This window comes from Pseudomonas gingeri (assembly GCF_013386115.1).
GTDB classification, from domain to species: Bacteria; Pseudomonadota; Gammaproteobacteria; order Pseudomonadales; family Pseudomonadaceae; genus Aquipseudomonas; species Aquipseudomonas gingeri.
The window spans coordinates 1-55,507 of record NZ_JACAOR010000019.1 but is presented as its reverse complement, the minus strand read 5'-3'; the positions used below and the strand labels follow the sequence as shown (position 1 = coordinate 55,507).

Here is a 55,507-nt window from a genome sequence, read left to right as displayed (position 1 = left end):
AGGAAAAGATCTTCAAGAACATGTCCAAGCGTGCGGCCGAACTGCTGCGCGACGACCTCGAGGCCAAGGGACCGGTGCGCGTCAGCGACGTCGAAACCGCCCAGAAGGAAATCCTCACCATCGCCCGCCGTATGGCCGAAGCCGGAGAAATCGTGCTCGGTGGCAAGGGCGGCGAAGAGATGATCTAAGGATCAAGCCATGACTGATCCAACCGACCTGATCCGCGCGCGGGACGTGAGCGGCTTCGACCTGTGGTCGTTGCCCAGCTTCGACCCGCATGTCGAAGAGCCTGAACCGGAGCCGGTGGAAGAGCCGCCGGCCGAGATGGAGGAGGTGCCGCTGGAGGAAGTCCAGCCGCTGACCCTCGAAGAGCTCGAAAGCATTCGCCAGGAAGCCTACAACGAAGGTTTCGCGGTGGGCGAGCGGGAAGGTTTCCACAGCACCCAGATCAGGGTTCGCCAGGAAGCCGAGGTTGCCCTGAGCGCCAAGCTGGTCAACCTGGAAGCCCTGATGGGCAATCTGTTCGCGCCCATCGCCGAACAGGACCAGCAGATCGAGAAGAGCCTGGTGGGCCTGGTCGGGCATATCGCTCGCCAGGTCATCCAGCGTGAACTCAAGACCGACTCCAGCCAGATCGAGCATGTCCTGCGGGAAACCCTGAAGTTGTTGCCGCTGGGCGCCGAGAACGTGCGGCTGTACATCAATCCCCAGGACTTCGAACAGGTCAAGGCCTTGCGCGAGCGCCACGAGGCGACCTGGCGCATCGTCGAGGACGAGGCCCTGCTGCCCGGCGGTTGCCGGGTCGAAACCGAGCACAGCCGGATCGACGCCAGCGTCGAGACCCGTATCGAGCAGGCGCTGGCCCAGTTGTTCGACCAGTTGCACGAACAATCCCTGCATCCGGCCCAGCCCGACCTGACGCTCGAGTTGGGGGAGCCCCATGCCCCGAACAGCGCCCCGGACCTGTCCGATGCGCCTTGAGCGAACCAGCTTCGGCAAGCGTCTTGGTACTTACGCCGATGCCATCAATCTGCCGGGCCAGCCGATTCTCGAAGGCCGCCTGCTGCGCATGGTCGGCCTGACCCTCGAGGCCGAAGGCCTGCGGGCCGCCATGGGGGCCCGCTGCCTGGTGATCAACGACGACAGCTATCACCCGGTGCAGGTCGAAGCCGAAGTCATGGGCTTCTCCGGCAGCAAGGTGTTCCTGATGCCGGTGGGCAGCGTGGCCGGTATCGCCCCGGGCGCCAGGGTCGTGCCGCTGGCCGATACCGGGCGCCTGCCCATGGGCATGAGCATGCTCGGGCGGGTGCTGGATGGTGCCGGTCGGGCGCTGGACGGCAAGGGCGGGATGAAGGCCGAGGACTGGGTGCCGATGGACGGACCGACCATCAATCCGCTCAATCGTGACCCGATCCACCAGCCGCTGGACGTGGGCATCCGCAGTATCAACGGATTATTGACAGTGGGCCGCGGGCAGCGCCTCGGCCTGTTCGCCGGTACCGGCGTTGGCAAGAGTGTGCTGCTGGGCATGATGACCCGCTTTACCGAGGCCGACATCATCGTGGTCGGGTTGATCGGTGAGCGGGGCCGGGAAGTGAAGGAGTTCATCGAGCACATCCTCGGCGAGGAGGGGCTCAAGCGTTCGGTGGTGGTCGCATCGCCTGCCGACGATGCGCCGCTGATGCGCCTGCGGGCGGCCATGTATTGCACGCGGATCGCCGAGTATTTTCGCGACAAGGGCAAGAATGTCCTGCTGCTCATGGATTCACTGACCCGTTTTGCCCAGGCCCAGCGGGAAATCGCCCTGGCCATCGGCGAGCCGCCGGCGACCAAGGGCTATCCGCCCTCGGTGTTCGCCAAGCTGCCGAAACTGGTGGAGCGCGCGGGGAATGCCGAGGCCGGCGGCGGTTCGATCACCGCGTTCTATACCGTGTTGTCCGAAGGCGATGACCAGCAGGACCCGATTGCCGACTCGGCGCGGGGCGTGCTCGACGGGCATATCGTCTTGTCCCGGCGCCTGGCCGAGGAAGGTCACTACCCGGCGATCGATATCGAAGCGTCCATCAGCCGGGTGATGCCAGCGGTGGTCAGTCCGGAGCACATGAAGCGTGCGCAGTATTTCAAGCAGCTCTGGTCACGCTACCAGCAGAGCCGCGACCTGATCAGCGTCGGCGCCTATGTGGCCGGTGGCGATCGCGAGACCGACACGGCGATCGCCCTGCAGCCGGCGATGGTCCAGTACCTGCGCCAGGGGCTGAACGACAATGTCAGCCTGGGCGAGAGCGAAGCGCATCTGTCGACGGTCTTCGCGCCGGCGGCGGGCGGCTAACCGGCCATGGCCCAGAGTCGTGCCGCGCGGTTGGCGCCGGTGGTCGAGATGGCCGAAAGCACCGAGCGTACCGCTGTCCAGCGCCTGGGTTATTTCCAGGGACAGGTACGCCTGGCGCAAAGCAAGCTGGCCGACCTCGAAGGTTTTCGCCTGCAATACCAAGAACAGTGGATCGAGCGTGGCCGGCATGGCGTCTCCAGCCAATGGTTGCTGGGCTACCAGCAGTTTCTCAGCCAGCTCGATACCGCCGTCGCCCAACAGCGGCAAAGCCTGGCCTGGCACCAGAACAACCTCGACAAGGGGCGCGTTGCCTGGCAAGAGGCCTATACTCGTGTCGAGGGCTTGCGCAAGCTGGTGCAGCGCTACATCGACGAGGCCCGCCAGCTGGAAGACAAACGTGAACAGAAACTGCTGGATGAGCTGTCCCAGCGCCTGCCGCGGCAGAGTCCCTATTGAATCGCAGGTATTTTGACGCTCCCGGTTGCCCTGCTGTCAGCGGGGTGCTACACCTTGTACACATCGCCACTGACAAGGAAGCTGGATCATGGCTGTAGAGTCGGCATTAACAGACAACGGCAGGAAGTTGACGATTTCGGTCAAGGGGCGCTTTGACTTCGGCAAGCACCAGGAATTTCGCGAGTCCTACGAGCGGGTCGCTACCCCGCCCGAGTCGGTTATCGTCGACCTGGTCGAGACGACCTATCTCGACAGTTCGGCCCTGGGCATGCTCCTGCTGCTGCGCGACCACGCCGGCGGCGACGATGCCGATATCCGGGTGATCAACAGCAATACGGATGTGCGCAAGATCCTCGCCATTTCCAATTTCGACAAGCTCTTCGACATCACTTGAGCATCATGCAAACGGCCGAGGAGTCGCTGACGGTGCTGATCGCCGAGGACGGGGCGGCGGATCGGCTGCTGCTGTCGAGTATCGTACGGCGCCAGGGGCATGCAGTCCTGACTGCCAGCAACGGTGCCGAGGCGGTCGAGGTGTTCAGGGCGCAGCGACCCCAACTGGTCCTGATGGACGCCCTGATGCCGGTGATGGACGGCTTCGAGGCGGCGCGGCAGATCAAGGCGCTGGCCGGCGATTCGCTGGTGCCGATCATCTTTCTCACCTCCCTGAGCGAAAGCGACGCCCTGGTCCGTTGCCTGGATGCCGGCGGCGACGACTTTCTGGCGAAACCCTACAACCAGGTCATCCTCGGTGCCAAGATCAAGGCGATGGATCGTCTGCGGCGTCTGCAGGCCACGGTGCTGCAGCAACGCGACCTGATCGCCCGGCACCACGACTACCTGCTCAACGAGCAGCGGGTAGCCAAGGCGGTGTTCGACAAGGTGGCGCATTCCGGATGCCTGCGGGCGCCGAATATCCGCTACCTGCAATCACCCTATGCGCTGTTCAACGGCGACCTGTTGCTGGCGGCCCATGCCCCGGGCGGGGACATGCATATCCTGCTCGGCGATTTCACCGGGCATGGCCTGCCCGCCGCCGTCGGTGCGATGCCGTTGGCGGAAGTCTTCTACGGCATGACCGCCAAGGGCTACGGCCTGCCCGAAACCCTGCGGGAGATGAACGCCAAGCTCAAGCGCATCCTGCCGGTGGACATGTTCTGTTGCGCCACCTTCCTGCGCCTGAGTCCGCAGCGGCAGGTGGTCGAGGTCTGGAACGGCGGTATGCCCGACGGCTACCTGCACGATATCGCCTCGGGCGAGCGGCGTCCCCTGGTGGCGCGGCACTTGCCACTGGGGGTATTGGGGGCCGAGGCGTTCGACGACCACATCGATGTCTACCCCATGGCCCCGGGTGACCGGGTGTTCCTGCTGTCCGACGGGGTGATCGATACCTGTAATGGCGATGAGCAGTTGTTCGGTGTCGAGCGCCTGCATCAGGTCTTCGAGAGCAATCGGGATCCGGATTGCTTGTTCGAGGAGATCCAGCAGGCGCTGGCACGGTTCGGCGGCGAGGCGCGTGACGATATCAGCATGGTCGAGATCAGTCTGCCCGCGCCCGGGCGGGCGCTGCCGGCGACCATGGTCTACTCCGACAGCGGCGAATCCTGTCCGCTGGACTGGTCGGTGAACTTCGAATTCCGCGCGGCGACGCTACGGCGTTTCAACCCCTTGCCTTATCTGCTGCAACTGCTGATGGAGGTACACGGCTTGCGTGCCCACAGCGGGGCGCTGTACAGCGTGCTGGCCGAGCTCTACTCCAATGCCCTGGAGCACGGGGTGCTGGGCCTGGATTCAAGCCTCAAGCGCGATGTCCGTGGATTTGCGCAATACTATGAGCAACGCAATCGGCGTCTGCTCGACTTGCAGGAAGGTTTTGTCCGCGTGAGCCTGCAGGTGGTCCCGGAAGGGAAGGGCGGACGGTTGTGCATCGAGGTCGAGGACAGTGGTGCCGGGTTTGACGTCGAGCGGGTCATGGCGCGTCCGCTGGAGGTCGATCGGTTGTCGGGAAGAGGTGTCGGCCTGGTCCGGCAACTCAGTCACTGTGCCCGTTGGTCGAATGATGGCCGGCGTGCCCACGTGGAGTTTTCGTGGGAGGCTCAGGCATAATTTGCAGGTGTTGATCAAGGAGTGAACGAGTGGACGGCAATCAGGAAAAGCACCTTGACTACGATGTGCTCGGCGCATTGCAGGAAGTCATGGAGGATGAGTATCCCTTGTTGCTGGATACCTTTCTCAACGATTCGGAAAAACGCCTGGGGCAGTTGCACCAGGCCAGCAACGCGATAGAACTGGGGCTGGCGGCCCACAGCTTCAAGGGCAGCAGCAGCAATATGGGCGCGTTGCACCTGGCCGATCTTTGCCGGCAACTGGAAGAGCGGGCCGCGCAATTGCCGCTGACCGGGGTCGAGGACCTCGTGGGGCGGATAGACCGCGAGTACGAGCAGGTACGCCATCTGTACGCCCGCGAGCGCGAGCGGTTCCCGATCAAGCAATGACCTTTGTGGCAATCCGGGCAAGCTGGCCCGAACCTTGCTACCACTCCCTGCATTGACTTTACGATCCCTGTGCAGCGGAGACTGTGTTATGCCCCTCGCTCCCAATTCTCTTCTTCAGGCCACCGCTGCGGCCAAACCCAAGGCGGACCTCGCGAGCAATCCGCCGGCACCGGTCGCGCAGCCCAAGGACAATGCTTCCAGCTTTGCCCAGGTCTACCAGAACAGCCAGGGCAAGTCGGTAAAGACACCTGACAGCCCGGTCAAGGCGAACCGGGACAGCACTCCCGCGGTGCCGGCGAAAAAGGATGTGGTTGCCAGCAACAAGGGGGATGCGGCAAAGCCGGCGGTTGCCGATAGCGGCAATTCCTTGCCTGCCGACAAAACCACCAGCAGCGACACGACGACCAAGGCCGATGACGACCAGGTTGCCTCTGATGACAGCGACAAGGACACCGCCACCGATACACCGGTGGTGGATGCCACGCCAGTGGATCCGACCCTCGATCCGGCGTTGATCCAGGCTGCCGTCACGCCACCGATGCCGGTTCCGGAAGCGCCGCCGGCCGTGGCTCCCGCGCAGCCACCGGTGGTCGAAGCGCCCCTGGCGGCAGCGGTGACCGCGGCGCCGGTGCAGGCCGCCGCGACACCGCCGGCCAGCGACAGTGATTTCGATCCGAATTCCGATCCGCTGGATAACCTGCCCGCCGTGCGTTTGGCGATGGAGCAGGGCGGACATGTGTCGACGACCAGTCAGCCGACTACGAAAACCACCACCAGCAACAACGATACGGATCCGAGCCAGGCCCTGAACCAGAACGCCGGCGTGGCCATGCTGGTGGATCAGAAAACCGATGCCGGGACCACCGAGCAGGGCGGCGAAAAATCCTTCAAGGGGTTGATCGAAGACGGCCTGAAGGATCTGAAAAGCGCCTCCAGTGACACCCGTGTCGACGACTTCGCCAATCGCCTGGCGGCCCTGACCCAGGCCGCGGTGCCGAAAACCGCGAACGCGCTGCCGGTCAACCAGCCTCTGGCCATGCATCAGAGTGGCTGGACCGAGGAAGTGGTCAACCGGGTCATGTACCTGTCGAGCGCCAGCATCAAGTCCGCCGATATCCAGCTGGAACCGGCCGAGCTGGGACGACTGGACATCAAGGTCAATATGGCCGCCGACCAGGCGACGCAGATCAGCTTCGTCAGTGGTCATGCCGGCGTGCGTGATGCACTGGAAAGCAATATGTTCCGCCTGCGCGACATGCTCCAGCAGCAGGGCCTGGGGCAGGCCGATGTCAGTGTCTCCGACCAGTCGCGTGGCTGGGCTGGCCAGGGCCAGGATCCGCAACAACAGCAACAGCAGGCCCAGAAAGGCAGCAACAACGGCAGCGGCGGCCGCCTGGATAGCGGCGACGACGATATCGCCATCGCGGCCGCGACCGAAGCGGCAGCCACCAGTGCCAGCGTGGTGGTGGGTTCCAGCGCGGTCGACTACTACGCCTGATTGTCTTCATGGCCGGTGGGTGTTTGTGTGGCATGTGGGAGGGGGCTTGCCCCTGAAGCCTCTTGAGGTCTCAAGGGGCTCTTCGCGGGCAAGCCCGCTCCCACGCAAACCCACTCTCATACAAGCCTGCTCACACCCGGGCCCGCGCCGATATGAGCGGCGTCCTCGCACTGTCCTTTCCCTCTCTGCCAACTCTGGCATAACACTTGCTCCAGCCTTGCCGTGCGACTGTGAAAAACCGAATAGTGACGGATTATTGGCATGGCGAAGAGCGAAGCAGCAGCGGTAAAAGAACCTGGCGGTAAAGGCAAACTCAAGCTGATTATCGTGATCGTGGTGGCTTTGCTATTGGCGATCGGGCTCTCCGTGGGGGCGACCTGGTACTTCATGCACAGCGCCCAGAGCAAGCCGGCACCGGCTCCTGCCGAGGCCAGCACGACCAAGCAGCCGGCGATCTACGAGTCGATGGCGCCGGCGTTTGTCGCCAACTTCAAGGACGCCAACGGCCGCCAGCGCTATATGCAGGTGAGCATTACCATGATGTCGCGCAACCAGGGCGACCTGGAGGCCCTGAAAGTCCATATGCCGGTGATCCGCAACAATCTGGTGATGCTGTTCTCCGGGCAGACCTACGAAACCCTGGCGACCCCGGTCGGCCAGGAGTTGCTGCGCCAGAAAGCCACTGCCAGCGTGCAGGAAGTGGCGCAGAAGGAAGTCGGCAAGGTGGTGGTCGAACAGTTGCTCTTCACTAACTACGTACTGCAGTAGGATCACGACATGGCCGTGCAAGACCTGCTGTCCCAGGATGAGATCGATGCCCTCTTGCATGGTGTCGATGACGGTCTGGTACAGACCGAAAACGCCGCCGAACCCGGCAGCGTCAAAAGCTACGACCTGACCAGCCAGGATCGCATCGTCCGTGGACGCATGCCGACCCTGGAGATGATCAACGAGCGTTTTGCCCGCTACACCCGTATCAGCATGTTCAACATGCTGCGTCGCTCCGCCGATGTGGCGGTGGGCGGGGTTCAGGTGATGAAGTTCGGCGAATACGTGCACTCGCTGTATGTGCCGACCAGTCTCAACCTGGTCAAGATCAAGCCGTTGCGCGGCACGGCGCTGTTCATCCTCGACGCCAAGCTGGTGTTCAAGCTGGTGGACAACTTCTTCGGCGGCGACGGCCGTCACGCCAAGATCGAGGGGCGCGAATTCACCCCGACCGAGCTACGCGTGGTGCGCATGGTGCTGGAGCAGGCCTTCATCGACTTGAAGGAAGCCTGGCAGGCGATCATGGAAGTCAATTTCGAGTACATCAACTCGGAAGTGAACCCAGCCATGGCCAACATCGTCGGGCCGAGCGAAGCGGTGGTGGTCTCGACCTTCCACATTGAACTCGACGGCGGTGGCGGCGACCTGCACGTGACCATGCCGTACTCGATGATCGAGCCGGTACGGGAAATGCTCGACGCCGGTTTCCAGTCGGACCTCGACGACCAGGACGAACGCTGGGTCAAGGCCCTGCGCGAAGACGTGCTGGATGTGGCGGTGCCGCTCAGTGCCACGGTGGCGCGTCGCCAGTTGCGCCTGCGGGACATCCTGCACATGCAGCCGGGCGACGTGATTCCGGTGGAACTGCCCGAGGACATGGTCATGCGCGCCAACGGCGTGCCGTCGTTCAAGGTCAAGCTCGGTTCCCACAAGGGCAACCTGGCATTGCAAGTGATTGAGCCGATCGAACGCCGTTGAGCGGGTCGATCAAGAATGTGCTGTGTTAACTGATTTTCTGCCCGCCGAGGACAACTGATGGCTGACGAACACGATATGACTGACGACCAGGCCCTGGCTGACGAGTGGGCGGCTGCCCTGGAAGAATCCGGCGAAACCGGCCAGGACGATATCGACGCCCTGCTGGCGGCCGATGCCGGTACCGCGCCGAGCTCCAATCGCCTGCCGATGGAAGAATTCGGCAGTGTGCCGAAAAGCCACGAGCCGGTGACCCTGGACGGGCCGAACCTGGACGTGATCCTGGATATCCCGGTGTCGATCTCCATGGAAGTCGGCAGCACCGATATCAATATCCGCAACCTCCTGCAATTGAACCAGGGGTCGGTCATCGAGCTCGATCGCCTGGCCGGCGAGCCGCTGGATGTGCTGGTCAACGGCACGCTGATTGCCCACGGTGAAGTGGTGGTGGTCAACGAAAAGTTCGGCATCCGTCTGACGGACGTGATCAGCCCGAGCGAACGCATCAAGAAGTTGCGCTGAATGAGCAGGCTTCTCGGCGGTCTCCTGCTGTTGCCGTTCAGTGCGTTGGCGGCTGAGCCCGTGACCAGCGCGGCGGCGGCTGCGCCGGCGGTCGGTGGTGGCATGGCCGGGCAACTGACGCAACTGGTGTTGGGTTTGCTGCTGGTGCTGGGGATCATCTTTGCCTTGGCCTGGCTGTTGCGCCGGGTGCAGCAGGCGGGGCCGGCGGGCAAGAAAGGGCAGGTGATCGAACTGATCGGCTCCCGTGCCCTCGGGCCGCGGGACCGGCTGGTGCTGGTGCAGGTCGGCAACGAGCAGATCCTGCTCGGGCTGACACCGGGCACCATCACGCCCTTGCATGTGCTCAAGGAGCCGGTCCAGGTTCCGAATGGCGAGCCGGCGACCCCGGAGTTCGCTCAACGCCTGATGGAATTGCTGGGTAAGGACAAGAAGTGATGGCTGCGTTGCGTTTTATCCTCGGCCTGACGCTGGTGCTGGCCGCGCCGCTGGCGTTCGGCGCCGATCCGCTGTCGATCCCGGCCATCACCCTCGGCACCGGGGCCAACGGACAGCAGGAGTACTCGGTCAGCCTGCAGATCCTGCTGATCATGACGGCGCTGAGTTTCATCCCGGCGTTCGTCATCCTGATGACCAGCTTTACCCGGATCATCATCGTCTTCTCGATCCTGCGTCAGGCCCTGGGCCTGCAGCAGACGCCGTCGAACCAGATCCTGACCGGCATGGCGATGTTCCTGACCCTGTTCATCATGGCGCCGGTCTTCGACAAGGTGAACCAGGATGCCCTGCAGCCCTACCTGGCCGAGAAACTCACGGCCCAGGATGCGGTGCTCAAGGCCCAGGGGCCGATCAAGGACTTCATGCTGGCGCAGACCCGCAGCAGCGACCTGGAGCTGTTCATGCGCCTGTCCAAGCGCACCGACATCGCCACGCCCGACCAGGCGCCGCTGACCATTATCGTGCCGGCCTTCGTCACCTCCGAGTTGAAGACCGCGTTCCAGATCGGCTTCATGATCTTCATTCCGTTCCTGGTCATCGACCTGGTGGTCGCCAGTGTGTTGATGGCGATGGGTATGATGATGCTGTCGCCGTTGATCATTTCCCTGCCGTTCAAGATCATGCTGTTCGTGCTGGTGGATGGCTGGGCGCTGATCATCGGTACCCTGGCGAGCAGTTTTGGTGGTGTCTAGAACCTTCACGAGTAGTGCGCCATGACGCCTGAAGTTGCAATTGACATCTTTCGCGATGCCCTCTGGCTGACCACGCTGATGGTCACCGTGCTGGTGGTTCCGACCCTGCTTATAGGTCTGCTGGTGGCGATGTTCCAGGCCGCCACGCAGATCAACGAACAGACCCTGGGTTTCCTGCCGCGCCTGCTGGTGATGCTCATCACCCTGATTGTCGCCGGTCCCTGGCTGGTGCAGAAATTCATGGAATACATCCTGTCGCTCTACGGCAGTATCCCGCAGGTCATCGGCTGACATGTCGCTGCTCGCGCTGACCGATACGCAGATCAGCACCTGGGTCGCCAGTTTCATGCTGCCGATGTTCCGGGTCGGCGCGGTGGTCATGACCATGCCGATCTTCGGGACCACCCTGGTGCCGCGGCGGGTACGGTTGTACTTTATCTTTGCTATCACCGTGGTGATCGCGCCGGGCCTGCCGCCGATGCCCGAGGTGCATCCGCTGGATCTCAGCGGACTGATGCTGATTGCCGAGCAGATCATCTTCGGCGCCTTGCTCGGTTTCTCCCTGCAGTTGTTCTTCCAGGCCTTCGTGGTCGCCGGGCAGATTGTCGCGGTGCAGATGGGCATGGGCTTCGCGTCCATGGTCGACCCGATCAACGGCGTCTCCAGTGCGGTGATCGGGCAGTTTTTCACCATGCTGGTGACGCTGATGTTCCTGGCGATGAATGGCCATCTGGTGGTGTTCGAGGTGCTGACCGAGAGCTTCACCACCTTCCCGGTCGGCAGCGGGCTGTCGACCACGGATCTGTGGGTGATTGCCGGCAAGCTCGGCTGGGTTCTCGGCGCGGCGTTGATGCTGGTGCTGCCGGCGATCACCGCCTTGCTGGTGGTCAACGTGGCCTTCGGCATCATGACTCGCGCCGCGCCGCAGTTGAACATCTTCTCCATCGGTTTCCCGCTGACGCTGGTGCTGGGGATGTTCATCCTCTGGATCAGCCTGGGCGATATCCTCAACCAGTATCAACCGCTGGCCGTCGAGGCCCTGCAGTTCCTACGTCAACTGATACGGGCGCCCTGAGCCATGGCAGAGAGCGAGAGCGGTCAGGACAAGACAGAAGACCCCACGGAGAAAAGGAAGAAGGACTCCCGTGAGAAGGGCGAGATTGCCCGTTCCAAGGAACTCAACACCCTGGCGGTGATGTTGGCCGGCACCGGTGGCCTGCTGGTCTTTGGTGGCGCGCTGGCGCAGGACATGGCCGAGTTGATGCGCCTGAACTTCACGCTTTCGCGGGAAGTGATACTCGACCAGCGCTACATGGCGATCTTCCTCCTGCAGTCGGGCAAGATAGCGCTCTGGGCGGTTCAGCCGGTCCTGCTGACCTTGTTGCTGGCCGCCTTTATCGGACCGATCTCCCTGGGGGGGTGGCTGTTCGCGGCCGGTAGTCTGGCACCCAAGTTCAGCCGGATGAATCCTCTGGCCGGGCTCAAGCGGATGTTCTCGACCAAGGCCCTGGTGGAGTTGCTCAAGGCCCTGGCGAAATTCATCATCGTGCTGTTGGTGGCCCTGGCGGTATTGTCGTCGGATATCGACGATCTGGTGCGGATTGCCCATGAACCCCTGGAGTCGTCGATTATCCACAGTCTGCAGGTGGTGGGGTGGAGCGCCTTGTGGATGTCCCTCGGGTTGCTGCTGATTGCCGCAGTGGATGTGCCGGTACAGCTCTGGGAAAGCCACAAGAAGCTGCTGATGACCAAGCAGGAAGTGCGTGACGAATACAAGGACCAGGAAGGCCGTCCGGAGGTCAAGCAGCGGATTCGCCAGCTGCAGCGCGAGATGTCCCAGCGGCGGATGATGGCGGCGATTCCCGAGGCGGATGTGGTCATCACCAACCCGACCCACTACGCGGTGGCGCTCAAGTACGATGCCGAGAAGGGCGGGGCGCCGGTGCTGCTGGCCAAGGGCAATGACTTCATCGCCCTGAAGATCCGCGAGATCGCCGTCGAGCACGAGATCATGCTGCTCGAATCGCCGGCCCTGGCGCGTTCGATCTACTACTCCACCGAGTTGGACCAGGAGATTCCGGCGGGGCTCTACCTGGCGGTGGCGCAGGTGCTCGCCTATGTCTTCCAGATCCGCCAGTTCCGCGCGGGCAAGGGCAAGCGTCCGGATCCGCTCAAGGACAACCTGCCGATTCCACCGGACCTGCGCCGCGATTCCTGAACATTTCTCCTGTCCGTCGATCGTCCCCCGCATTTTCAGTCACTTCCACAGAGTTGGAAGGTTTCTTGCACAAGCAGGTTTTGCGACGCTTTCAGCGTCAAAAGTTTGCTTCAAGGTGACGAGGAATACCGGTGGACCGCACTCAATTTATCAACACGGCGCGCAGCAATCTGAGTGGTCTCGGCCGGGGCAACCTGGGCGTGCCGCTGCTGCTGTTGGTCATGCTGGCGATGATGATGTTGCCAGTGCCGGCGTTCCTGCTGGACGTCTTCTTCACCTTCAACATCGCCCTGTCGATTGTCGTCCTGCTGGTCTGCGTCTACGCCCTGCGGCCGCTGGACTTCGCCGTCTTCCCGACCATCCTGCTGATCGCCACGCTGTTGCGCCTGGCCCTGAACGTGGCCTCCACCCGGGTGGTGATGCTCCACGGCCAGGACGGTCACGCCGCCGCGGGCAAGGTGATCCAGGCCTTCGGCGAGGTGGTGATCGGCGGTAACTACGTGGTCGGTATCGTGGTTTTCGCCATCCTGATGATCATCAACTTCGTCGTGGTGACCAAGGGTGCCGGGCGGATTTCCGAGGTCAGCGCGCGTTTCACCCTCGATGCGATGCCCGGCAAGCAGATGGCGATCGACGCCGACCTCAACGCCGGCCTGATCGATCAACCACAAGCCAAGCTGCGCCGCCTGGAAGTGGCCCAGGAGGCCGAGTTCTACGGCTCCATGGACGGTGCCAGCAAATTCGTCCGCGGTGACGCCATCGCCGGTTTGCTGATTCTATTCATCAACCTGATCGGCGGCATGGCGGTCGGTATCTTCCAGCACAACATGTCGTTTGCCGACGCCGGCAAGGTCTACGCCCTGCTGACCATCGGTGACGGTTTAGTGGCGCAGTTGCCATCACTGTTGTTATCCACAGCAGCGGCCATCATGGTGACCCGTGCTTCCGGCTCGGAAGACATGGGCAAGCAGATCAACCGGCAGATGTTCGCCTCGCCCAAGGCCCTCGGCGTGGCCGCCGGCCTGATGGCGGTGATGGGCCTGGTGCCGGGCATGCCGCACTTTTCCTTCCTCAGCCTGGCTCTGGTGGCAGGTGGCGCGGCTTACCTGCTGTGGAAAAAGCAGAACGTGGTCAAGGTCCAGGCCCTGGCCGAAGTGCAGCGCCAGCAGGAGCTCCTGCCGTCGCCGGCCCGCGCCATGGAAACCAAGGAGCTGGGCTGGGATGACGTCACGCCGATCGACATGATCGGCCTGGAAGTGGGTTATCGCCTGATTCCGCTGGTGGACCGCAACCAGGGCGGGCAATTGCTGGCGCGGATCAAGGGCGTGCGCAAGAAGCTGTCCCAGGATCTCGGCTTCCTGATGCCGACTGTGCATATTCGTGACAACCTCGACCTGGCGCCCAGTGCGTATCGCCTGACCCTGATGGGCGTGACCCTGGCCGAAGCGGAGATCTACCCGGATCGCGAACTGGCGATCAACCCGGGCCAGGTCTACGGCACCCTCAACGGCATTACCGCCAAGGACCCGGCCTTCGGCCTGGAGGCGGTCTGGATCGAGATCAGCCAGCGCGCCCAGGCGCAGTCGCTGGGCTACACGGTGGTGGACGCCAGTACGGTGGTGGCGACGCACCTCAACCAGATTCTCTACAAGCATTCCAGCGAGCTGATCGGCCACGAAGAAGTCCAGCAACTCATGCAACTGCTGGCCAAGGGCTCGCCGAAGCTGGCCGAGGAACTGGTGCCGGGCATCATTTCCCTGTCGCACCTGCTCAAGGTGCTGCAATGCCTGCTGGCCGAACACGTGCCGGTACGCGACATCCGCAGCATTGCCGAAGCCATCGCAAACAATGCCGCCAAGAGTCAAGATACTGCCGCTCTGGTGGCGGCAGTACGTGTCGGCTTGTCTCGCGCAATCGTCCAAAGCATTGTAGGGCTTGACTCCGAGCTGCCTGTGATCACCTTGGAACCAAGGTTGGAACAAATATTGCTCAATAGTCTGCAGAAGGCCGGACAAGGCTCGGAAGAGGGGGTTCTCCTGGAACCGAGCATGGCCGAAAAACTCCAGCGTTCACTGATCGACGCCGCCCAGCGCCAAGAGATGCAAGGGCAGCCGGTGATCCTGCTGGTGGCCGGTCCGGTTCGCGCGATGCTTTCGCGGTTCGGACGCCTGGCGGTACCAAGTCTGCATGTCTTGGCCTACCAGGAAATTCCGGACAACAAGCAAGTCACCATCGTTGCGACAGTAGGGCCCAACGGCTGAGGTAGTGGGTTATGCAAGTTAAGCGTTTTTTCGCCGCCGATATGCGTCAGGCCATGAAGCTGGTTCGTGATGAGCTGGGCTCGGACGCGGCCATCATCGGCAACCGCCGCATCGCGGGCGGTGTCGAGCTGACGGCTGCCCTGGACTACAAGCTCTCGGCCCTGGCGCCGCGTGTACCGAACATGGAGCTCGAGGACGAGCTGCGCAAGACCCAGTCGCGGATCGTCACCGCCCAGGCCGAACTGAGCCTGCGCAGCGAGGGCGAGAGCGATGCGACCACCAATCGCCAGTTGTTCGCCGGCCTGCCGCTGACCGCTGCCGAGCCGCTGATCGAACCGACTTTCGACGAGCCGCGTCGCCCGGCCCCGGCGCCTGTCGCGGCGGCCCCGGCGGTGGACCAGCGGGTCTTCGATTCGATGCGTTTCGAGCTCAACGGCCTGCGCGAGCTGCTGGAAGTCCAGCTCGGCTCCCTGGCCTGGAACCAGTTGCAAGGCAGCCAGCCGGCGCAGGCCAACCTCTGGCGCCGCCTGCAGCGTGTCGGCCTGTCCGGCCCGCTGTCGCGCGACCTGCTGGCACTGATCACCGGCATCGAAGAGCCGCGTCAGGCCTGGCGCATGCTGCTGGCGCACCTGGCCCGAATGATCGTCACCCCCGAGATCGAACCCTTGGAAGAGGGCGGGGTCATAGCCATGGTCGGTCCGGCCGGCATGGGCAAGACCACCACGCTGGCCAAGCTGGCGGCGCGCTACGTGCTCAAGTACGGCGCGCAGAACATCGCCCTGGTCAGCATGGACAGCTTCCGTATCGGTGCCCAGGAACAGCTCAAGACCCTGGGGCGGATCCTCAACGTACCCGTGACCCACGTCGACCCGGGCCAGTCCCTGGCGCAAGCCCTCGATCCGCTGCTGCGCAAGCGCGTGGTGCTGATCGATACCGCCGGCCTGCAGGCCAGCGACCCGGCGCTGCGCATGCAACTGGAAAGCCTGGCCGGACGCGGGATCAAGGCCAAGAATTACCTGGTCCTGGCCACGACCAGCCAGAAACAGGTGTTGACCGCCGCCTACCACAGCTACAAGCGCTGCGGGCTGGCTGGCTGCATCCTGACTAAACTGGATGAAACGGCGAGTCTCGGCGAAGTGTTGAGCCTGGCCATCAGCCACGAATTGCCGGTGGCCTATCTGACCGATGGTCCAAGGATTCCGGACGATCTGCATTTGCCGCGCCGCCACCAGCTGGTGAGCCGCGCAGTCAGTGTGCAAATGCAGGAAGAACCCAGCGAAGAGGCCATGGCCGATATGTTCGCTGACATCTACCACAGCCCGTCCAAACGAGTGGGTTGAGGTAATCATGAAGACGTTGCAATGCACCTACATCGATGGTCTGCCAGGCATTAGTTCCCTCCGGGAACGCGCAGCCAGTTATGTGGCCTTCCGTCTAAGCAAGACAAGGTAAGAAGAGAACATGGGCAGCATGCATCCCGTACAGGTGATCGCGGTGACCGGCGGCAAGGGTGGCGTCGGGAAGACTAACGTGTCAGTGAACTTGTCCCTGGCGCTGGCTGAGCTTGGCCGGCGGGTCATGCTGCTGGACGCCGACCTGGGGCTGGCGAATGTCGACGTCCTGCTGGGGCTGACCCCCAAACGCACCCTGGCCGACGTGGTCGAGGGGCGCTGTGAGTTGCGTGATGTGCTGTTGCAGGGGCCGGGCGGGATCCGTATCGTGCCAGCCGCCTCCGGCACCCAGAGCATGGTCCACCTGAGCCCGGCCCAGCATGCCGGCCTGATCCAGGCGTTCAGCGATATCGGCGACAACCTCGATGTGCTGGTGATCGACACCGCTGCGGGTATTGGTGACTCGGTAGTCAGTTTTGTCCGCGCGGCCCAGGAAGTCCTGCTGGTGGTCTGCGACGAGCCGACCTCGATCACCGACGCCTATGCCCTGATCAAGCTGCTCAACCGCGACTACGGCATGAACCGTTTCCGCGTGCTGGCCAACATGGCCCAGAGCCCCCAGGAAGGCCGCAATCTGTTCGCCAAGTTGACCAAGGTCACGGATCGCTTCCTCGATGTAGCCCTACAATACGTCGGTGCCGTTCCCTATGATGAATGCGTACGCAAGGCCGTGCAGAAGCAGCGCGCGGTCTACGAAGCGTTCCCTCGTTCGAAATGCGCCCTGGCGTTCAAGGCCATTGCCCAGAAGGTCGACACCTGGCCGTTGCCCGCCAACCCACGCGGGCACCTGGAGTTCTTCGTCGAACGTCTGGTGCATCAGACGAGTGCGGGACCAGTGCTATGACTGCCAGTGGCTATCGCATGTATTCCAAGTCGTCGCGTGACAGCCAGTATGAGTTGATCGAGCGTTATGCGCCTCTGGTCAAGCGGATCGCCTATCACTTGCTGGCGCGGCTGCCGGCCAGTGTGCAGGTCGAGGACCTGATCCAGGCGGGCATGATCGGCCTGCTGGAAGTCTCGACCAAGTATGACTCCAGCAAAGGTGCGAGTTTCGAGACCTATGCCGGTATCCGGATTCGCGGCGCGATGCTCGATGAGGTCCGCAAGGGCGACTGGGCACCCCGTTCGGTACACCGCAATACCCGTATGGTCAGTGACGCAATCAGGGCAATTGAAGCGAAAACCGGTCGTGACGCTAAAGATCACGAGGTTGCAGCCGAACTCCAATTGAGTCTCGACGATTATTACGGGATTTTGAACGATACCTTGGGCAGCCGATTGTTCAGTTTCGACGACCTGTTGCAGGACGGCGAGCATGAAGGGCTGCACGAGGATGGCGCGAGTGCTCATCTCGAGCCGTCACGCGATCTGGAGGATGAACGCTTCCAGGCGGCGCTGGCGGATGCGATTGCCAATTTGCCGGAGCGTGAGCGACTGGTCTTGGCGCTGTACTACGACGAGGAGCTGAACCTCAAGGAAATCGGTGAGGTACTGGGGGTCAGCGAATCGCGAGTCAGCCAGTTACACAGCCAGTGCGCGGCCCGCTTGCGGGGGCGTTTGGGAGAGTGGCGAGCGCGTTGACAGGCAGTGTGGGGACACTGCGAACGAGACCGATGCAGCGTTTGACGGTGTGTCGGCGGCTCGGCCGGTTGTGGTTTCCATGCAGTAGTCGAGTGTTGTGCCGAATTGATTGAACAGCGCGTTCAGGTGCTGAAACGCGTTTAAGACTGCTTGGAGGTCGAATTGAACAAGAACATGAAAATCCTCATTGTTGATGACTTCTCAACGATGCGGCGGATCATCAAGAACCTGTTGCGTGACCTCGGGTTCACCAACACGGTCGAGGCCGATGACGGTACTACCGCCATTCCGGTCCTCAACAGCGGTAGCATCGACTTTCTGGTCACCGACTGGAACATGCCCGGCATGACCGGCATCGACCTGCTGCGCCACGTGCGTGCCGATGAAAAGCTCAAGCACCTGCCGGTCCTGATGGTCACGGCCGAAGCCAAGCGCGAGCAGATCATCGAAGCCGCCCAGGCCGGCGTCAACGGCTATGTGGTCAAACCATTCACGGCCCAGGCGCTGAAAGAGAAGATCGAAAAGATCTTCGAACGCATCGGTTGATGAAGTCCGCCACGGGGGCGCTATGGAGCACAACGAATCTTCACTGGGCGATTTTGAATCGACCCTGAAAAAACATGCCCGTGAACTGGTCGACAGCCTTGAAAAAGGCCGTTTCGGCGATGCGGTGCAAATGATCCATGAGCTGAACCAGACCCGTGACCGCGGCCTGTATCTGGAAGTCGGCAAGCTGACCCGCGAGCTGCACAGTGCGATCGTCAATTTCCAGATTGACCCGACCATGCCGCAAGCCGAGGAAGTTTCGCAGATCACCGACGCCACCGAGCGCCTGTCCTATGTGGTCAGGCTGACCGAGGCGGCGGCCAATCGCACCATGGACCTGGTGGAGAGCGCGACCCCGCGGGTCAGTGGCCTGAACGAGGAAGCCAAGGCCCTGAGCGCCGACTGGGGTCGCTTCATGCGGCGTGAAGTCGGTGCCGAAGAGTTTCGCGCACTGGCCCGGCGGGTCGACGGTTTCCTTTCGCGCAGCGAGCAGGAGACCCGTGCGGTATCGAGCGATCTCAACGACATCCTGCTGGCCCAGGATTACCAGGACCTTACCGGCCAGGTGATCAAGCGCGTCACGCAGATGGTCACCGAAGTCGAAAGCAATCTGCTCAAACTGGTGCTGATGGCCAGCCAGGTGGATCGTTTTGCGGGTATCGAACATGACCGCGAAGCCATCCTCGCGGAAAAAGATCCACAAAAACAGATGGCAAAGGGTGAAGGTCCGCAGATTCATGCCGATAAACGTGAAGACGTTATGTCCGGTCAGGACGATGTCGACGATTTGCTTTCCAGCCTTGGATTCTAGGAGCACCCATACACATGAGCTTCGGCGCCGATGAAGAGATCCTTCAGGATTTCCTGGTTGAGGCCGGCGAGATTCTTGAGCAACTGTCCGAGCAACTGGTCGAGCTGGAAAGCCGCCCGGATGACGCGGATCTGCTCAATGCCATTTTTCGCGGTTTTCACACTGTAAAAGGGGGCGCCGGCTTCCTCCAGCTCAACGAGCTGGTGGAGTGCTGTCACATCGCCGAGAACGTGTTCGACATCCTGCGCAAGGGTGAGCGTCGCGTCGACTCGGAACTGATGGACGTGGTCCTGGAAGCGCTGGACGCGGTCAACGGCATGTTCGGCGAAGTCCGCGAACGTAGCCCGATCACCGCGGCCACCCCGGAACTGCTGGCCGCCCTGGCGCGCCTGGCGGAGCCGGCTGCTGCTGGTGAAGCACCGGCTGCCGTGGTGGAGGAAGCGGTCGTCGAGCCGGTCGCCGAAAGCGATTCCGGCGACATCACCGACAATGAATTCGAACTGCTCCTCGACTCGCTCAACGCGGTCAAGGAACAGGCACAGGCGCCCGCGGCGCCAGCCCCGGTCGCCGCCGAAGCGGGTAGCGACGAGATCACCGACGCCGAGTTCGAGTCGTTGCTCGATCAGTTGCACGGCAAGGGCCAGTTCGCCCCCGAGGCTATTGCCGCCGAAGCCGCCGCAGCGGCGAGCGCGGCGGCCGCACCGGCCTCGACGGCGGAAAGCTCCGATATCACCGACGACGAATTCGAAGCCCTGCTCGACCAGTTGCATGGCAAGGGTTCGTTCAAGGTCGACGCCCTCGACGCGGCAGCGGCTTCCGCGCCGGCGGCGAAAGCCCCGGACAGCGCGGCTGCAGCGGGCAGCGACCTGATCACCGACCACGAGTTCGAATCCCTGCTCGACGAGTTGCACGGCAAGGGCAAGTTCTCCGAAGTGGCGGGTGGCACCACGGCGGCTGTGGCAGCACCGGCAGCGGCCGCAGCCAAGCCGGCTGCGGCGCCTGCGGCCAAGGTGGAAGCCAAGGCCGAGCCGGCCAAACCAGCGCCTGCTCCCGCTGCTGCTGCTGCTGCGCCTGCCCCCGCGCGGGCTCCGGCGGCAGCGGCGGCGGAAAAGCCAGCCAGTGAAGCCGAGACCACCGTACGGGTCGATACCGCACGCCTCGACGAGATCATGAACATGGTCGGCGAGTTGGTGCTGGTGCGTAACCGTCTGGTGCGCCTGGGCCTCAACAGCGGCGACGAAGCCATGTCCAAGGCGGTGTCCAACCTCGACGTGGTGACTGCCGACCTGCAGACCGCGGTGATGAAGACCCGCATGCAGCCGATCAAGAAAGTCTTCGGCCGCTTCCCGCGCCTGGTTCGCGACCTGGCCCGGCAGCTGAAGAAAGAGATCAACCTGGAACTGGTGGGTGAAGAGACCGACCTCGACAAGAACCTTGTCGAGGCCCTGGCCGACCCGCTGGTCCACCTGGTGCGCAACTCGGTCGACCACGGTATCGAAGAGCCGGCCGATCGCGAAGCCATGGGCAAGCCCCGCAGCGGTCGGGTCGTGCTCTCGGCTGAACAGGAAGGCGACCACATCCTGCTGTCGATCTCCGATGACGGCAAGGGCATGGACGCCGATGTGCTGCGCGGCATCGCCGTGAAGAAAGGCCTGATGGACAAGGATGCGGCTGACCGTCTCAGCGAGACCGACTGCTTCAACCTGATCTTCGCCCCGGGCTTCTCGACCAAGACCGAGATTTCCGACGTGTCCGGTCGTGGCGTGGGCATGGACGTGGTGAAAACCAAGATCGCCCAGCTCAACGGCACCATCAATATCTACTCGACCAAGGGCAAGGGCTCGAAGATCGTCATCAAGGTCCCGTTGACCCTGGCGATCATGCCGACCCTGATGGTCATGCTCGGCAACCAGGCCTTTGCGTTCCCGCTGGTCAACGTCAACGAGATCTTCCACCTCGACCTGTCGCGCACCAACGTGGTCGACGGCCAGGAAGTGGTGATCGTGCGGGACAAGGCCCTGCCGCTGTTCTACCTCAAGCGCTGGCTGGTCAGCTCTGCCGCTCACGAAGAGCAGCGCGAAGGCCATGTGGTGATCCTTTCGGTGGGCACCCAGCGGATCGGCTTCGTCGTCGATCAACTGGTCGGCCAGGAAGAAGTGGTCATCAAGCCGCTGGGCAAAATGCTGCAGGGAACCCCGGGCATGTCGGGCGCCACCATCACCGGTGACGGTCGCATCGCGCTGATTCTCGATGTGCCGAGCATGCTCAAGCGTTACGCCGCACGGCGTATTTGATTCTGGTTCGGCGGCGGTGCATGAGTCCGCCGCCGTACCTAACGGAGTGTTTATGGTAGTCAAGGTCCTGGTGGTGGATGATTCGGGGTTTTTCCGCCGCCGCGTCTCGGAAATTCTTTCGGCGGATCCGAGCATCCAGGTTGTCGGCACGGCGACCAACGGTAAAGAAGCCATCGATCAGGCCCAGGCGCTCAAGCCGGACGTGATCACCATGGACTACGAGATGCCGATGATGGATGGCATCACGGCGGTGCGGCATATCATGCAGCGCTGTCCGACTCCGGTTCTGATGTTCTCGTCCCTGACCCATGAAGGCGCGCGGGTCACCCTCGACGCGCTGGATGCCGGGGCCGTGGACTTCCTGCCGAAGAATTTCGAAGACATCTCGCGCAATCCCGAGAAGGTCAAGCAATTGCTGTGCGAGAAGGTGCACAGCATTTCGCGCAGCAACCGTCGTTTCAGCAGCTACAGTGCTCCGGCCTCGCCTTCAACCCCGGCGCCGAGTGCCGCTCCGGCTTCTTCGGGCAGCTTTGGCAGCAGCGCCGCGGCGCCGGCTCCCGTGCGCACCACGCCAGTGGCCAGCCGTGCTCCAGCGCCAGCCGCATCGACCTCGGCCGCACCGAAGCGCAAGGCCTACAAGCTGGTCGCCATCGGCACTTCCACCGGCGGTCCGGTTGCGCTGCAACGCGTCCTGACACAACTGCCGGCCAACTTCCCGGCGCCGATCGTGCTGATCCAGCATATGCCGGCGGCCTTCACCAAGGCCTTCGCCGAGCGCCTGGACAAGCTCTGCCGGATCAGCGTCAAGGAAGCCGAGGATGGCGACATCCTGCGTCCGGGCCTGGCGTTGCTGGCTCCGGGTGGCAAGCAGATGATGATCGACGGTCGTGGCGCGGTGAAGATTCTGCCGGGCGACGAGCGCCTGAACTACAAACCGTGTGTGGATATCACCTTCGGTTCCGCGGCCAAGTCCTATGGTGACAAAGTTCTGGCGGTGGTGCTGACCGGCATGGGCGCCGACGGCCGCGAAGGCGCGCGCCTGCTCAAGCAGGGCGGCAGTGCGATCTGGGCCCAGGACGAGGCGAGCTGCGTGATCTACGGCATGCCGATGGCGATCGTCAAGGCCGAGCTGGCTGATGCCGTGTACAGCCTGGACGATATCGGCAAACATCTGGTCGAGGCTTGTCTCTGATGGATGTGTTGAGCCTTATCGGCATCATCATGGCGTTTGTCGCCATTATCGGCGGCAACTACCTCGAAGGCGGCCACCTCGGCGCCCTGGCCAACGGCCCGGCGGCGCTCATCGTGCTGGGCGGGACCATCGGCGCGGCCTTGCTGCAGTCGCCGATGAGCGCGTTCAAGCGGGCCATGCAGATTCTCGGCTGGATCCTGTTCCCGCCCCGCGTCGACCTGCCCGGTGGCATCGATCGTGTGGTGAACTGGAGCCTGACGGCGCGCAAGGAGGGCCTGCTGGGCCTGGAAGGCGTGGCGGATGCCGAACCGGACACCTATTCGCGTAAGGGCCTGCAATTGCTGGTCGACGGCGCCGAACCGGAAGCCATCCGCAGTATCCTCGAGGTGGATTTCTACACCCAGGAGAGCCGCGATATCGAAGCCGCCAAGGTCTTCGAGAGCATGGGCGGCTATGCGCCGACCATCGGTATCATCGGTGCGGTCATGGGCCTGATCCACGTAATGGGCAACCTCGGTGACCCGTCGCAACTGGGCAACGGCATCGCCGTGGCGTTCGTCGCGACCATCTATGGCGTAGCCAGTGCCAACCTGGTGCTGTTGCCGATTGCCAGCAAACTGAAGTCGATCGCCCTGCGCCAGTCGCGTTATCGGGAAATGCTCCTCGAAGGCATCCTGTCGATCGCCGAAGGCGAGAACCCGCGCTCCATTGAACTGAAGCTCCAGGGCTTCATGGACTGATGGAGTAGGACATGGCCAGACGCCGCCAACACGAAGAGCATGTGAACCACGAGCGCTGGCTGGTTTCCTACGCCGACTTCATCACCCTGCTGTTCGCCTTTTTCGTGGTCATGTACTCGATTTCGTCGATCAACGAAGGCAAGTACAAGATCATCTCCCAGGCCCTGGTCGGCGTCTTCACCGATGCCGATCGCAGCCTCAAGCCGATCCCCATCGGCGACGAGCGACCGGTGACCGTCAAGCCGGCGGACCCGCTGATCAAGGACGCCGACCAGACCGACGCGGCCTTCGGCCAGGGTGCGGCGGATCCGCTCAAGAGCATTGCCGACGATATCAGCGCGGCGTTCGGCGATCTGATCAGTTCCAACCAGATGACCGTGCGCGGCAACGAGTTGTGGGTCGAGATCGAACTCAATTCCGGCCTGTTGTTCGGCAGCGGCGACGCCTTGCCCAGCGACAAGGCCTTCGACATCATCGCCAAGGTGTCGAAGATCCTCAAACCCTTCGACAACCCGATCCATGTCGAGGGGTTTACCGATGACCAGCCGATCCGCACGGCGCAATACCCGACCAACTGGGAGCTGTCCTCGGCGCGTTCGTCGAGTATCGTGCGGATGATGGCGATGGAAGGGGTCAATCCGCAGCGGATGGCGTCGGTCGGTTACGGCGAGTTCCAGCCGGTGGCCAACAATGCCACGGCGGAAGGCCGGGCGCGCAATCGCCGGGTGGTGCTGGTGGTGTCGCGCAACCTGGATGTGCGCCGCAGCCTGACCGGCACGGGGACCGCCCATGCGACACCCGATGCGGCACTTAAGCGGGCTGGCACACAAACTGCACCGCCAGCGGTAAAGCAAGCGGTACGCGAGAATGCCGTCAAATCTCCGGCACCTGCTCTATAACTTAGCGCTATTTCTCGGCGAGCCTGATGCTTTGCCGGGAGGAACACACTGAATGAGAGTCTGGGCAGTAGCCAATCAAAAAGGTGGCGTCGGTAAGACCACTTCCTCCATCGCTTTAGCCGGCTTGCTGGCCGAGGCGGGCAAGCGCGTGGTCGTCGTCGACCTCGATCCGCACGGCTCGATGACCAGCTACTTCGGCTACGATCCAGACACCCTGGAGCACAGCAACTTCGATCTGTTCCAGCACAAGGGCCAGGTGCCTGAAGGCCTGCCCGGGCAGTTGCTGCTGTCGACCAGTGACGAACGCATTTCCCTGTTGCCTTCCAGCACCGCGCTGGCGACCCTCGAGCGCCTGTCGCCGGGCCAGAGCGGGCTGGGCCTGGTGATCGCCAAGAGCCTGGCGCAGTTGTGGCAGGATTTCGATTATGCGGTGATCGACAGCCCGCCACTGCTCGGCGTGCTGATGGTCAATGCCCTGGCGGCCAGCCAGCAGCTGGTGGTGCCGGTGCAGACCGAACACCTGGCGGTGAAGGGCCTGGAACGCATGGTCAACACCCTGGCGATGATCAACCGCTCGCGCAAGCAGGCCTTGCCCTACACGATCATTCCGACCCTGTTCGACCGGCGGACCCAGGCGTCCATGGGCACCCTGCGGGTGCTGCGCGACAAGTTCCCGGATGCGATCTGGCAAGGCTACATTCCGGTCGACACGCGCCTGCGTGACGCCAGCCGGGCCGGGGTCACGCCGTCGCAGTTCGACGGCAAGAGCCGTGGCGTGCTGGCTTACCGGGCATTGCTCAAACATCTGCTGACCCAGCAGCTCGTACCGCAGGTGGCCTGACATGATGTATTGCTCAAGTCGCCTGCCGGTCCCGCCGATAACCCCTACAGGTCACTGTAGCGGGGCATCTCCATGGGCATCCAGATGAACCGTCCTGTCGACATCACGACCCGTCCGCAGGTGGCGCTGCAATCCTATCTGGATGCATTGCTGCAGGAGGCGACCGAAGAACTGCCGGTGGCGCTCGCCGCAGAGCCCGAGATCACAGTCCCGGTTGCGGTCGAACCCGAGCCGGTCAGCGAACTGGATGAATTCCAGGCGGCGGTACTGGAAGAACAGGCCCGCGACGCCATGGCCGCCCAGGCGCTGGTCGCGCCTGTAGCGCTTGCGCCCGTTCCGGCGCCGGTCGAGGTGGCCGTCGAGTTGCCCGTGGCCCGCCCGGTCGCCCCGGTGCTGGTGGAACCGGTGGTCGAGGTGCATCTGCCTCCGGCCCAGAACATCACGCCGCCGCCGGTCGAAGGTGATGCGCGTCCGCATTGGGCCGCCGAGCCGTTCGAATGCCTGTTGTTCGATGTCGCCGGGCTGACCCTGGCGGTGCCGCTGGTGTGCCTGGGGTCGATCTACTCCCTGGCCGGTCATGAGCTGACACCGTTGTTCGGCCAGCCGGACTGGTTCCTCGGCATCCTGCCGAGCCAGGCCGGTAATCTGAAGGTACTGGACACCGCTCGCTGGGTGATGCCTGATCGCTATCGCGACGACTTCCGCCAGGGGCTGCAATACGTTATTTCGGTACAGGGCTACGAATGGGGGCTGGCGGTGCATCAGGTCAGTCGCTCGTTGCGCCTGGACCCCAATGAAATCAAATGGCGCTCTCATCGTGGGCAGCGGCCGTGGCTGGCGGGCACGGTCATCGAACACATGTGTGCGCTGCTGGACGTCTCCGAACTGGCCGAGTTGATCGCCAGCGGTGCGGTCAAGCACATGCAGTTGAACAAGCCAACCAACAAATAACAGCGCCAGGGCGGTTATCGCGCCCGGGCGTCAGACAGCACACACACCGTATCAACGGTAATCGAGGGGCAGGGGTATGAATAAGTCAGCGTCTTCACAGGGTTCCGATGATCCAATCCTGCAGTGGGTGACGTTCAAGCTGGACAACGAGTCCTACGGCATCAACGTGATGCGGGTCCAGGAAGTCCTGCGTTATACCGAGATCGCCCCGGTACCGGGTGCGCCGAGCTACGTGCTGGGGATCATCAACCTGCGCGGCAACGTCGTCACCGTGATCGACACCCGCCAGCGTTTCGGCCTGGTGCCGACCGAAGTCAACGACAACACCCGTATCGTCATCATCGAAGCCGACAAGCAAGTGGTCGGGATCATGGTCGACAGCGTGGCGGAAGTGGTTTACCTGCGTCAGTCGGAAGTCGAGACCGCACCGAACGTCGGTAACGAAGAGTCGGCCAAGTTCATCCAGGGCGTGTGCAACAAGAACGGCGAGTTGCTGATCCTGGTGGAGCTGGACAAGATGATGAGCGAAGAAGAATGGTCCGAGCTGGAGAGCATCTGATTGATTCTTGAGGTTGCAGTCATCCTCCTGGCCCTGTTGTGGGCCGGGACGCTGGGCATGTTCCTGGCCTACACCCGTGGTCAGCGGCAGATCGCCGCGCAGCAGGCCGAGGGCGATGCGTTGCGCGACCAGCGCATCAAGGAACTGGCCCGGCGGGTCGACAATTTCCAGAACGGCACGGTGCGCATGGGCGAAGACCTGCACGAACTGCGCGCGGTGGTCGGCCCCTTGCCGGACAAGCTGGCGCAACTGGAGCAGCGTGATCCTTCGACCCTGTCCTTCGCCCAGGCTGCCCGGCTGGTCGGCATGGGGGCCAGCGTCGACGAACTGACCCAGTCCTGCGGCCTGACCCAGGCCGAGGCGGAACTGATGAGCAAGCTGCATCGCAATTGATGGGCTAGACCTACGCTGATCGTTCCCACGCTCCAGCGTGGGAATGCCTTACGGGACGCTCCGCGTCCGCTCAAAAGCTTCGCGCGCGATCCCGCTCCCACAGCGTCACGGCTGCAGGCCCTGTGGGAGCGATCATCAGTAGTCGTCTCCCCTGGCAGTCACATCCTTCTCCACCGCCGGCGCATCGGGGTCCTGTCCCTGGGGAAACTTGCCTTTCAAGCGCCAGGCGAAGGCGATGATCTCGGCAATGGTCCGGTACAACTCCTCCGGAATGCTGTCGCCCAGTTCCAGGCGGGCCAGCAGTTTCACCAGTTCGGCATTCTCGTAGATCGGCACTTCGTAGTCGCGGGCCAGCTTGAGGATGGCTTCGGCCAACTCTTCATCGCCCTTGGCGGTCAGGGTCGGGGCTTGCTGGCCATCGTACTTGAGGGCGATGGCCTGGCGCGGGGTATGCGGATTCTTCATGCGGTTTCGTCGACCCAGCGTTGTTCCAGTCGGGTTTGAGTGCCTTGTGGTGGCGTGCCCTGGTGGCAATCGAATTCGCCGACGCTCAGGCCGCTGTTGCGCAATTGTTCACGCAGCGCCCCCAGCTCGCTTTCGATCAGGCTGGCGGTGTAGGGCCGCTCGGCCCAGAGATGGCCGGACAGGTTGCCTTGCAGCAGTTGCGCCTGGACATGGAGCGGGCCCAGCGGGTCCAGGTCGAAGGCCAGTTCCACGCGCCATAGCGGCGCCTTCTGCTCGCGTTGCTCGGGTTTCTCGCCGGATTCCTTCTCCGGGGTTTCTTCGTGCTGGATCTTGATCTGCAGGGGCACGATGTCCTGCAGGTTGCGCATCGGGATTTCCAGTTGCCAGGTGGTCTGCAGGTTGCCGTCGGGCGTTCGGCCGGTCTGTTCCAGGCTCGACAGTTGATGGCTTTGCAGGCGCGAAACGGCCGCGGCGGCGAGACGCAGCAGGTTCTCCAGGCCGCCTTCGCCGGCCAGGCTCTGCAGCAGCCGCGAGGGCAGGGGAAAACTGACGGGCTCGGCCTTGCCGCCGACCTGCCCAAGCGCCCCCAGGGCACTGCGGACAAATCCCGGCAAGGCCTGGGCCAGCACGGCGGCGGAGGCACCCGGGTTGCTGGCCGGGGTGTCCGGTAACTGCGGCATGATCTGGGCGATCAGGCGCAACAGGTTGCCCTTGAGGTCAGGCGCCATGGCCGGGTTCTGTCCCAGCAACAGCCTGGCCTCGAGAAACAGTCCGCTGTTCTGCAGGGCCAGGGCCAGGCCCTTGGGGTTGCTCAACTGTGCGAGGTCGGGCAGATCGTCGAGCAGGGTGGCGATGGCGGCACGCAGGTCGGCGGGCAGGTCGTCTTTGCGCGGCAGGTTCTGCAGGCTGTTGATCAGGCTGTCCAGAGAGCCCTGGCGGCCTTGCTGGGCCAGCAGTTGCTGGGCCACCGCCAACTGGTCCTGGCGGCCGCTCAGCGGCACGAAGCTCAGGCTCTGCGAGTCCTGCACCAGGGCGCTGAGCAGGCTGCCGATACGCAGCGGTTGCGGACTGTCTAGGGCCAGGGTGGTGCCGCTCAGCACGGTATTGAGCAGGCTCACCAGCGAGCGATAGACCAGCGGTTGCCCCGGCACCTGCGGCAGCACCTGGCTGGTCATGACCTTGCCTTGCAGCAGGGTTCCGGCCGGCAGTTGCGTGGTGTCCAGGCGGGTCAGGGCGGCAACGCTGGCGCTGAGCGCCTGCTGCACGGTGATGGCCAGGTTGCCGGCCGAGGGTTGGGTCACGGTCAGTTGGGTGCCCTGGGGCAGCGGCTGGTTGCTGGTGGCCTGTACGGTGGTCTGGCGGCCATTGTCGGTGGTCAGCTTGAGCAACAGCTGGAAGGTCTGGTCGGCCTGCTTCAGCGACAGCACATCGGCCTTGGCGCTTTGCCCGGGAGCGATCAGTCCGTCGAGGGGCGGGGTCAGTTTCAGCAGTTCGCTGGCGAGGACCGCCGGACGGCTGCTGGCCTGGATCAACTGGGCCAGGGGAGTGATGTTGAGTTCGCCTGTCATCGGGTCGCAACCTGTCGAAATAGCCCTCTTTGGAGTAGGGCATGGCATGTATAATGCCGCGCCACCCCGAAAGTGTGTCCAAAATATCGCATAAATTGACACAGCTCTGTGGATAGAGCCGCAAAAGCATTTATTCTGCCTCACGTTAACGGCCGCGCCATGGCCGACTTGAGAACCGCAAAAGGCCTCGATCATTTGACCAGCCCTCTTCTAGAAGCCGTAGCGCTCGCCTGTGAGCGTGACTGGCGGATGCTCTTCGAGAACCTCGAATTGCGCCTGAGCCCCGGCGACATGTTGCAGATCAGCGGCCCCAACGGCAGCGGCAAGACCAGCCTGTTGCGCCTGCTGGCCGGGTTGATGCAGCCGACTGCCGGCGAGATCCGTCTCAATGGCGAACCGCTGCACGGCCATCACGGCGAGCTGGCGCGCACGCTGCTGTGGATCGGCCATGCCGCCGGCATCAAGGATCTGCTGAGCGCCGAGGAAAACCTCAGCTGGCTCTGTGCGCTGCACCAGCCGGCCGGACGCGAGGCGATCTGGCAGGCGCTGGCGGCCGTCGGCCTGCGCGGTTTCGAGGATGTGCCCTGCCATACCCTGTCGGCCGGCCAGCAGCGCCGTGTGGCCCTGGCCCGGCTGTACCTGGACAGTCCGCCGCTGTGGATCCTCGATGAACCCTTCACGGCCCTGGACAAGCAGGGCGTGGCGCAGCTCGAAGAACATCTCGCCGCCCACTGCGAACGCGGTGGCATGATCGTGCTGACCACCCACCACAGCCTGACCCGCGTGCCGGCCGGCTACCGCGACCTCGATCTCGGGCGGTGGGCCGTATGAGTGTCTTCGGGCTGTTGTTCGCCCGCGAAGCGCGGCTGCTGTTCCGGCGTCCGGCGGAACTGGCCAACCCGCTGGTGTTCTTTGCCATCGTGATCGCGTTGTTCCCGCTGGCGGTCGGTCCCGAGACTAAACTGTTGCAAACCTTGTCTCCGGGACTGGTCTGGGTCGCGGCACTTTTGTCCGTCCTGCTCTCGCTGGACGGGCTTTTCCGCAGTGATTTCGAAGACGGTTCCCTCGAGCAGTGGGTCCTTTCGTCGCACCCCCTGGCCCTTCTGGTTTTGGCCAAGGTGCTGGCACACTGGATGTTTTCCGGCCTGGCCCTGGTGTTGCTGGCGCCGTTGCTGGCGCTGATGCTCGGCCTGCCGAGCGCCTGCCTGCCGGTGCTGCTGCTGTCACTGTTATTGGGGACACCGGTGCTGAGCCTGCTCGGTGCCGTGGGTGCGGCACTGACCGTGGGGCTCAAGCGCGGTGGCCTGCTGCTGGCGTTGCTGATCCTGCCGTTGTATATCCCGGTGCTGATACTCGGCAGCGGGGCCTTGCAGGCCGCGTTGCAGGGCATGCCGGCAACGGGTTACCTGCTCTGGCTTGGCAGCCTGGCCGCCCTGGCGGTAACCCTGACACCTTTTGCAATAGCGGCTGGCCTGAAGATCAGCGTCGGCGAATAATGAGGTCTGGTCGATTTCTGACCAGCAAAGACCCTTGGATGTACCGTGATGAACTGGACTTGGTTTCATAAGCTGGGCTCGCCCAAATGGTTCTATGGCATCAGCGGGCGCCTGTTGCCCTGGCTGAGCATCGCCGCCGTGCTGCTGATCGGCGTCGGCGTGGTCTGGGGCCTGGCCTTCGCGCCACCGGACTACCAGCAAGGCAACAGCTTTCGCATCATCTACATCCACGTGCCGGCCGCGATGCTGGCCCAGTCCTGCTATGTGCTGCTGGCGGTCTGTGGTGTGGTGGGGCTGGTGTGGAAGATGAAGCTGGCCGATGTCGCCCTGCAATGCGCGGCGCCCATCGGCGCCTGGATGACCGCCGTGGCGCTGCTCACCGGAGCCATCTGGGGCAAGCCGACCTGGGGCGCATGGTGGGTCTGGGACGCACGCCTGACCTCGATGCTGATCCTGCTGTTCCTCTATTTCGGCCTGATCGCCCTGGGCAATGCCATCACCAACCGCGACAGTGCGGCCAAAGCCTGTGCGGTGCTGGCGATTGTCGGCGTGATCAATATCCCGATCATCAAGTATTCGGTGGAGTGGTGGAACACCCTGCACCAGGGCGCGACGTTCAGCCTCACCGAGAAACCGGCGATGCCCGTCGAGATGTGGATGCCGCTGCTGCTGACCGTGCTGGGCTTCTACTGCTTCTTCGGAGCCGTGGTGCTGCTGCGCATGCGCCTCGAAGTGCTCAAGCGCGAGGCCCGAGCCAGTTGGGTCAGGGCTGAAGTGTTGAACGAGCTGGAGGCGGCCCGATGAGTTTTGCTTCATTCGGCGATTTTCTCGCCATGGGCCATCATGGCCTGTATGTCTGGTCGGCCTATGGTATCTGCCTCGCGGTACTGGTCCTGAACGTCGTGGCGCCGCTGCTGGCCCGCCGGCGCTACCTGCAACAAGAGGCGCGACGTCTGCGCCGGGAGAATGCCAAGTGAACCCGCTGCGCAAGAAGCGTCTGATCATCATCCTGGCGATCCTGGTCGGGGTCGGCGCTGCCGTCGGCCTGGCCTTGAGCGCGTTGCAGGAGAACATCAACCTGTTCTACACCCCGACCCAGATCGCCAATGGCGAAGCGCCCCGGGACACGCGGATCCGTGCCGGTGGCATGGTCGAGAAGGGCTCGCTGGTACGTTCCGGCGACTCCCTGGACGTGAAGTTCGTGGTCACCGATTTCAACAAGTCCGTGACCATCACCTACCGCGGGATTCTCCCGGACCTGTTCCGCGAAGGGCAGGGTATCGTCGCCCTGGGCAAGCTGAACGCCGACGGCGTGGTCGTCGCCGATGAAGTCCTGGCCAAGCACGACGAAAAGTACATGCCGCCGGAAGTGACCAAGGCGCTCAAAGACAGCGGCCAGTCCGCACCTGTTCCCGCCAAGGAGGGTTGATCGATGATTTCCGGGCTTCTGATACCTGAGCTGGGCCACCTGGCCATGATCCTCGCGCTGTGCTTTGCCGTCGTGCAAGCCGTCGTCCCCCTGCTTGGCGCCTGGCGCGGCGATCGCCTGTGGATGAGCCTCGCGCAGCCCGCGGCCTGGGGGCAGTTCGCCTTCCTCGCCTTCGCTTTCGGCGCCCTGACCTACGCCTTCATGACCGATGACTTTTCCGTCGGTTATGTCGCCAACAACTCCAACAGCGCCTTGCCCTGGTACTTCAAGTTCAGTGCCGTGTGGGGCGCCCACGAAGGTTCGCTGCTGCTCTGGGCGCTGATCCTCGGCGGCTGGACCTTCGCCGTGTCGGTGTTCTCCCGGCAGTTGCCGCAAGTGATGCTGGCCCGGGTGCTGGCGGTGATGGGCATGATCAGCACCGGCTTCCTGCTGTTCCTGATCCTCACGTCCAACCCGTTCTCGCGCATCCTGCCGCAGATCCCGGCGGACGGGCGCGACCTCAACCCGTTGCTGCAGGACATCGGCCTGATCGTCCATCCGCCGATGCTCTACATGGGTTATGTCGGTTTCTCCGTGGCCTTCGCCTTCGCCATCGCCGCGCTGCTCGGTGGTCGGCTCGACGCGGCCTGGGCGCGCTGGTCGCGGCCATGGACCATTGTCGCCTGGGCATTCCTCGGCATCGGTATCACCCTCGGCTCCTGGTGGGCCTACTACGAGCTCGGCTGGGGCGGCTGGTGGTTCTGGGACCCGGTGGAAAACGCCTCGTTCATGCCCTGGCTGGTGGGCACGGCGCTGATCCATTCCCTGGCGGTCACGGAAAAGCGCGGGGTGTTCAAGAGCTGGACCGTCCTGCTCGCCATCGCGGCGTTCTCCCTCAGCCTGCTCGGGACCTTCCTCGTGCGTTCGGGCGTGCTGACCTCGGTGCATGCGTTCGCATCCGATCCGGCACGCGGCGTGTTCATCCTGATCTTCCTGCTGTTCGTGGTCGGCGGTTCGCTGACCTTGTTCGCCCTGCGGGCGCCGGTGGTGAAAAGCCATGTCGGCTTCAACCTGTGGTCCCGCGAAACCCTGCTGCTGGGCAACAACCTGGTGCTGGTGGTGGCCGCGTCGATGATCCTCCTGGGTACCCTGTATCCGCTGGTGCTCGATGCCCTGAGCGGGGCCAAGCTGTCGGTCGGCCCGCCGTACTTCAATGCGCTGTTCATCCCGCTGATGGCGCTGTTGATGGTGGTGATGGCGGTCGGCGTGCTGGTGCGCTGGAAAGACACCCCGGTGAAATGGCTGGTGGGCATGCTGACCCCGGTCCTGCTGGGCAGCGTGGCCCTGGCCGTGGTCGCGGGCGTGGTCTACGGCGACTTCAACTGGGCGGTGCTGGCGACCTTCCTGCTGGCGGCCTGGGTGTTGCTGGCGGGTGTGCGCGACATTCTCGACAAGACCCGCCACAAAGGCCTGGTCAAGGGCCTGCCGGGCCTGACCCGCAGCTACTGGGGCATGCAGCTGGCACACCTGGGGATCGCGGTCTGCGCCCTGGGCGTGGTGCTGTCGAGCCAGGAGAGCGCCGAACGCGACTTGCGCCTGGCGCCGGGCGAGTCCATGGAACTGGCCGGTTATCACTTCCTCTTCGAAGGGGCGAAGCATTTCGAGGGGCCGAACTTCACCTCGGACAAAGGCACTATCCGGGTCATCGACAACGGCAAGGAAATCGCCGTGCTGCATCCGGAGAAGCGTCTCTACACCGTGCAGCAATCGATGATGACCGAAGCCGGGATCGACGCCGGTTTCACCCGTGACCTCTATGTCGCCCTCGGCGAACCGCTGGGCGATGGCGCCTGGGCGGTACGGGTGCACGTCAAGCCGTTTGTCCGCTGGATCTGGTTCGGCGGCCTGCTGACCGGCCTCGGTGGTTTGCTGGCAGCGCTGGACCGGCGTTATCGGGTCAAGGTCAAGAGCCGTGTGCGGGAAGCACTGGGCATGAGTGGAGCGACTGCATGAAGCGTTGGATAATGGTAGTGCCGCTGGCGCTGTTCCTGGTGGTGGCGGTGTTTCTGTATCGGGGCCTGTACCTGGACCCGGCCGAGTTGCCCTCGGCCATGATCGGCAAGCCGTTCCCGGCGTTTTCCCTGCCCAATGTGCAGGGCGACAAGACCCTGACCCAGCTCGACCTGCATGGCAAGCCGGCGCTGGTCAACGTCTGGGGGACCTGGTGCATTTCCTGCCGGGTCGAGCACCCGGTCCTGAACAAACTGGCCCAGCAGGGCGTGCAGATCTACGGCGTGAACTACAAGGATGACAACGCCGAGGCACTGAAATGGCTGAAGGATTTCCACAATCCGTACCAGCTGGATATTCGCGACGAGCAGGGCACCCTGGGCCTGGACCTGGGTGTGTATGGCGCGCCGGAAACCTTCTTCATCGATGCCAAGGGTGTGATTCGCCACAAGTATGTCGGGGTGATCGACGAAGTGGTCTGGCGCGAACAACTGGCGGCGGTCTACCAGTCGCTGGTGGACGAGGCCCGGCCATGAAGCGCTGGTTGGCCGCCATTGCCCTGGGCCTGGCCCTGACCGGCGTGGCCCACGCCGCCATCGATACCTACGAGTTCGCCAGCGATGCCGAGCGCGAGCGTTTCCGTGACCTGACCAAGGAACTGCGCTGCCCCAAGTGCCAGAACCAGGACATCGCCGACTCCAACGCGCCGATTGCCGCCGACCTGCGCCGGGAGATCTTCCGCATGCTCGGCGAGGGCAAGGACAATCAGCAGATCATCGATTTCATGGTCGATCGTTATGGTGACTTCGTCCGCTACAAGCCGGCCCTGACCGGCAAGACCGCGTTGCTCTGGTTCGGTCCCGCCGGGCTGCTGCTGGGCGGCCTGGTCGTGATCGCCGTGATCGTCCGTCGCCGCCGCGCCCAGCGCAGCGAAGCCCCGGACGCGCTTTCCGCCGAGGAGCGCGAGCGCCTCGACCACCTGCTGGATAAAAACCACGAATGATTGATTTCTGGCTCGCTACAGGTCTGTTGTTACTGATCGCCCTGAGTTTCCTGCTGATCCCGGTATTGCGTGATCGCCGCGCCCAGCGGGAAGAAGATCGCACCGCGCTGAACGTGGCGCTGTACCAGGAGCGCGTGGCTGAGCTGCAGGCTCAGCAGGAGGAGGGCGTACTGACGGCACAGCAGATGGACACTGGCCGTGCCGAGGCCGCCCGCGAATTGCTGGCCGATACCGAGGGCGTGGCGCCGGCGCGGGTTTCGCGCCTGGGCAAGCCGTTGCCGCTGCTGGCGGCGGTGCTGGTGCCGGTGCTCGGGCTGGCGCTATACCTGCATTTCGGCGCCAGCGACAAAGTCGAACTGACCCGCGAATTCGCCCAGGCACCGCAGTCCATGGAAGACATGACCCGGCGCCTGGAACGGGCGGTCGCGGCCCAGCCGGACTCCGCCGAGGGGCTGTACTTCCTCGGTCGCGCCTATATGGCCCAGGATCGCGCGGGTGAGGCGGCGAAGATCTTCGAACGCACGGTCAGGCTTGCCGGTCGCCAGCCCGAGCTGCTGGGGCAGTGGGCGCAGGCGCAGTACTTCGCCGATGGCAAGCAATGGTCGCCGCAGGTCCAGGCGCTGACCGACGAAGCCCTCAAGGCCGACCCGAAGGAAGTCACCAGCCTGGGCCTGCTCGGCATTGCCGCGTTCGAAGGCCAGCGTTACCAGGAAGCCATCGACTACTGGAAACGCCTGCTGGCCCAACTGCCACCCGAAGATCAGTCCCGCGCCGCGTTGCAGGGCGGCATCGACCGCGCCAGCGAAAAACTGGTGCAAGGTGGTGGCAAGGTCGCCGAAGCCGTCGTTGCCAGGACCGCTGTGCTGAAGGTGCGGGTAGATCTGGCCGCGGACCTGAAAGCCAAGGTTCAACCGGGCGACAGCGTCTTTGTCTTCGCCCGTGCGACCCAGGGGCCGCCGGCGCCGTTGGCGGCCAAGCGGCTGACGGTTGCCGACCTGCCGGCCACGGTCGAACTGGGCGATGCGGACGCGATGATGCCGCAATTGAAACTGTCGAACTTTCCTGAAGTCCAACTGGTTGCACGGATTTCCCGCGCCGGCCAGCCGACGGCGGGCGAGTGGATCGGGCGCAGCCAGCCGTTGGCCAGCAGCACCGCCGCGCAACAGAACCTGACCATCGACAGCCCGGACAAATAGAGAATTCGCCATGACCGCCATCGCCCGCCTCACCCTGTTAACGCTGGTCCTGGGGTTGAGCGCTTGTGCGGTCCATCGGCCACCACCGAGCGGCCCGACGATCCCGCCTTCCGGCCCGACCACCCAACCCTATCCGCCGGCGACGCCGGGCAAGCCGATCCCACCGGCCAAGCCACGCCCCAGCACCTCGGCGACCTTCGCCCCGCCACCGGGTGGCCGCAGCCACTGGGATGGGCAGATGGGCGTCTACGTACTCGACAGCCAGCCCAACACCTTCTACCGCCAGCGCACCTACTACCGCTGGGACAACGGCTGGAGCCGCTCCATCAGCCCCAACGGACCGTGGGAAGAAACCGATGTCCACGGCGTGCCGCCGGGGTTGAGCAAGCAGTTCGGGCAGTGACAGGACACAGTGGCTGATCCTGGCGAGCGTGGCCGGCTTGTCGGCGGATCGGCCCGGGCCATGTCCGCAAACATATCCCCTGGCGAGGAAGTCGAACCCGAGGCGGTGATATTTCATCCCCGAGCCTGCTGATCGGCGCTATAACGGTCTTGTTGAGTCTGCAACCGTTGATGCCCCTACCCAAGGAACCTGAATTCCCATGAAATCGATTTTCGGCAAGTCGGCCCGCCGCAGTGCGTTGGCCTCGGCGATGAGCCTGGCGGTATTGATGTCTGTCGGTGTGGCGCAGGCCGCCGACGCCCCGGCCCAGAGGGTCGCGGTACGCGGCGAGATCACTGCGGTCGAGGCCGATGCGCTCAAGGTGCATACCCTCGCCAACGAAGATGTCACGGTCGCCCTGACCAAGGACACCCAGGTGCGCGGCGTGACGCTGGCGAAGCTGGCGGATATCAAGCCCGGCAGTTACATCGGCACGGCAGCGATGCCCGGTCCGGATGGCACGCTGACGGCGATGGAAGTGCATGTCTTCCCGCCGGAGCTGGCCGGTACGGGGGATGGTCACCGGCCATTCGACCTGGCACAGGGCAGCACCATGACCAATGGTCGCGTGGGTGAGTTGAAGGTCGCCAATGGGCGGACCCTGACCCTCAGCTACAAGGGCGGCGAGAAGAAGGTGGTGGTGCCGGACGATGTGCCGGTGGTCAACCTGGTGCCGGGGGATCGCAGCCTGCTCAAGCCCGGTGTGAAGGTGGTGTTGTTTGCTCAGCAAGGGGCGGACGGCAAGCTGACGGCGGCAGGGATTTCGGCGGGGGAGAACGGGGTCAAGCCACCGATGTAGGGGGGCCTGTTCGATTGCCTTCGCGGGCAAGCCCGCTCCCACAGGGATACCGTGGGAGTGGGCCTTGCTGCCCGGTTTGAACGTTATTTGCCGTTGTAGATCTGGTCGAACACGCCACCGTCATTGAAGTGGGTCTTCTGCACGGTGCGCCAGTCGCCAAAGGTCTTTTCCACCGAGAGGAAGTCGACTTTCGGGAAACGGTCGGTGAACTTGGCCAGCACCGCCGGATCGCGCGGACGCAGGTAGTTGTTGGCGGCGATTTCCTGGCCTTCCGGCGACCACAGGTACTTCAAGTACTCCTCGGCCGCTGCGCGGGTGCCTTTCTTGTCGACCACCTTGTCGACCACGCTCACCGGTGGCTCGGCTTCGGCGGAGACGCTCGGGTAGATCACTTCGAACTGGTCACGACCGAACTCGCGGGCAATCATTTCCGCTTCGTTCTCGAAGGTCACCAGCACATCGCCGATCTGGTTGGTCATGAAGGTGGTGGTGGCGGCGCGGCCACCGGTATCGAGCACTGGCGCCTGCTTGAACAGCTTGGCGACAAAGTCCTTGGCCTTGTTTTCATCACCGCCGTTCTTCAGCACATAACCCCAGGCCGACAGGTAGGTGTAGCGGCCATTACCCGAGGTCTTCGGGTTCGGCACGATGACCTGCACGCCGTCCTTGAGCAGGTCCGGCCAGTCCTTCAGCGCCTTCGGGTTGCCCTTGCGCACGATAAACACAGTGGCCGAAGTGAACGGCGCGCTGTTGTTCGGCAGGCGGGTGACCCAGTTGTCCGGTACCAGCTTGCCGTTGTCCACCAGGGCGTTGATGTCGGTGGCCATGTTCATGGTGATCACGTCCGCCGGCAGGCCGTCGATAACCGAACGCGCCTGTTTGCTGGAGCCGCCGAAGGACATCTGCAGGGTGATGTTCTCGTTGTGCTCGGCCTGCCAGTGTTTCTGGAAGGCGGTGTTGTAGTCCTTGTAGAAGTCGCGCATGACGTCATAGGACACGTTCAGCAGGGTCGGGGCGGCCTGGGCCACGCTGCCGAAGGCCAGGCCGGCGGCCAGGAGTGAGGCGCCAAAGAGTTTTTTCACTGCGCATTCCTTGTTCGAGTAGAGAGAGGGCATTTTGCCAGCGACTATAACGGCGCTGGCATAGTCATTTAAAGATTAAAAAGTACTGTACTTATTCCATTTTTCGGAAAAGGGCATTGCCACACCGGGAGCAGAAAGAGGCTTCGGGTTCGTGGCTGTTCTTCCGGCACACCGGGCAATCGTGCTTGAGCTGTTCGCCGCGCAGGGTGCTGGCCAGCTCGGCGGTGAAAATCCCGGTGGGCACGGCGATGATCGAGTAACCGGTGATCATCACCAGGGCCGAGATCACCTGGCCCAGGGCTGTCTTGGGCACGATGTCGCCGTAGCCGACCGTGGTCAGGGTGACGATAGCCCAATAGATGCTTTTCGGAATGCTGGTGAAGCCATGTTCCGGGCCTTCGATCACGTACATCAGGGTGCCGAACACGGTCACCAGGGTGCAGACGCCGAGCAGGAATACCAGGATCTTCTGCTTGCTGCCACGCAGGGCATCGAGCAGGTAATGGGCCTGCTTCAGGTAGGGGCTGAGCTTGAGTACCCGGAAGATCCGCAGCATCCGGATGATCCGGATGATCAGCAGGTACTGGGCGTCGCTGTAGTAGATCGCCAGGATGCCCGGGACGATCGCCAGCAGGTCCACCAGCCCGTAGAAACTGAAGGCGTAGCGCAAGGGGCGTGGCGAGCAATAGAGGCGCGCCAGGTATTCGATCGCGAAGATCAGGGTGAAGCCCCATTCGATATAGGCCAGGGCATCGGCGAAGTTCTGGTGGACGCTTTCGATGCTGTCGAGGATCACCACCACCAGGCTGGCGAGGATGATCAGCAGGAGGATTTTGTCGAAGCGCCTGCCGGCGACGGTATCGGTTTGGAAAACCATGATATAGAGCCGTTGGCGCCAGTCGTTGCTGCTGTTCATGAGGTGCTGCCCGAACGGTAAATGTTGGAAGCGTGGGGGAATCGCGATCAATGCGCAAGCCGGGCCGGGAGCAGCACCCGCGCGCCGGCCCGGGCCAGCCAGCAGGCGAGGACAAAGGGGGCGGTCAGCGGTGCCAGGCCCAAGGGGCCGAAGCCCGCGCCCAGGAGGATCGCCAGGGCGATGCCGGCCAGCGTCAGCCAGGGTTGCCGGGGTTGCGCACTCAAGGCCAGGGCGGCGAGGGCGGCGTTGTAGCCGCCCAGCCCCGATAGCGCCGGGGAAGGTTCGGTACAAAGGCTGAATGCCAGTCCCGTGCAACTGCCGAGCAGGGCCCAGAGGGCAGCCCGCCGATTGGCCAGCAACAGGCCGGTCATGATCAGCGCGCCGGCCAGTGGCTCGGCGAGGAACATGATCTGGCCGAAGCCGTTGAGTGTCGCGCGTGGCAGGTCGGACAGTTGCGGTTCGAATGCGGGTACGCCGATCGTCGGCAGGGGCGTGGCGAAGGCCAGCAGCGCCCAGCCAAGCAGAACGAAAGGTGCGGTGTAGGCAGGCAGGCGCTCGCCGGTGTAGGCCAGCCAATGCCGGACCAGGATCGCACTCAGGCCGCTGGCGGCGACGATCAGCAGTGGCAGCAATGCCGACCAGGGCCATTGCAGGCTGATCAGCAAACCGAGCAGTACGCCGTTGTAGCTGTAGAGGCCGGCCTGGCGCTCGGCCTTCGGATAACCACGGCGCTGGGCCGTGAGCAGGCCGGCGAGCCCGCCCAGCAACGCGCCGCCCAGCAGGCTCGGGGCGCCGACCAGGATCGCCAGCAGGCAGCACAGGCCACAGAGCGGGTGACGCTGGAGGACGATCTGGCTGAAGCCGTTGAGCAGGGCGGTGGCCCAGTCGGGACAGTGCGGGTTGAAGGGGTTCGATTGCATGGTGGCGGGTCAGGGAATCTTTTTGTGGCAGGGAGATTCTCTTCGTGGGCAAGCCCACTCCCACAGTTCAGCCCTGCAGGAGTGGGCTTGCCCACGAAAAGGCCGGTGCAGGCACCTCAGATCAAGGTTTCGATCCGCAGCGAGTTGGTCGAGCCGGGCTGTCCGAAGGGCACGCCCGCGGTGATCAGCAAGGTGTCGCCACGCTCCGCCATGCCTTGGGCCTGGGCAATCTCCAGGGCCGTCGAACAGACTTCATCCACTTGTCGCAAGCGGTCGTTGACCACCGAATGCACACCCCAGGTCAGGCTCAGGCGGCGGGCGGTCTGCACATTCGGCGTGAGGTTGAGGATCGGTGCCGCCGGCCGTTCCCGCGCCGCTCGCAGGCTGGAGGCGCCGGACTCGCTGTAGTTGACCAGCACGGCCACCGGCAGGATGCGGCTGATACGGCGGATCGCGCAGCTGATGGCATCCGAGACCGTCGCCTCCGCCTGCGGCCGGCTGACATCCAGCTGGGTCTGGTAATCCGGCCCGCTTTCCACCTGGCGGATGATCTTGCTCATCATCTGCACGGCCTCTAGCGGGTAGTCGCCGGAAGCGGTTTCGGCCGAGAGCATCACCGCATCGGCACCTTCGGCCACGGCATTGGCGACATCGGTCACTTCCGCGCGGGTCGGGGCCGGGGAGAAGCGCATCGACTCCAGCATCTGCGTCGCCACCACCACCGGTTTGCCCAGTTGGCGGCAGGTGCCGATGATGTCCTTCTGGATCTGCGGCACGCTTTCGGCCGGCACCTCGACGCCGAGGTCGCCGCGGGCAACCATGATCGCGTCGCTCAGTTCGGCGATTTCCCGCAGGCGTTCGACCGCCGACGGTTTCTCGATCTTGGCCATCAGGAAGGCGCGGTCGCCGATCAGCTCGCGGGCCTCGCGGATATCTTCCGGACGCTGCACGAAGGACAGGGCCACCCAGTCCACGCCCAGTTCCAGGCCGAAGCTCAGGTCCTGGCGATCCTTGGGCGTCAACGGGCTCAGTTCCAGCAGGGCCTGCGGGACATTGACGCCCTTGCGGTCGGACAACTCGCCGCCATTGAGCACCGTGGTGTCGATGGCATCACGGTGCTTGCCGGTGACCCGCAGGCGCAGCTTGCCATCGTCCAGCAGCAGGTCCATGCCCGGTTCCAGCGCGGCGATGATTTCCGGGTGCGGCAGGTTGACCCGGCATTGATCGCCGGGCGTGCTGTCGAGGTCCAGGCGCAGGGCCTGGCCACGCACCAGTTGCACCTTGCCTTCGGCAAAGCGGCCGACCCGCAGCTTCGGGCCCTGCAGGTCCATCAGGATGCCCAGCGGGTAATTGAGCTGGCGCTCGACGCTACGGATCCACGCGAAGCGCCGGGCATGATCGGCATGCTCACCATGGCTGAAGTTGAGGCGAAAGATATTCACCCCGGCTTCCACCAGTTCGCGGATATCGTCGATGCCACGGGTGGCGGGGCCGAGGGTGGCGAGGATTTTGACTTTCTTGTCAGGCGTCATGTTCGGGGCTCTCATGGGCGGCGCTGTCGAGAATCAGGATGGCGCGGAAGTCGTTGACGTTGGTCCGGGTCGGTTCGGTGACGATCAGCGCGTCCAGGGCGGCGAAGTAGCCGTAGCCATTGTTGTTGTCCAGTTCGTCGCCGGCGCTCAGGCCCAGGGCCTGGGCGCAGCTGTAGCTCTGGGGTGTCATCAGGGCGCCGGCGTTGTCTTCGGAACCGTCGATACCGTCGGTGTCGCCGGCCAGGGCGTAGACCCCGGGCAGGCCCTTGAGGCTGTCGGTCAGACTCAGCAGGAATTCCGCATTGCGCCCGCCACGGCCATTGCCGCGCACGGTGACGGTGGTTTCACCGCCCGAGAGAATCACGCAGGGGGCCGCCAGCGGCTGGCCGTGCTGGACGATCTGCCGGGCAATCCCGGCATGGACTTTCGCCACCTCCCGGGATTCGCCTTCGAGGTCGCCGAGGATCAGTGGGCTGAAGCCGGCCTGACGGGCTTTTACCGCGGCCGCTTCTAGGGATTGCTGGGGACGGGCGATCAACTGGAAATGGCTGCGGGACAGGCACGGATCGCCGGGCTTGACGGTTTCCGACTCGGCACTCTGCAACCAGTCGCGCACCGCTGCCGGAACCTCGATGGCATGGCGCCTGAGGATCGCCAGGGCATCGGCCGAGGTGCTGGGGTCGCCGACGGTCGGGCCCGAGGCGATCACCGTGGCCTCGTCGCCCGGGACATCGGAAATCGCGTAGGTGTAGACACTGGCCGGCCAGCAGGCCTTGGCCAGGCGGCCGCCCTTGATGGCGGAGAGGTGCTTGCGTACGCAGTTCATCTCGCCGATGGTCGCGCCGGACTTGAGCAGGGCCTTGTTGATCGACTGCTTGTCCGCCAGGCTGATGCCGGGCGCCGGCAGTGCCAGCAGGGCCGAGCCGCCACCGGAGAGCAGGAAGATCACCCGGTCGTTTTCGTCGAGGTCGCTGACCCGTTCCAGGACACGCCTGGCGACGGCGAGACCGGCGGCGTCGGGCACCGGGTGAGCGGCTTCGACCACTTCGATTTTCTCGCAAGGGGCACCGTGGCCGTAGCGGGTGACGACCAGGCCGGAAATTTCCCCTTGCCAGCAGCGCTCCACCACCTGGGCCATGGCCGCGGCGGCCTTGCCGGCGCCGATGACGATGACACGACCGCTACGGTCCTTGGGCAGGCAGGGTTCGAGTACCTGTTGCGGGTGGGCGGCGTCGATGGCCGTGGTGAACAACTGACGCAGGAATGCTTGCGGATCGACCGACATGGCGGGCTCCCGGATTTATTGTTATGGGTGCAGAGATTGTTCCCCGGCTCTGCGTGGGAACGCCTCACTGGACGCACCGCGTTGATCGTTCCCACGTTCCGCGTGGGAATGCCGCACTGGACGCTCCGCGTCCGCTTCAAAAGCTTCGCAAGCAAGCCCGCTCCCACAGCATCACCGGCTGCATTTCTTTGCCGCGCGTGGGAACGATCTCCAGGGCGCGCTTATTTGTCGCGGATCGAGAAGTTGGCCATATGCTCCAGGCCCCTGATCAGCGCCGAGTGGTCCCAGTTGCTGCCGCCGATGGCCGCGCAGGTGCTGAAGACCTGCTGGGCATTGGCGGTGTTGGGCAGGTTGATGTTCAGCTCGCGGGCCCCGGCCAGGGCCAGGTTCAGGTCCTTCTGGTGCAGGCTGATGCGGAAGCCCGGATCGAAAGTGCCCTTGATCATGCGCTCGCCGTGCACTTCGAGGATCTTCGACGAGGCAAAGCCGCCCATCAGCGCCTCACGCACCTTGGCCGGATCGGCGCCGTTCTTCGCGGCGAACAACAGCGCCTCGGCCACCGCCTGGATATTCAGGGCGACGATGATCTGGTTCGCCACCTTGGCGGTCTGGCCGTCGCCATTGCCGCCGACCAGGGTGATGTTCTTGCCCATGCTCTGGAACAGCGGCAGGGCGCGGGCGAAGGCCTGGCTGTCGCCGCCGATCATGATGCTCAGGGTCGCGGCCTTGGCCCCGACTTCACCGCCCGACACCGGCGCATCGAGGTATTGCGCGCCCTTTTCATTGATCCTGGCGGCGAAGGCCTTGGTGGCGGTGGGGGAGATCGAGCTCATGTCGATGACGATCTTGCCCGGGCCGACCCCGGCGGCGATGCCATCGGCTCGGAACAGCACGTCTTCGACCTGCGGGGTGTCCGGCACCATGACGATGATGAACTCGGCTTCCTGGGCGACTTCCTTCGGGTTCGCCAGGGCCACGGCGCCGGCGGCGACGAGGTCGGCCGGAGCGGCGTCGTGATGCTGGGACAGGAACAGGCTGTGACCCGCTTTCTGCAGGTTCGAAGCCATGGGGTGGCCCATGATGCCGGTGCCGATAAAACCGATTTTAGCCATGAGAAAATCCTCTTGTCGTACTTGTCATAGGGGGATGCGTTCAGATCGCGTTATGGGTTTTCAACCAGCCGAGCCCGGCCTCGGTGGTGGTCAGCGGCTTGTACTCGCAGCCGACCCAGCCCTGGTAGCCGATGCGGTCCAGGTATTCGAACAGGAAGCGGTAGTTGATCTCGCCGGTGCCCGGTTCGTTGCGGCCGGGGTTGTCGGCGAGTTGCACATGATTGATTTCGCCGAGGTGATTGCTCAGGGTCCGGGCCAGGTCGCCCTCCATCACCTGCATGTGGTAGATGTCGTATTGCAGGAACAGGTTGGCGCTGGCGACCTGCTCGCGAATCGACAGGGCCTGGGCCGTGGTGTTCAGGTAGAAACCGGGAATGTCGCGGGTGTTGATCGCCTCCATCACCAGCTTGATGCCCACGGCCTGGAGCTTGTCGGCGGCGTATCGGAGGTTGGCGACCAGGGTCTTTTCCAGGAAGGCCTCATCGAAACCCTGCGGGCGAATCCCGGCCAGGCAATTGATCTGGGTGTTGCCCAGGACCTGGGCATAGGCGATGGCCAGGTCGACCCCGCCACGGAATTCGTCGACGCGGTCCGGGTGGCAGGCGATCCCGCGCTCGCCCTTGGCCCAGTCACCGGCCGGCAGGTTGAACAGCACCTGGGTCAGGCCGTGGGCATCGAGTTGCGCCTTGATCTCGGCGGAGCTGAAGTCGTAGGGGAACAGGTATTCCACGCCACTGAAGCCGGCATCGGCAGCGGCCTTGAAGCGGGCGAGGAAGTCCTGTTCGGTGAACAGCATGGAAAGGTTGGCGGCAAAACGCGGCATGGTGGTCTCCTGTGGAACGGTTTGCGTTGATCCCGTGGGAGTGGGCCTGGTCCGGGCGGCATTCCGACGAAGCTTTTGGCCGCCTCGATGCCTTCTTCGCGAGCAGGCCCGCTCCCACAATCAAGGTCGGTCAGTCGAGCAGTGCGATGGCGGTCGGCGCATCGTTGCCGACCAGCGCGAGGTCTTCGAACTCGTTGACGGCGTTGATCTCGGTGCCCATGGAAATATTGGTCACGCGCTCGAGGATGATCTCGACGATCACCGGCACCCGGAACTCCTCGATCAACTCCTGGGCCTTGCGCAGTGCCGGCTGGATCTGGCCCGGTTCGAACACGCGCAGGGCCTTGCAACCCAGGCCTTCGGCGACGGCCACATGGTCGACGCCGTAGCCGTTGAGTTCCGGGGCATTGAGGTTGTCGAAGGACAGTTGCACGCAATAGTCCATGTCGAAGCCGCGCTGGGCCTGGCGGATCAACCCCAGATAGGAGTTGTTCACCACGACGTGGATGTACGGCAGCTTGAACTGCGCGCCGACCGCCAGTTCCTCGATCATGAACTGGAAGTCGTAGTCACCGGACAACGCCACGACCTTGCGCTCGGGATCGGCCTTGACCACGCCCAGGGCCGCCGGGATGGTCCAGCCCAGGGGGCCGGCCTGGCCGCAGTTGATCCAGTGGCGTGGCTTGTAGACGTGGAGGAACTGCGCACCGGCAATCTGCGACAGGCCGATGGTGCTGACGTAGCAGGTGTCCTTGCCGAACACCTGGTTCATCTCTTCATACACACGCTGGGGCTTGACCGGCACATTGTCGAAGTGGGTCTTGCGTTGCAGGCTGGCCTTGCGCTGCTGGCAATCGCGCAACCAGGCGCTGCGGTTCTTCAGCTTGCCGGCGGCCTGCCATTCGCGGGCGACCTCGATAAAGACCGTCAGTGCCGAGGCCGCGTCGGAAACGATGCCGAGGTCGGGAGTGAACACGCGGCCGATCTGGGTCGGCTCGATGTCGACGTGGATGAACTTGCGACCTTCGGTGTAGACCTCCACCGAACCGGTATGGCGGTTGGCCCAGCGGTTGCCGATGCCCAGCACCAGGTCGGACTTGAGCAGGGTGGCGTTGCCGTAGCGGTGAGAGGTCTGCAGCCCGACCATGCCGACCATCAGCGGATGATCGTCGGGCAGCGTGCCCCAGCCCATCAGGGTCGGGATCACCGGGATGCCGGTCAGCTCGGCGAACTCCACCAGCAGCTCGCTGGCGTCGGCATTGATGATACCGCCACCGGCCACCAGCAACGGGCGCTCGGCCTGGTCGAGCAGGGCCAGGGCCTTTTCCACCTGGATACGGGTGGCACCGGGCTTGGCCAGCGGCAGTGGTTGGTAGGCGTCGATATCGAACTCGATTTCCGCCATCTGCACGTCGAACGGCAGGTCGATCAGTACCGGGCCGGGCCGCCCGGAACGCATTTCATAAAAGGCTTTCTGGAACGCGTAGGGCACCTGGCCCGGTTCCAGGACAGTGGTCGCCCACTTGGTCACCGGCTTGACGATGCTGGTGATGTCCACGGCCTGGAAGTCTTCCTTGTGCAGGCGCGCCCGGGGAGCCTGGCCGGTGATGCAGAGGATCGGGATCGAGTCGGCGCTGGCGCTGTACAGGCCGGTGACCATATCGGTGCCGGCGGGCCCCGAAGTGCCGATGCACACGCCGATATTGCCCGCCCTCGTCCGGGTGTAGCCCTCGGCCATGTGCGAGGCACCTTCGACATGACGAGCAAGGACGTGATCGATGCTGCCGACTTTTTGCAGCGCACTGTACAGAGGGTTGATCGCGGCACCGGGAATGCCAAAGGCGGTATCGACCCCTTCGCGGCGCATCACCAGGACGGCGGCTTCGATTGCTCTCATTTTGCTCATTATTTTGTGCCTCTTACGTTTTGTAATTGTATACAAGTGGCTTTGCGTCGAGTGTATTCACGGCGAACGGCGCAGGTCAATCCATTTTCTCAAACGGCTGCTGCGTTCGTCGGGAACCCGTGAAATTGAGGTTTTGACGATGTTTAGCGTCTTTTGCAAAATTATTGTATACAAAAATATTTATTATTGTGCTCTATTTGTTGGGTAGAGTGGCGCTTGCGTCGAGCGTCAAAGGCTTCCCAACACAGCATGAGGACGGCACCCATGAGCGCTTTAACCTTGAAAGTCGCAGTCAGCCTGGCCGGCCAGGCGATTGCGGCGGGACGGACGATTTCCGCGGCCCCGCTGGCCATTGCGGTACTGGATGGTGGCGGGCACCTGGTGACCTTGCAGCGCGAGGACGGTGCCAGCCTGCTGCGGCCGCAGATCGCCATCGGCAAGGCCTGGGGCGCGATTGCCCTGGGCAAGGGCTCGCGCCTGCTGGCGCTGGATGCGCAGCAACGGCCGGCATTTATCGCGGCGTTGAACAGCCTGGGGCAGGGCAGCGTGGTGCCGGCACCGGGTGGGGTGCTGATCCGCGATCAGGCCGGGCAGGTGCTCGGCGCCCTCGGGATCAGTGGCGATACGTCGGATATCGACGAGCAGTGCGCGATCAGTGCGATCGAGGCGTTGGGGCTGACGGCGGATGCCGGGGTGTCAGCCTGACCGGGGTTGCCGGCGCTGGCAATTATCGATCGGGTTCACAGCCCTTGAGCACCAGGCGCACGATGGTCTGTGCCGCCGCCTCGTAGTCGCTGTCGTCGAGCCTGGCCTTGCCGGTGATCGAGGAGATCTGCCAGTCGAAGTCGGCATAGGTCTGGGTCGCGGCCCAGATGGTGAACATCAGGTGGTTGGGGTCGATGGGGGCGATCTGTCCCCGGTCGATCCAGCTCTGGATGCACTCGATATTGTGCCGGGCCTGGGCGTTGAGCTGTTCCACCTGCTCGCGACTCAGGTGCGGCGCGCCGTGCATGATTTCGCTGGCGAAGACCTTGGAGGCCGCCGGCAGGTCGCGGGAGATGCGGATCTTCGAGCGGATATAGCCGGCCAGCACTTCACCGGGCACGCCTTCGGGGTTGAACGGCGTCGACGCCTGCAGGATCGGCTCGATAATGCTTTCCAGGACCTCGCGGTAAAGGTTGTCCTTGGATTTGAAGTAGTAGTAGACATTGGGCTTGGGCAGGCCGGCCCTGGCCGCGATGTCGCTGGTCTTGGTGGCAGCGAAACCCTTGTCGGCGAACTCTTCACTGGCTGCGCGCAGAATCAGTTCTTTGTTGCGTTCGCGGATGGTGCTCATAAACCAGGGTTTTCCTTGCCTGTCCGGGCGGTTGGGCATGGTAGCACCGGGCTTGCGCGAGTCTCAAGATTGCCCTCCGGGACGCCCGACGGCACACTGTGCAACGCAATTTTCCCGAGGAATGCACCATGGCAGGAAGCAGTTTGCTGGTCTTGATCGACGATATCGCGGCGGTACTGGATGACGTCGCGCTGATGACCAAGATGGCGGCCAAGAAAACCGCCGGGGTCCTCGGTGACGACCTCGCGCTCAATGCCCAGCAGGTCTCCGGGGTGCGCGCCGAGCGTGAGTTGCCGGTGGTCTGGGCGGTGGCCAAGGGATCGTTTCGCAACAAGCTGATCCTCGTCCCGGCGGCCCTGGCGATCAGTGCGCTGGCCCCCTGGCTGGTGACGCCGCTGTTGATGCTGGGCGGTGCCTACCTGTGTTTCGAAGGCTTCGAAAAGCTCGCGCATAAATTCCTCCACAGCCAGGCCGAGGACGAGGCCGGGCATGTCCGGCTGGTGCAGGCGATCGGCGATCCGGCGACCGACCTGGTGGCCTTCGAGCGGGACAAGATCAAGGGCGCGGTGCGCACCGATTTCATTCTCTCGGCGGAGATCATCGCCATTACCCTCGGCACGGTGGCCGACGCGCCGCTGATGCAGCAGGTGGTGGTGCTGTCGGGCATCGCCATCGTGATGACGGTCGGCGTGTATGGCCTGGTGGGCGGTATCGTCAAGCTCGATGACGGCGGCCTGTACCTGAGTCGCAAGGCCGGCGAGGGTGCCTGGGCCTCCTTGCAGCGCAGTCTCGGGCGTGGCGTGCTGAGTGCCGCGCCGTACCTGATGAAGAGCCTGTCGGTGATCGGCACGGCGGCGATGTTCCTGGTCGGCGGCGGGATTCTCACCCATGGCGTACCGGCGCTGCATCACTGGATCGAGGGTGTGGCCGCGGCGGCCGGCGGCTTTGCGGTGGTGGTGCCGACGCTGCTCAATGCGGTAGTGGGGATTGTCGCCGGGGCGGTGGTGCTGGCCCTGGTGACGCTGGCCACCAGGCTCTGGCGCGCAACTCGCGGCTGACAGGGAATCAGGCCGGCCTGCGCGAGGTCAGCAGGACGATCCCGCCGACCACGATCAAGCCGCCGATGACTTGCCCGCGGCTCAGCAACTGGTCGAGGATCAGCCAGCCGAACAGCAGGCTGGCGATCGGTTCGACGTTCATCACCGGCGCATTGCGCACAATGTCCAGGCGGCTCACACAGATGAACAGCAAGGAAAACGCCAGGCCGTAGAGCAGCACCAGGCAGCCCAGCGCCAACCAGCCGGTCGGCGCGCCCGGCAGGCTGATGCCACCGGGCAGCAGTTCGCTCAGGCCCAGCAGTGCGGTGACGCAGAACACCACCAGCAAGGTCAGCAGGCTGCGCACGCTGCCACGCACCTGGGACAGCTTGTGCTCGGTTATCCACAGGGCGCAGGCAAAGACACTGGCGGCGGTAAAGCCGAACAGTATCCCTTCCAGCCATTGTGCTTCGCCGCTGTCCTGGCTGGACAGGCGCTGCGGCACGTCCAGGGCGAACACCAGGCCGATCAGGATCATGCCCATCAACAGCATCGCCTGCCGGGTCGGCGCACGTCCGCCGAGCGCCCAGTTCAGCAGCACCAGCAGGATCGGCGCGGTATTGCCCACCAGCAACGCCAGGGCCACGGGAATCCGCGCCACGGCCGAATAGACACAAAAGCTTTGCGCGGCGATCAGCACCCCCATCAGCAATTGCCAGCGCCAGGTCCCGGCCTTGAGCTTCAGGGTTTCCCGCTGCCAGAACACCAGCCCGGCGAGCACCAGCAAGGTCACGCCGGAACGGCAGAGAATCGCCAGCAACAGGCCGGTGTCGTGGTCGAAGGCGATCCGCGCGGCGATGTGATTGCCGGCGAAGGCACAGGCGAGGGTGGCGAGAATCAGTACCGCGAGCGGGCGCGGCAGTGCGGTGGAGAGGGACTGCGTTGGGGAGGCGGACATGACAGGCGGTTTTCCTTGACCGGGATCGGGAGCCGCGGCGTGGCGGCTCCCGGGGGGAGGGGCGACTTACAGCACCAGGTGCGGCAGCCAGAGCGACAGCGCGGGGATATAGGTGACGGCCATCAGCACCAGGAACAGCACGCCGTAGAACGGCAGCAGCGCCTTGACGGTCTTCTCGATGCTGACCTTGCCCACCGCCGAGCCGACGAACAGCACCGCGCCCACCGGCGGCGTGATCAGGCCGATCCCCAGGTTCACCAGCATGATCATGCCGAACTGCACCGGATCGACGCCGATGCCGAGGATCACCGGCATCAGGATCGGCGTGAGGATCAGGATCAGCGGGGCCATGTCCATCACCGTGCCGAGCAACAGCAGCATGACGTTGATGCACATCAGGATCACGTAGCGGTTGTCCGACAGGGTCAGGAACAGTGTGGTGATCTTCGCCGGGATCTGCATCAGGGTCATGATGTAGCCGAAGCTGGCGGCGAAGCCGATCAGGATCATCACGATGGAGATGGTGCGTACCGTGCGGTGCATCAGCTTGGGCAGCTCGCTCCACTTGTAGTCGCGGTAGATGAACATGGTCACGAAGAACGACCAGAGCACGGCGATCGCCGCCGACTCGGTGGCGGTGAAGATCCCCGAGAGAATCCCGCCGAGGATGATCACCATGGCCATCAGGCCCCACAGGGCATCGGCGCAGATTTTCAGGGCCTGGCGCAGGGGAATGACTTCGCCCTTGGGATAGTCGCGCTTTTTCGCGAAGATCAGGCACAGCACCATCAGGCAGGCGCTCATCAACAGGCCCGGGACCACCCCCGCCATGAACAGCGAGGCGATGGACACCGTGCCGCCGGCGGCCAGGGAGTAGAGCACCGAGTTGTGGCTGGGCGGTGTCAGCAAGGCCTGCACCGAACCGCTGACGGTGACGGCGGTGGAGAAATCGCGGGGATAGCCGCGGCGCTCCATTTCCGGGATCAGCACCGAACCGACCGAGGCGGTGTCGGCCACCGACGAGCCGGAAATCGCCCCGAAGAAGGTCGAGGCCATGATGTTCACCAGTGACAGGCCGCCGCGCACGAAGCCCACCAGGACTCCGGCGAACGCCACCAGGCGCCGTGACATGCCGCCCTCGGCCATGATCGCGCCGGCCAGGACAAAGAACGGAATCGCCATCAGCGAAAACTTGTTCACCCCGCCGGCGACCTGGATCATCAGGGCCTGGAACGGGATATCGATCCACCAGGCGCCGATCAGCGCGGCCAGGCCCAGGGCGTAGGCCACCGGCATGCCGATCAGGATCAGGAGGATAAAACTGCCCAACAGAATCAGCGCGTCCATTCAGGCAGCCCCTTCGTTTTCTTCGACCAGGTCGAAACGCACCACGCGGCGCTGGCTCTGGTCGCCCAGCAGGAGTTTTTCCAGCACGAAGATCAGCGTCAGGGCGCCGCCCACGGGAATCGGCATGTAGGTGATGCCGACCCGCAAGGTCGGCAGCGCACTCATGAACTGGTTCCAGGTCGAGGCGCAGAGTTTGGCTCCCCAGATCGTCATGAACAGGCAGATGGTCGCCATCAGCACCTGGGCGATGAGGGCGGCGCCCGAGCGCATGGCCGGGCTCATGCGGTCGGTGAGCATGGCCACGGCCATGTGCGCGCCGGCACGGTAGCTGGCGGCGGCACCGATAAAGGTGAACACCATCATCAGCAGGATGGCGCTGGGCTCCGGCCAGCTGGAGCCGGTACCGAGGACGTAGCGGGCAAAGATGCCCCAGGGAATGATCAGGGAGATGGCGAGTATCGCCAGCCCCGCGACCCAGATGCAGGCCATGTAGATCCGGTCGTTGATCTGCAGCACAAGATTCTTCATCGGATGTCACCGTTACCCGCCGGCTTGGGCGCTGGGCGCCAGCCGGTCGGGCCTTCCATGAGGTGGGAGGGGGTTACTCGACCGCTTCGATGCGGGTCATCAGCTCGGCGTAGGGCGCGCCGTACTTCTCGCGGATCGAGGCGGTGGCCTCATAGAAGGGTTTCTTGTCGACGACGATGAACTCGACGCCGGCGGCCTTGAGCTTCTCTTCGCTGCTGGCGGACTTGGCGTCCCACAGCGCGCGCTCTTCGAGTTGCGCCTGCTTGGCCACCTTGCGGACCAGGGCCTGTTGCTCGGGCGTGAGCTTTTCCCAGGTGGTCTTCGACATCACCACCGGCTCGGGCAGGATCAGGTGCCCGGTCAGGGCGTAGTACTTGGCGTTCTGGTAATGGTTGTGTTCGAGCATGGTCGGCGGGTTGTTTTCCGCGCCGTCGATCACCCCGGTCTGCAGGGCGCTGAAGATCTCGCCGGTGTCCATGGCGATGCCGTTGCCGCCCATGGCATTGATGGTTTCGATAAACAGCGGATTGCCCTGCACGCGGATCTTCATGCCCTTGAGGTCGGCGAGGCTGCGCACCGGCTTCTTGGTGTAGAGGTTGCGGGTGCCGCCATCCATCCAGGCCAGGGCCACCAGGTTGAATTCGGACTGGGTGATCTTCTCGAGGATCTCCTGGCCGATCTCGCCGTCGATGACCTTGCGCATATGGGCCTGGTCACGGAACACGAAGGGCATGTTGAACACGTTCACGTCCGGTACCACCGGCCCGACGATGCCGAGGCTGACCCGGGCCATCTGGACCGCGCCGACCTGGGCCTGTTCCACCACCTCCTTTTCCGAGCCGAGCACGCCGCCGGCGAACATCTTGAACGTCAGGCTGCCGTTGCTTTCCTTGACCAGGGTCTTGCCCATGTTTTCTTCGGCGACCACGGTCGGGTAGCCGGCCGGGTGGATGTCGGCGAACTTGATTTCCAGGGCATGGGCCAGGTGGCTGAAGCTGAAGGCGAGGGGGAGTGCGGCGATGAGAAGCTTGCGTTTGAAGTCCATGGGGTGATTCTCCGTCTTGTTGTTATTTTTTGGCTGCTTCGTTCAAAAGTGCTCGGTATCCACGCCCTCGGGCACAAGGCATCAGGCGTGGAAAAACGGTTCCTCCAGGCCCTGGACGCCCGGGCGCAGGGCAAACACGCCGCCGGCCAGGGGCTGGTCGTGCAGGTCGCCGCCGGGGCGGATCGAGGTGACGAACAGGGTGCTCAGGTCGCTGCCGCCGAACGCGCACATGGCGGGTTTCTTCACCGGCACCGCCAGGGAACGGTCAAGGCGACCGTCAGGGGTGAAGCGATGGATCAGGCCTTCGTCGTTGCCGCAGATCCAGTAGCAGCCATCGACGTCCATGGCGGCGCCATCGGGTCGGCCGGGGTACTGGTTCATGTCGACGAACAGCCTGCGGTTATGCGGTGTGCCGCTGTCGGTGTCGTAGTCGAAGGCCCAGATGCGTTGCACGCTCGGATGGGAATCGGACAGGTACAGGGTCTTGCCGTCAGGACTGAAGGCCAGGCCGTTGGGCACGATCAGGTTGTCCAGGCTGGCCTGGAGCGGTTGCTGTTGCCCGGCGTCGTAGCGATACAGGGCGCCGACCGCTCGGCCCTGGCTCATGTCCAGGAGCATGGTGCCGGCCCAGAAACGCCCCTGGCGGTCGCAACGGCCATCGTTGAAACGCATGCCGGGGCTGGCATGCCGGACCGGCGCCAGCAACCGGCTGTGCAGGCCGTTGTCGACATCGGCCTGCAGCCTGAACAGGCCGCTTTCCAGGCCGGCGATCCAGCTGCCGTCCTTGTAGCGGGCGATGCAGGCGAGCATTTCCGGGGTTTCCCAGCTGTGGGTCTGTCCGGTCCCGGCACTCCAGCGGTGCAGGCGACGGGCCGGGATATCGACCCAGTACAGCGCCTGTTCGCGCACGCTCCACACCGGGCTTTCGCCGGTGGCGTTGCGGGCGTCGAGAATCAATTCTGCGTCCATGGGCACTCCGTTCCCTGAAGAGGATGGTTCGTCGGCTCAGTCGCCGAAAGGACCCGCGGCGACAAAGGCACCGCCCTGGTAGACCATGGCCGGATCGTCCGCCGCCGGGGCCGGCTGGGCCTCGACCTTGGCGCGGAACGGCTCGGAGCTGTCCTGTGGCTGGTAGCCGAGGTGCGCGGCCAGATGGTTGTCCCACCAGACATAACGATTGTCGGAGACGCCGTAGACCACGGTGTGCCCGACATTGGGCGCGTACAGGGCGCGTTCGAGCAGTTGCGTCAGGTCGTCGAAGCTCAACCAGCTGCTGAGCATCCGGCGGTTCTGCGGTTCCGGGAACGACGAACCGATGCGGATGCTGACGGTCTCGATGCCATAGCGGTCGAAGTAGAAGCTGGCCATGTCCTCGCCGTAGGACTTGGACAGTCCGTAGTAACTGTCCGGGCGCCGTGGCGCGTGGGCGTCGATGGTTTCGCTCTGCTTGTAGAAGCCGATCACGTGGTTGGAACTGGCGAAGATCACCCGTTTGACGCCATGGCGACGGGCGGCTTCGTAGATATGGAAGACGCCGCAGATATTGGCCCCGAGGATTTCCTCGAAGGGGCGTTCCACCGAGACGCCGCCGAAATGCAGGATCGCGTCGACGCCTTCGACCAACTGGTGCACCGCCTGCTTGTCGGCGAGGTCGCAGGGCCGGACTTCCTCGCGGTCATCGATGGGCGCCGCCATCTGGGCGATATCCGACAGGCGCAGGACACGGGCATAGGGCCGCAGGCTTTCGCGCAGGACCTTGCCCAGGCCGCCGGCCGCACCGGTGAGCAGGAGACGATTGAAGGGCTGCGGGGTGGTTGTCGCTGAGGTCATGGCGTGGCCCTGGTCGAATGTTTGTTGTTATTTTTGTCGTCTGTTGTCGTACGACATTGAGTCTGGATTATCGTCAGCGCGAAACGGCTTTGTCAATGCGATGGATGCTTTGATCGGTGGCCACCACGGGCTGTAGATTTTTCAAAATGTTTCGAGCTGCATGATCGCTTCCCGGCGGAGCGCGGGAGCGATCAATCGGCAGCGATCGGCTACAACAACGAAATCGGGTAGCTGATAAACAGGCGGTTCTCGTCGAACTCGTTGGTGCTGAAGCTCTTGCGGATACTGGAGTTGCGCCAGCGCACGTTGAGGTCGCGGAAGGTGCCGCTCTGCACGGTATAGGCCAGCTCCGATTCGCGACCCCATTCCTTGCCGTCGGTCACCGTGCCGATGTGCACGTTGTCGCCGCTGATATAGCGGTTCATCAGGGTCAGCCCGGGGATGCCCAGCGCGGCGAAGTTGTAGTCATGGCGCAACTGCCAGGATTTCTCCCGGG

61 protein-coding genes (1 of these 61 cut by a window edge) are annotated in these 55,507 nt (G+C 63.8%); 43 read left to right on the top strand and 18 right to left on the bottom strand.

Translation table 11 applies throughout. The features are described 5' to 3' along the window. The 30 genes from fliG to HX881_RS31430 form a co-directional block, all read left to right on the top strand. Positions 1–188: the final stretch of a flagellar motor switch protein FliG gene (gene fliG, locus HX881_RS31575; protein WP_017124426.1), read on the top strand. It extends 832 nt beyond the left edge of the window; only the last 188 of its 1,020 coding nucleotides appear in the window; its start codon lies off the left edge, out of view; its stop codon occupies positions 186–188. Positions 189–198: 10 nt separating this feature from the next. Continuing rightward, positions 199–981 (top strand): flagellar assembly protein FliH, encoded by a 783-nt coding sequence (fliH, locus tag HX881_RS31570; RefSeq protein ID WP_017124425.1) that lies wholly within the window; start codon positions 199–201, stop codon positions 979–981. Beyond that, on the top strand, positions 971–2,329 hold the full coding sequence (gene fliI / locus HX881_RS31565) for a flagellar protein export ATPase FliI (protein WP_017124424.1): 1,359 nt from the start codon (positions 971–973) through the stop codon (positions 2,327–2,329). Before fliH ends, fliI begins: the two co-directional genes overlap by 11 nt. Positions 2,330–2,335: 6 nt before the next feature. After that, on the top strand, positions 2,336–2,785 hold the full coding sequence (gene fliJ / locus HX881_RS31560) for a flagellar export protein FliJ (protein ID WP_017124423.1): 450 nt from the start codon (positions 2,336–2,338) through the stop codon (positions 2,783–2,785). Between the two features lie 88 nt (positions 2,786–2,873). Next, the gene (locus HX881_RS31555) at positions 2,874–3,179 is read left to right on the top strand and encodes an STAS domain-containing protein (protein ID WP_042934623.1); all 306 of its coding nucleotides are present in this window, start codon (positions 2,874–2,876) and stop codon (positions 3,177–3,179) included. Positions 3,180–3,184: 5 nt separating this feature from the next. Beyond that, positions 3,185–4,891 (top strand): ATP-binding SpoIIE family protein phosphatase, encoded by a 1,707-nt coding sequence (locus tag HX881_RS31550; RefSeq protein ID WP_177088499.1) that lies wholly within the window; start codon positions 3,185–3,187, stop codon positions 4,889–4,891. Between the two features lie 89 nt (positions 4,892–4,980). Then, a complete protein-coding gene (locus HX881_RS31545) occupies positions 4,981–5,280 on the top strand; it encodes an Hpt domain-containing protein (protein WP_042934657.1) in 300 nt (99 codons plus the stop codon). A gap of 88 nt (positions 5,281–5,368) precedes the next feature. Further along, the gene (locus tag HX881_RS31540) at positions 5,369–6,778 is read left to right on the top strand and encodes a flagellar hook-length control protein FliK (protein ID WP_177088497.1); all 1,410 of its coding nucleotides are present in this window, start codon (positions 5,369–5,371) and stop codon (positions 6,776–6,778) included. A gap of 261 nt (positions 6,779–7,039) precedes the next feature. Beyond that, complete coding sequence (gene fliL / locus HX881_RS31535; RefSeq protein ID WP_177088495.1) at positions 7,040–7,546, top strand: flagellar basal body-associated protein FliL; 507 nt, start codon at positions 7,040–7,042, stop codon at positions 7,544–7,546. 9 nt (positions 7,547–7,555) lie between these two features. Then, positions 7,556–8,524: a flagellar motor switch protein FliM gene (fliM, locus tag HX881_RS31530; RefSeq protein WP_017124417.1), complete on the top strand. Its 969-nt coding sequence runs from the start codon at positions 7,556–7,558 to the stop codon at positions 8,522–8,524. Between the two features lie 57 nt (positions 8,525–8,581). Further along, on the top strand, positions 8,582–9,043 hold the full coding sequence (gene fliN, locus HX881_RS31525) for a flagellar motor switch protein FliN (protein ID WP_017124416.1): 462 nt from the start codon (positions 8,582–8,584) through the stop codon (positions 9,041–9,043). After that, on the top strand, positions 9,044–9,478 hold the full coding sequence (gene fliO / locus HX881_RS31520; protein WP_017124415.1) for a flagellar biosynthetic protein FliO: 435 nt from the start codon (positions 9,044–9,046) through the stop codon (positions 9,476–9,478). Further along, positions 9,478–10,230: a flagellar type III secretion system pore protein FliP gene (gene fliP, locus HX881_RS31515; protein WP_017124414.1), complete on the top strand. Its 753-nt coding sequence runs from the start codon at positions 9,478–9,480 to the stop codon at positions 10,228–10,230. Before fliO ends, fliP begins: the two co-directional genes overlap by 1 nt. A gap of 21 nt (positions 10,231–10,251) precedes the next feature. After that, entirely contained in the window at positions 10,252–10,521 is a 270-nt protein-coding gene (locus tag HX881_RS31510; protein ID WP_017124413.1) for a flagellar biosynthetic protein FliQ, read from the top strand. A gap of 1 nt (position 10,522) precedes the next feature. Next, positions 10,523–11,305 (top strand): flagellar biosynthetic protein FliR, encoded by a 783-nt coding sequence (gene fliR, locus HX881_RS31505; RefSeq protein ID WP_017124412.1) that lies wholly within the window; start codon positions 10,523–10,525, stop codon positions 11,303–11,305. A 3-nt stretch (positions 11,306–11,308) separates the two neighbouring features. Continuing rightward, positions 11,309–12,448 (top strand): flagellar biosynthesis protein FlhB, encoded by a 1,140-nt coding sequence (gene flhB / locus HX881_RS31500; protein ID WP_103032651.1) that lies wholly within the window; start codon positions 11,309–11,311, stop codon positions 12,446–12,448. 131 nt (positions 12,449–12,579) lie between these two features. Next, entirely contained in the window at positions 12,580–14,709 is a 2,130-nt protein-coding gene (gene flhA / locus HX881_RS31495; RefSeq protein WP_017124411.1) for a flagellar biosynthesis protein FlhA, read from the top strand. Between the two features lie 11 nt (positions 14,710–14,720). Next, positions 14,721–16,049 (top strand): flagellar biosynthesis GTPase FlhF, encoded by a 1,329-nt coding sequence (gene flhF / locus HX881_RS31490; protein WP_017124410.1) that lies wholly within the window; start codon positions 14,721–14,723, stop codon positions 16,047–16,049. 121 nt (positions 16,050–16,170) lie between these two features. Continuing rightward, complete coding sequence (gene fleN, locus HX881_RS31485) at positions 16,171–17,004, top strand: flagellar synthesis regulator FleN (RefSeq protein WP_017124409.1); 834 nt, start codon at positions 16,171–16,173, stop codon at positions 17,002–17,004. After that, positions 17,001–17,741, top strand: coding sequence for an RNA polymerase sigma factor FliA (gene fliA, locus HX881_RS31480; RefSeq protein WP_017124408.1), 741 nt, complete (start codon positions 17,001–17,003; stop codon positions 17,739–17,741). The genes fleN and fliA overlap by 4 nt, the downstream gene beginning before the upstream one ends. A gap of 174 nt (positions 17,742–17,915) precedes the next feature. Then, positions 17,916–18,287 (top strand): chemotaxis response regulator CheY, encoded by a 372-nt coding sequence (locus HX881_RS31475; protein ID WP_003183998.1) that lies wholly within the window; start codon positions 17,916–17,918, stop codon positions 18,285–18,287. Positions 18,288–18,309: 22 nt separating this feature from the next. After that, positions 18,310–19,098, top strand: a complete 789-nt coding sequence (locus tag HX881_RS31470) for a protein phosphatase CheZ (RefSeq protein WP_017124407.1) — start codon at positions 18,310–18,312, stop codon at positions 19,096–19,098. A gap of 14 nt (positions 19,099–19,112) precedes the next feature. Next, positions 19,113–21,392 (top strand): chemotaxis protein CheA, encoded by a 2,280-nt coding sequence (locus tag HX881_RS31465; RefSeq protein WP_177088494.1) that lies wholly within the window; start codon positions 19,113–19,115, stop codon positions 21,390–21,392. A 52-nt stretch (positions 21,393–21,444) separates the two neighbouring features. Next, positions 21,445–22,584, top strand: a complete 1,140-nt coding sequence (locus HX881_RS31460) for a protein-glutamate methylesterase/protein-glutamine glutaminase (protein WP_177088492.1) — start codon at positions 21,445–21,447, stop codon at positions 22,582–22,584. Beyond that, entirely contained in the window at positions 22,584–23,324 is a 741-nt protein-coding gene (locus HX881_RS31455; RefSeq protein WP_017124405.1) for a flagellar motor protein, read from the top strand. The genes HX881_RS31460 and HX881_RS31455 overlap by 1 nt, the downstream gene beginning before the upstream one ends. 11 nt (positions 23,325–23,335) lie before the next feature. Then, positions 23,336–24,223, top strand: a complete 888-nt coding sequence (gene motD / locus HX881_RS31450; protein WP_017124404.1) for a flagellar motor protein MotD — start codon at positions 23,336–23,338, stop codon at positions 24,221–24,223. A gap of 52 nt (positions 24,224–24,275) precedes the next feature. Continuing rightward, positions 24,276–25,064, top strand: coding sequence for a ParA family protein (locus HX881_RS31445; RefSeq protein WP_017124403.1), 789 nt, complete (start codon positions 24,276–24,278; stop codon positions 25,062–25,064). An 84-nt stretch (positions 25,065–25,148) separates the two neighbouring features. Then, positions 25,149–26,015, top strand: coding sequence for a CheW domain-containing protein (locus tag HX881_RS31440; RefSeq protein WP_177088490.1), 867 nt, complete (start codon positions 25,149–25,151; stop codon positions 26,013–26,015). 76 nt (positions 26,016–26,091) lie between these two features. Then, a complete protein-coding gene (locus HX881_RS31435) occupies positions 26,092–26,574 on the top strand; it encodes a chemotaxis protein CheW (RefSeq protein WP_017124401.1) in 483 nt (160 codons plus the stop codon). Next, positions 26,575–26,967 carry a DUF2802 domain-containing protein gene (locus tag HX881_RS31430; protein WP_017124400.1) on the top strand — a complete coding sequence of 131 codons (393 nt, stop codon included), beginning with the start codon at positions 26,575–26,577 and terminating at the stop codon, positions 26,965–26,967. Between the two features lie 135 nt (positions 26,968–27,102). Here HX881_RS31430 and HX881_RS31425 read toward each other — a convergent pair whose 3' ends face one another. Together HX881_RS31425 and fliK are read right to left on the bottom strand one after the other, a co-directional pair. Continuing rightward, complete coding sequence (locus HX881_RS31425) at positions 27,103–27,432, bottom strand: EscU/YscU/HrcU family type III secretion system export apparatus switch protein (RefSeq protein ID WP_017124399.1); 330 nt, start codon at positions 27,430–27,432, stop codon at positions 27,103–27,105. Beyond that, positions 27,429–29,000 (bottom strand): flagellar hook-length control protein FliK, encoded by a 1,572-nt coding sequence (gene fliK, locus HX881_RS31420; protein ID WP_177088488.1) that lies wholly within the window; start codon positions 28,998–29,000, stop codon positions 27,429–27,431. Before fliK ends, HX881_RS31425 begins: the two co-directional genes overlap by 4 nt. 159 nt (positions 29,001–29,159) lie before the next feature. Between fliK and ccmA the strand changes: the two genes are divergently transcribed. The 11 genes from ccmA (at position 29,160) to HX881_RS31365 (ending at position 37,354) form a co-directional block, all read left to right on the top strand. Beyond that, complete coding sequence (ccmA, locus tag HX881_RS31415; RefSeq protein ID WP_167331617.1) at positions 29,160–29,831, top strand: cytochrome c biogenesis heme-transporting ATPase CcmA; 672 nt, start codon at positions 29,160–29,162, stop codon at positions 29,829–29,831. Further along, positions 29,828–30,496 carry a heme exporter protein CcmB gene (ccmB, locus tag HX881_RS31410; protein ID WP_177088486.1) on the top strand — a complete coding sequence of 223 codons (669 nt, stop codon included), beginning with the start codon at positions 29,828–29,830 and terminating at the stop codon, positions 30,494–30,496. Before ccmA ends, ccmB begins: the two co-directional genes overlap by 4 nt. Before the next feature lie 45 nt (positions 30,497–30,541). Next, the gene (locus HX881_RS31405) at positions 30,542–31,300 is read left to right on the top strand and encodes a heme ABC transporter permease (RefSeq protein ID WP_177088484.1); all 759 of its coding nucleotides are present in this window, start codon (positions 30,542–30,544) and stop codon (positions 31,298–31,300) included. After that, entirely contained in the window at positions 31,297–31,473 is a 177-nt protein-coding gene (gene ccmD / locus HX881_RS31400) for a heme exporter protein CcmD (RefSeq protein ID WP_017124394.1), read from the top strand. Before HX881_RS31405 ends, ccmD begins: the two co-directional genes overlap by 4 nt. After that, a complete protein-coding gene (gene ccmE, locus HX881_RS31395; RefSeq protein WP_177088482.1) occupies positions 31,470–31,925 on the top strand; it encodes a cytochrome c maturation protein CcmE in 456 nt (151 codons plus the stop codon). The genes ccmD and ccmE overlap by 4 nt, the downstream gene beginning before the upstream one ends. Positions 31,926–31,943: 18 nt before the next feature. Next, complete coding sequence (locus tag HX881_RS31390) at positions 31,944–33,917, top strand: heme lyase CcmF/NrfE family subunit (protein ID WP_177088653.1); 1,974 nt, start codon at positions 31,944–31,946, stop codon at positions 33,915–33,917. Beyond that, a complete protein-coding gene (locus HX881_RS31385; RefSeq protein WP_177060452.1) occupies positions 33,914–34,450 on the top strand; it encodes a DsbE family thiol:disulfide interchange protein in 537 nt (178 codons plus the stop codon). Before HX881_RS31390 ends, HX881_RS31385 begins: the two co-directional genes overlap by 4 nt. Then, positions 34,447–34,917, top strand: a complete 471-nt coding sequence (locus tag HX881_RS31380) for a cytochrome c-type biogenesis protein (RefSeq protein WP_177088480.1) — start codon at positions 34,447–34,449, stop codon at positions 34,915–34,917. The genes HX881_RS31385 and HX881_RS31380 overlap by 4 nt, the downstream gene beginning before the upstream one ends. Then, entirely contained in the window at positions 34,914–36,113 is a 1,200-nt protein-coding gene (gene ccmI / locus HX881_RS31375; protein WP_177088478.1) for a c-type cytochrome biogenesis protein CcmI, read from the top strand. The genes HX881_RS31380 and ccmI overlap by 4 nt, the downstream gene beginning before the upstream one ends. Positions 36,114–36,123: 10 nt before the next feature. Next, complete coding sequence (locus HX881_RS31370) at positions 36,124–36,516, top strand: hypothetical protein (RefSeq protein WP_017124388.1); 393 nt, start codon at positions 36,124–36,126, stop codon at positions 36,514–36,516. A 199-nt stretch (positions 36,517–36,715) separates the two neighbouring features. Beyond that, positions 36,716–37,354: a DUF5666 domain-containing protein gene (locus HX881_RS31365; protein ID WP_017124387.1), complete on the top strand. Its 639-nt coding sequence runs from the start codon at positions 36,716–36,718 to the stop codon at positions 37,352–37,354. Between the two features lie 83 nt (positions 37,355–37,437). On the opposite strand, the gene HX881_RS31360 is transcribed toward HX881_RS31365, so the two are convergent. The 8 genes from HX881_RS31360 to gcl form a co-directional block, all read right to left on the bottom strand. Beyond that, a complete protein-coding gene (locus HX881_RS31360; RefSeq protein ID WP_017124386.1) occupies positions 37,438–38,436 on the bottom strand; it encodes a sulfate ABC transporter substrate-binding protein in 999 nt (332 codons plus the stop codon). A 91-nt stretch (positions 38,437–38,527) separates the two neighbouring features. Beyond that, complete coding sequence (locus HX881_RS31355) at positions 38,528–39,352, bottom strand: ion transporter (protein ID WP_177088476.1); 825 nt, start codon at positions 39,350–39,352, stop codon at positions 38,528–38,530. A gap of 47 nt (positions 39,353–39,399) precedes the next feature. Continuing rightward, positions 39,400–40,272 carry an urea transporter gene (locus tag HX881_RS31350; RefSeq protein WP_177088474.1) on the bottom strand — a complete coding sequence of 291 codons (873 nt, stop codon included), beginning with the start codon at positions 40,270–40,272 and terminating at the stop codon, positions 39,400–39,402. A gap of 116 nt (positions 40,273–40,388) precedes the next feature. Beyond that, positions 40,389–41,804 carry a pyruvate kinase gene (pyk, locus tag HX881_RS31345; protein ID WP_017124383.1) on the bottom strand — a complete coding sequence of 472 codons (1,416 nt, stop codon included), beginning with the start codon at positions 41,802–41,804 and terminating at the stop codon, positions 40,389–40,391. Beyond that, positions 41,794–43,089: a glycerate kinase type-2 family protein gene (locus HX881_RS31340; RefSeq protein WP_177088472.1), complete on the bottom strand. Its 1,296-nt coding sequence runs from the start codon at positions 43,087–43,089 to the stop codon at positions 41,794–41,796. The genes pyk and HX881_RS31340 overlap by 11 nt, the downstream gene beginning before the upstream one ends. A 221-nt stretch (positions 43,090–43,310) precedes the next feature. Continuing rightward, positions 43,311–44,201 carry a 2-hydroxy-3-oxopropionate reductase gene (locus HX881_RS31335; protein WP_177088470.1) on the bottom strand — a complete coding sequence of 297 codons (891 nt, stop codon included), beginning with the start codon at positions 44,199–44,201 and terminating at the stop codon, positions 43,311–43,313. Between the two features lie 40 nt (positions 44,202–44,241). Continuing rightward, positions 44,242–45,024: a hydroxypyruvate isomerase gene (gene hyi, locus HX881_RS31330; RefSeq protein WP_177088468.1), complete on the bottom strand. Its 783-nt coding sequence runs from the start codon at positions 45,022–45,024 to the stop codon at positions 44,242–44,244. 130 nt (positions 45,025–45,154) lie between these two features. After that, entirely contained in the window at positions 45,155–46,930 is a 1,776-nt protein-coding gene (gene gcl / locus HX881_RS31325) for a glyoxylate carboligase (RefSeq protein WP_177088466.1), read from the bottom strand. 264 nt (positions 46,931–47,194) lie between these two features. Here gcl and HX881_RS31320 point away from each other — a divergent pair, with 264 nt between their 5' ends. Beyond that, entirely contained in the window at positions 47,195–47,635 is a 441-nt protein-coding gene (locus HX881_RS31320; RefSeq protein ID WP_042934616.1) for a GlcG/HbpS family heme-binding protein, read from the top strand. A 22-nt stretch (positions 47,636–47,657) separates the two neighbouring features. Here the strand turns inward: HX881_RS31320 and HX881_RS31315 are convergent, their stop codons facing one another. Continuing rightward, positions 47,658–48,266: a TetR/AcrR family transcriptional regulator gene (locus tag HX881_RS31315; protein ID WP_177088464.1), complete on the bottom strand. Its 609-nt coding sequence runs from the start codon at positions 48,264–48,266 to the stop codon at positions 47,658–47,660. Positions 48,267–48,394: 128 nt separating this feature from the next. Between HX881_RS31315 and HX881_RS31310 the strand changes: the two genes are divergently transcribed. After that, positions 48,395–49,324: a DUF808 domain-containing protein gene (locus tag HX881_RS31310; RefSeq protein WP_177088462.1), complete on the top strand. Its 930-nt coding sequence runs from the start codon at positions 48,395–48,397 to the stop codon at positions 49,322–49,324. Between the two features lie 7 nt (positions 49,325–49,331). Here HX881_RS31310 and HX881_RS31305 read toward each other — a convergent pair whose 3' ends face one another. The 7 genes from HX881_RS31305 to HX881_RS31275 form a co-directional block, all read right to left on the bottom strand. Further along, a complete protein-coding gene (locus tag HX881_RS31305; RefSeq protein ID WP_177088460.1) occupies positions 49,332–50,261 on the bottom strand; it encodes an EamA family transporter in 930 nt (309 codons plus the stop codon). 66 nt (positions 50,262–50,327) lie between these two features. Then, positions 50,328–51,608 (bottom strand): TRAP transporter large permease, encoded by a 1,281-nt coding sequence (locus HX881_RS31300; RefSeq protein WP_177088458.1) that lies wholly within the window; start codon positions 51,606–51,608, stop codon positions 50,328–50,330. Beyond that, positions 51,609–52,136, bottom strand: coding sequence for a TRAP transporter small permease (locus HX881_RS31295; protein ID WP_177088456.1), 528 nt, complete (start codon positions 52,134–52,136; stop codon positions 51,609–51,611). A 73-nt stretch (positions 52,137–52,209) separates the two neighbouring features. Next, entirely contained in the window at positions 52,210–53,181 is a 972-nt protein-coding gene (locus HX881_RS31290) for a TRAP transporter substrate-binding protein (protein ID WP_177088454.1), read from the bottom strand. A gap of 81 nt (positions 53,182–53,262) precedes the next feature. Beyond that, the gene (locus tag HX881_RS31285; RefSeq protein WP_177088452.1) at positions 53,263–54,150 is read right to left on the bottom strand and encodes a glucurono-1,5-lactonase; all 888 of its coding nucleotides are present in this window, start codon (positions 54,148–54,150) and stop codon (positions 53,263–53,265) included. Positions 54,151–54,186: 36 nt separating this feature from the next. Beyond that, entirely contained in the window at positions 54,187–55,011 is an 825-nt protein-coding gene (locus HX881_RS31280; RefSeq protein WP_177088450.1) for an NAD-dependent epimerase/dehydratase family protein, read from the bottom strand. Positions 55,012–55,220: 209 nt separating this feature from the next. After that, positions 55,221–55,507: OprD family outer membrane porin (locus tag HX881_RS31275; RefSeq protein ID WP_177088449.1), on the bottom strand; the 287-nt coding region annotated here is incomplete at its 5' end.

What these genes read in the sequence shown, in the direction of transcription:
- fliH (WP_017124425.1), top strand. Translation starts at nt 199, where the DNA reads ATGACTGATCCAACCGACCTGATCCGCGCGCGGGACGTGAGCGGCTTC.
- fliI (WP_017124424.1), top strand. Translation starts at nt 971, where the DNA reads ATGCGCCTTGAGCGAACCAGCTTCGGCAAGCGTCTTGGTACTTACGCC.
- fliJ (WP_017124423.1), top strand. Translation starts at nt 2,336, where the DNA reads ATGGCCCAGAGTCGTGCCGCGCGGTTGGCGCCGGTGGTCGAGATGGCC.
- HX881_RS31555 (WP_042934623.1), top strand. Translation starts at nt 2,874, where the DNA reads ATGGCTGTAGAGTCGGCATTAACAGACAACGGCAGGAAGTTGACGATT.
- HX881_RS31550 (WP_177088499.1), top strand. Translation starts at nt 3,185, where the DNA reads ATGCAAACGGCCGAGGAGTCGCTGACGGTGCTGATCGCCGAGGACGGG.
- HX881_RS31545 (WP_042934657.1), top strand. Translation starts at nt 4,981, where the DNA reads ATGGAGGATGAGTATCCCTTGTTGCTGGATACCTTTCTCAACGATTCG.
- HX881_RS31540 (WP_177088497.1), top strand. Translation starts at nt 5,369, where the DNA reads ATGCCCCTCGCTCCCAATTCTCTTCTTCAGGCCACCGCTGCGGCCAAA.
- fliL (WP_177088495.1), top strand. Translation starts at nt 7,040, where the DNA reads ATGGCGAAGAGCGAAGCAGCAGCGGTAAAAGAACCTGGCGGTAAAGGC.
- fliM (WP_017124417.1), top strand. Translation starts at nt 7,556, where the DNA reads ATGGCCGTGCAAGACCTGCTGTCCCAGGATGAGATCGATGCCCTCTTG.
- fliN (WP_017124416.1), top strand. Translation starts at nt 8,582, where the DNA reads ATGGCTGACGAACACGATATGACTGACGACCAGGCCCTGGCTGACGAG.
- fliO (WP_017124415.1), top strand. Translation starts at nt 9,044, where the DNA reads ATGAGCAGGCTTCTCGGCGGTCTCCTGCTGTTGCCGTTCAGTGCGTTG.
- fliP (WP_017124414.1), top strand. Translation starts at nt 9,478, where the DNA reads ATGGCTGCGTTGCGTTTTATCCTCGGCCTGACGCTGGTGCTGGCCGCG.
- HX881_RS31510 (WP_017124413.1), top strand. Translation starts at nt 10,252, where the DNA reads ATGACGCCTGAAGTTGCAATTGACATCTTTCGCGATGCCCTCTGGCTG.
- fliR (WP_017124412.1), top strand. Translation starts at nt 10,523, where the DNA reads ATGTCGCTGCTCGCGCTGACCGATACGCAGATCAGCACCTGGGTCGCC.
- flhB (WP_103032651.1), top strand. Translation starts at nt 11,309, where the DNA reads ATGGCAGAGAGCGAGAGCGGTCAGGACAAGACAGAAGACCCCACGGAG.
- flhF (WP_017124410.1), top strand. Translation starts at nt 14,721, where the DNA reads ATGCAAGTTAAGCGTTTTTTCGCCGCCGATATGCGTCAGGCCATGAAG.
- fleN (WP_017124409.1), top strand. Translation starts at nt 16,171, where the DNA reads ATGGGCAGCATGCATCCCGTACAGGTGATCGCGGTGACCGGCGGCAAG.
- fliA (WP_017124408.1), top strand. Translation starts at nt 17,001, where the DNA reads ATGACTGCCAGTGGCTATCGCATGTATTCCAAGTCGTCGCGTGACAGC.
- HX881_RS31475 (WP_003183998.1), top strand. Translation starts at nt 17,916, where the DNA reads ATGAAAATCCTCATTGTTGATGACTTCTCAACGATGCGGCGGATCATC.
- HX881_RS31470 (WP_017124407.1), top strand. Translation starts at nt 18,310, where the DNA reads ATGGAGCACAACGAATCTTCACTGGGCGATTTTGAATCGACCCTGAAA.
- HX881_RS31465 (WP_177088494.1), top strand. Translation starts at nt 19,113, where the DNA reads ATGAGCTTCGGCGCCGATGAAGAGATCCTTCAGGATTTCCTGGTTGAG.
- HX881_RS31460 (WP_177088492.1), top strand. Translation starts at nt 21,445, where the DNA reads ATGGTAGTCAAGGTCCTGGTGGTGGATGATTCGGGGTTTTTCCGCCGC.
- HX881_RS31455 (WP_017124405.1), top strand. Translation starts at nt 22,584, where the DNA reads ATGGATGTGTTGAGCCTTATCGGCATCATCATGGCGTTTGTCGCCATT.
- motD (WP_017124404.1), top strand. Translation starts at nt 23,336, where the DNA reads ATGGCCAGACGCCGCCAACACGAAGAGCATGTGAACCACGAGCGCTGG.
- HX881_RS31445 (WP_017124403.1), top strand. Translation starts at nt 24,276, where the DNA reads ATGAGAGTCTGGGCAGTAGCCAATCAAAAAGGTGGCGTCGGTAAGACC.
- HX881_RS31440 (WP_177088490.1), top strand. Translation starts at nt 25,149, where the DNA reads ATGAACCGTCCTGTCGACATCACGACCCGTCCGCAGGTGGCGCTGCAA.
- HX881_RS31435 (WP_017124401.1), top strand. Translation starts at nt 26,092, where the DNA reads ATGAATAAGTCAGCGTCTTCACAGGGTTCCGATGATCCAATCCTGCAG.
- HX881_RS31425 (WP_017124399.1), bottom strand. Translation starts at nt 27,432, where the DNA reads ATGAAGAATCCGCATACCCCGCGCCAGGCCATCGCCCTCAAGTACGAT.
- fliK (WP_177088488.1), bottom strand. Translation starts at nt 29,000, where the DNA reads ATGACAGGCGAACTCAACATCACTCCCCTGGCCCAGTTGATCCAGGCC.
- ccmA (WP_167331617.1), top strand. Translation starts at nt 29,160, where the DNA reads ATGGCCGACTTGAGAACCGCAAAAGGCCTCGATCATTTGACCAGCCCT.
- ccmB (WP_177088486.1), top strand. Translation starts at nt 29,828, where the DNA reads ATGAGTGTCTTCGGGCTGTTGTTCGCCCGCGAAGCGCGGCTGCTGTTC.
- ccmD (WP_017124394.1), top strand. Translation starts at nt 31,297, where the DNA reads ATGAGTTTTGCTTCATTCGGCGATTTTCTCGCCATGGGCCATCATGGC.
- HX881_RS31385 (WP_177060452.1), top strand. Translation starts at nt 33,914, where the DNA reads ATGAAGCGTTGGATAATGGTAGTGCCGCTGGCGCTGTTCCTGGTGGTG.
- HX881_RS31380 (WP_177088480.1), top strand. Translation starts at nt 34,447, where the DNA reads ATGAAGCGCTGGTTGGCCGCCATTGCCCTGGGCCTGGCCCTGACCGGC.
- ccmI (WP_177088478.1), top strand. Translation starts at nt 34,914, where the DNA reads ATGATTGATTTCTGGCTCGCTACAGGTCTGTTGTTACTGATCGCCCTG.
- HX881_RS31370 (WP_017124388.1), top strand. Translation starts at nt 36,124, where the DNA reads ATGACCGCCATCGCCCGCCTCACCCTGTTAACGCTGGTCCTGGGGTTG.
- HX881_RS31365 (WP_017124387.1), top strand. Translation starts at nt 36,716, where the DNA reads ATGAAATCGATTTTCGGCAAGTCGGCCCGCCGCAGTGCGTTGGCCTCG.
- HX881_RS31355 (WP_177088476.1), bottom strand. Translation starts at nt 39,352, where the DNA reads ATGAACAGCAGCAACGACTGGCGCCAACGGCTCTATATCATGGTTTTC.
- HX881_RS31350 (WP_177088474.1), bottom strand. Translation starts at nt 40,272, where the DNA reads ATGCAATCGAACCCCTTCAACCCGCACTGTCCCGACTGGGCCACCGCC.
- pyk (WP_017124383.1), bottom strand. Translation starts at nt 41,804, where the DNA reads ATGACGCCTGACAAGAAAGTCAAAATCCTCGCCACCCTCGGCCCCGCC.
- HX881_RS31340 (WP_177088472.1), bottom strand. Translation starts at nt 43,089, where the DNA reads ATGTCGGTCGATCCGCAAGCATTCCTGCGTCAGTTGTTCACCACGGCC.
- HX881_RS31335 (WP_177088470.1), bottom strand. Translation starts at nt 44,201, where the DNA reads ATGGCTAAAATCGGTTTTATCGGCACCGGCATCATGGGCCACCCCATG.
- hyi (WP_177088468.1), bottom strand. Translation starts at nt 45,024, where the DNA reads ATGCCGCGTTTTGCCGCCAACCTTTCCATGCTGTTCACCGAACAGGAC.
- gcl (WP_177088466.1), bottom strand. Translation starts at nt 46,930, where the DNA reads ATGAGCAAAATGAGAGCAATCGAAGCCGCCGTCCTGGTGATGCGCCGC.
- HX881_RS31320 (WP_042934616.1), top strand. Translation starts at nt 47,195, where the DNA reads ATGAGCGCTTTAACCTTGAAAGTCGCAGTCAGCCTGGCCGGCCAGGCG.
- HX881_RS31315 (WP_177088464.1), bottom strand. Translation starts at nt 48,266, where the DNA reads ATGAGCACCATCCGCGAACGCAACAAAGAACTGATTCTGCGCGCAGCC.
- HX881_RS31310 (WP_177088462.1), top strand. Translation starts at nt 48,395, where the DNA reads ATGGCAGGAAGCAGTTTGCTGGTCTTGATCGACGATATCGCGGCGGTA.
- HX881_RS31305 (WP_177088460.1), bottom strand. Translation starts at nt 50,261, where the DNA reads ATGTCCGCCTCCCCAACGCAGTCCCTCTCCACCGCACTGCCGCGCCCG.
- HX881_RS31300 (WP_177088458.1), bottom strand. Translation starts at nt 51,608, where the DNA reads ATGGACGCGCTGATTCTGTTGGGCAGTTTTATCCTCCTGATCCTGATC.
- HX881_RS31295 (WP_177088456.1), bottom strand. Translation starts at nt 52,136, where the DNA reads ATGAAGAATCTTGTGCTGCAGATCAACGACCGGATCTACATGGCCTGC.
- HX881_RS31290 (WP_177088454.1), bottom strand. Translation starts at nt 53,181, where the DNA reads ATGGACTTCAAACGCAAGCTTCTCATCGCCGCACTCCCCCTCGCCTTC.
- HX881_RS31285 (WP_177088452.1), bottom strand. Translation starts at nt 54,150, where the DNA reads ATGGACGCAGAATTGATTCTCGACGCCCGCAACGCCACCGGCGAAAGC.
- HX881_RS31280 (WP_177088450.1), bottom strand. Translation starts at nt 55,011, where the DNA reads ATGACCTCAGCGACAACCACCCCGCAGCCCTTCAATCGTCTCCTGCTC.